At 69.5% G+C, this 55,130-nt stretch carries 60 protein-coding genes, 2 tRNA genes and 1 riboswitch (1 of these 63 running past the window's edge); of the genes, 30 read left to right on the forward strand and 32 right to left on the reverse strand.

What is annotated here, in order from left to right:
* Positions 1-498 precede the first annotated feature (498 nt).
* On the forward strand, positions 499-903 hold the full coding sequence (locus J4709_RS47160; RefSeq protein ID WP_208252027.1) for an STAS domain-containing protein: 405 nt from the start codon (positions 499-501) through the stop codon (positions 901-903).
* Positions 904-948: 45 nt separating this feature from the next.
* On the opposite strand, the gene J4709_RS47165 is transcribed toward J4709_RS47160, so the two are convergent.
* From J4709_RS47165 to J4709_RS47190, 6 genes are all read right to left on the reverse strand, one after another.
* Positions 949-1,329 carry an STAS domain-containing protein gene (locus J4709_RS47165; RefSeq protein WP_208252028.1) on the reverse strand — a complete coding sequence of 127 codons (381 nt, stop codon included), beginning with the start codon at positions 1,327-1,329 and terminating at the stop codon, positions 949-951.
* Between the two features lie 40 nt (positions 1,330-1,369).
* Positions 1,370-2,413: an anti-sigma factor RsbA family regulatory protein gene (locus tag J4709_RS47170; protein WP_232385131.1), complete on the reverse strand. Its 1,044-nt coding sequence runs from the start codon at positions 2,411-2,413 to the stop codon at positions 1,370-1,372.
* Positions 2,410-2,748 (reverse strand): STAS domain-containing protein, encoded by a 339-nt coding sequence (locus J4709_RS47175; protein ID WP_208252029.1) that lies wholly within the window; start codon positions 2,746-2,748, stop codon positions 2,410-2,412. The genes J4709_RS47170 and J4709_RS47175 overlap by 4 nt, the downstream gene beginning before the upstream one ends.
* 212 nt (positions 2,749-2,960) lie before the next feature.
* Positions 2,961-3,896, reverse strand: coding sequence for an RNA polymerase sigma-70 factor (locus tag J4709_RS47180; protein WP_232385132.1), 936 nt, complete (start codon positions 3,894-3,896; stop codon positions 2,961-2,963).
* Positions 3,897-3,945: 49 nt separating this feature from the next.
* Entirely contained in the window at positions 3,946-5,145 is a 1,200-nt protein-coding gene (locus tag J4709_RS47185) for an MFS transporter (protein ID WP_208252030.1), read from the reverse strand.
* Positions 5,142-6,092 (reverse strand): NAD(P)/FAD-dependent oxidoreductase, encoded by a 951-nt coding sequence (locus J4709_RS47190; protein WP_208252031.1) that lies wholly within the window; start codon positions 6,090-6,092, stop codon positions 5,142-5,144. The genes J4709_RS47185 and J4709_RS47190 overlap by 4 nt, the downstream gene beginning before the upstream one ends.
* Before the next feature lie 92 nt (positions 6,093-6,184).
* Between J4709_RS47190 and J4709_RS47195 the strand changes: the two genes are divergently transcribed.
* On the forward strand, positions 6,185-6,907 hold the full coding sequence (locus tag J4709_RS47195) for a helix-turn-helix domain-containing protein (RefSeq protein ID WP_307802109.1): 723 nt from the start codon (positions 6,185-6,187) through the stop codon (positions 6,905-6,907).
* On the opposite strand, the gene pabB is transcribed toward J4709_RS47195, so the two are convergent.
* A complete protein-coding gene (pabB, locus tag J4709_RS47200) occupies positions 6,818-8,911 on the reverse strand; it encodes an aminodeoxychorismate synthase component I (RefSeq protein ID WP_208252032.1) in 2,094 nt (697 codons plus the stop codon). The two genes, J4709_RS47195 and pabB, sit on opposite strands and share 90 nt — an antisense overlap.
* A gap of 24 nt (positions 8,912-8,935) precedes the next feature.
* Positions 8,936-9,017, reverse strand: a riboswitch (ZMP/ZTP riboswitch).
* Entirely contained in the window at positions 9,017-10,276 is a 1,260-nt protein-coding gene (locus J4709_RS47205; RefSeq protein ID WP_307802110.1) for an ion channel protein, read from the reverse strand. (Overlaps the previous riboswitch by 1 nt.)
* Positions 10,277-10,469: 193 nt before the next feature.
* Here J4709_RS47205 and J4709_RS47210 point away from each other — a divergent pair, with 193 nt between their 5' ends.
* Complete coding sequence (locus J4709_RS47210; protein ID WP_208252033.1) at positions 10,470-12,482, forward strand: WD40 repeat domain-containing serine/threonine protein kinase; 2,013 nt, start codon at positions 10,470-10,472, stop codon at positions 12,480-12,482.
* A 39-nt stretch (positions 12,483-12,521) separates the two neighbouring features.
* On the opposite strand, the gene J4709_RS47215 is transcribed toward J4709_RS47210, so the two are convergent.
* On the reverse strand, positions 12,522-13,067 hold the full coding sequence (locus J4709_RS47215) for a nuclear transport factor 2 family protein (protein ID WP_208252034.1): 546 nt from the start codon (positions 13,065-13,067) through the stop codon (positions 12,522-12,524).
* 41 nt (positions 13,068-13,108) lie between these two features.
* Here J4709_RS47215 and J4709_RS47220 point away from each other — a divergent pair, with 41 nt between their 5' ends.
* Positions 13,109-14,029, forward strand: coding sequence for a transposase (locus J4709_RS47220; protein ID WP_208252035.1), 921 nt, complete (start codon positions 13,109-13,111; stop codon positions 14,027-14,029).
* 3 nt (positions 14,030-14,032) lie between these two features.
* Here J4709_RS47220 and lepB read toward each other — a convergent pair whose 3' ends face one another.
* Positions 14,033-14,944: a signal peptidase I gene (gene lepB, locus J4709_RS47225; RefSeq protein ID WP_208252036.1), complete on the reverse strand. Its 912-nt coding sequence runs from the start codon at positions 14,942-14,944 to the stop codon at positions 14,033-14,035.
* 163 nt (positions 14,945-15,107) lie between these two features.
* Between lepB and J4709_RS47230 the strand changes: the two genes are divergently transcribed.
* From J4709_RS47230 to J4709_RS47240, 3 genes are read left to right on the forward strand one after another with little or no spacing between them, the layout of a single operon-like run.
* The gene (locus tag J4709_RS47230) at positions 15,108-15,662 is read left to right on the forward strand and encodes a TetR family transcriptional regulator (protein WP_208252037.1); all 555 of its coding nucleotides are present in this window, start codon (positions 15,108-15,110) and stop codon (positions 15,660-15,662) included.
* A 2-nt stretch (positions 15,663-15,664) separates the two neighbouring features.
* Positions 15,665-16,183: a class I SAM-dependent methyltransferase gene (locus J4709_RS47235; protein ID WP_208252038.1), complete on the forward strand. Its 519-nt coding sequence runs from the start codon at positions 15,665-15,667 to the stop codon at positions 16,181-16,183.
* A 4-nt stretch (positions 16,184-16,187) separates the two neighbouring features.
* On the forward strand, positions 16,188-16,595 hold the full coding sequence (locus J4709_RS47240) for a DUF4259 domain-containing protein (protein WP_208252039.1): 408 nt from the start codon (positions 16,188-16,190) through the stop codon (positions 16,593-16,595).
* 16 nt (positions 16,596-16,611) lie between these two features.
* Here J4709_RS47240 and J4709_RS47245 read toward each other — a convergent pair whose 3' ends face one another.
* Entirely contained in the window at positions 16,612-17,274 is a 663-nt protein-coding gene (locus J4709_RS47245) for a DUF8175 domain-containg protein (RefSeq protein ID WP_504740155.1), read from the reverse strand.
* Positions 17,275-17,653: 379 nt separating this feature from the next.
* On the opposite strand from J4709_RS47245, the gene J4709_RS47250 reads away from it, so the two are divergent.
* Positions 17,654-18,064 carry a hypothetical protein gene (locus J4709_RS47250; protein WP_208252041.1) on the forward strand — a complete coding sequence of 137 codons (411 nt, stop codon included), beginning with the start codon at positions 17,654-17,656 and terminating at the stop codon, positions 18,062-18,064.
* Between the two features lie 277 nt (positions 18,065-18,341).
* Here J4709_RS47250 and J4709_RS47255 read toward each other — a convergent pair whose 3' ends face one another.
* Positions 18,342-18,632: a hypothetical protein gene (locus J4709_RS47255; RefSeq protein ID WP_208252042.1), complete on the reverse strand. Its 291-nt coding sequence runs from the start codon at positions 18,630-18,632 to the stop codon at positions 18,342-18,344.
* A 259-nt stretch (positions 18,633-18,891) separates the two neighbouring features.
* Here J4709_RS47255 and J4709_RS47260 point away from each other — a divergent pair, with 259 nt between their 5' ends.
* A complete protein-coding gene (locus J4709_RS47260; RefSeq protein WP_208252043.1) occupies positions 18,892-19,236 on the forward strand; it encodes a hypothetical protein in 345 nt (114 codons plus the stop codon).
* Positions 19,237-19,505: 269 nt separating this feature from the next.
* Here J4709_RS47260 and J4709_RS47265 read toward each other — a convergent pair.
* A tRNA-Arg gene (locus J4709_RS47265) sits at positions 19,506-19,578 on the reverse strand.
* A 192-nt stretch (positions 19,579-19,770) separates the two neighbouring features.
* Between J4709_RS47265 and J4709_RS47270 the strand changes: the two genes are divergently transcribed.
* Both J4709_RS47270 and J4709_RS47275 read left to right on the forward strand, forming a co-directional pair.
* Positions 19,771-20,202 carry a hypothetical protein gene (locus J4709_RS47270; RefSeq protein ID WP_208252044.1) on the forward strand — a complete coding sequence of 144 codons (432 nt, stop codon included), beginning with the start codon at positions 19,771-19,773 and terminating at the stop codon, positions 20,200-20,202.
* 152 nt (positions 20,203-20,354) lie between these two features.
* A tRNA-Ser gene (locus J4709_RS47275) sits at positions 20,355-20,447 on the forward strand.
* Here J4709_RS47275 and J4709_RS47280 read toward each other — a convergent pair.
* From J4709_RS47280 to J4709_RS47300, 5 genes are all read right to left on the reverse strand, one after another.
* Positions 20,426-22,003, reverse strand: coding sequence for a site-specific integrase (locus J4709_RS47280; protein WP_208252045.1), 1,578 nt, complete (start codon positions 22,001-22,003; stop codon positions 20,426-20,428). The two genes, J4709_RS47275 and J4709_RS47280, sit on opposite strands and share 22 nt — an antisense overlap.
* The gene (locus J4709_RS47285; protein WP_208252046.1) at positions 22,000-22,338 is read right to left on the reverse strand and encodes a sigma factor-like helix-turn-helix DNA-binding protein; all 339 of its coding nucleotides are present in this window, start codon (positions 22,336-22,338) and stop codon (positions 22,000-22,002) included. The genes J4709_RS47280 and J4709_RS47285 overlap by 4 nt, the downstream gene beginning before the upstream one ends.
* A gap of 122 nt (positions 22,339-22,460) precedes the next feature.
* Entirely contained in the window at positions 22,461-22,661 is a 201-nt protein-coding gene (locus J4709_RS47290; RefSeq protein ID WP_232385133.1) for a helix-turn-helix domain-containing protein, read from the reverse strand.
* Between the two features lie 167 nt (positions 22,662-22,828).
* Entirely contained in the window at positions 22,829-24,637 is a 1,809-nt protein-coding gene (locus tag J4709_RS47295) for a relaxase/mobilization nuclease domain-containing protein (protein ID WP_208252047.1), read from the reverse strand.
* A gap of 61 nt (positions 24,638-24,698) precedes the next feature.
* A complete protein-coding gene (locus tag J4709_RS47300; protein WP_208252048.1) occupies positions 24,699-25,034 on the reverse strand; it encodes a hypothetical protein in 336 nt (111 codons plus the stop codon).
* 323 nt (positions 25,035-25,357) lie between these two features.
* On the opposite strand from J4709_RS47300, the gene J4709_RS47305 reads away from it, so the two are divergent.
* A complete protein-coding gene (locus J4709_RS47305; protein ID WP_208252049.1) occupies positions 25,358-25,525 on the forward strand; it encodes a hypothetical protein in 168 nt (55 codons plus the stop codon).
* A 656-nt stretch (positions 25,526-26,181) separates the two neighbouring features.
* Here the strand turns inward: J4709_RS47305 and J4709_RS47310 are convergent.
* From J4709_RS47310 to J4709_RS47330, 5 genes are all read right to left on the reverse strand, one after another.
* Positions 26,182-26,388, reverse strand: a complete 207-nt coding sequence (locus J4709_RS47310) for a hypothetical protein (RefSeq protein WP_208252050.1) — start codon at positions 26,386-26,388, stop codon at positions 26,182-26,184.
* 80 nt (positions 26,389-26,468) lie between these two features.
* Entirely contained in the window at positions 26,469-26,984 is a 516-nt protein-coding gene (locus tag J4709_RS47315; RefSeq protein ID WP_232385134.1) for an ATP-binding protein, read from the reverse strand.
* A 250-nt stretch (positions 26,985-27,234) separates the two neighbouring features.
* Positions 27,235-27,444, reverse strand: a complete 210-nt coding sequence (locus J4709_RS47320; RefSeq protein WP_208252052.1) for a DUF397 domain-containing protein — start codon at positions 27,442-27,444, stop codon at positions 27,235-27,237.
* 10 nt (positions 27,445-27,454) lie between these two features.
* The gene (locus J4709_RS47325; RefSeq protein WP_208252053.1) at positions 27,455-28,315 is read right to left on the reverse strand and encodes a helix-turn-helix domain-containing protein; all 861 of its coding nucleotides are present in this window, start codon (positions 28,313-28,315) and stop codon (positions 27,455-27,457) included.
* Between the two features lie 213 nt (positions 28,316-28,528).
* A complete protein-coding gene (locus J4709_RS47330) occupies positions 28,529-28,906 on the reverse strand; it encodes an ArsR/SmtB family transcription factor (RefSeq protein WP_307802111.1) in 378 nt (125 codons plus the stop codon).
* Between the two features lie 63 nt (positions 28,907-28,969).
* Here J4709_RS47330 and J4709_RS47335 point away from each other — a divergent pair, with 63 nt between their 5' ends.
* Positions 28,970-30,031, forward strand: a complete 1,062-nt coding sequence (locus J4709_RS47335; RefSeq protein WP_208252055.1) for a flavin-containing monooxygenase — start codon at positions 28,970-28,972, stop codon at positions 30,029-30,031.
* A gap of 60 nt (positions 30,032-30,091) precedes the next feature.
* On the opposite strand, the gene J4709_RS47340 is transcribed toward J4709_RS47335, so the two are convergent.
* A complete protein-coding gene (locus J4709_RS47340; protein ID WP_208252056.1) occupies positions 30,092-30,457 on the reverse strand; it encodes an ArsR/SmtB family transcription factor in 366 nt (121 codons plus the stop codon).
* Positions 30,458-30,534: 77 nt separating this feature from the next.
* On the opposite strand from J4709_RS47340, the gene J4709_RS47345 reads away from it, so the two are divergent.
* The 4 genes from J4709_RS47345 (at position 30,535) to J4709_RS47360 (ending at position 34,709) form a co-directional block, all read left to right on the forward strand.
* Positions 30,535-30,696: a hypothetical protein gene (locus J4709_RS47345; protein ID WP_208252057.1), complete on the forward strand. Its 162-nt coding sequence runs from the start codon at positions 30,535-30,537 to the stop codon at positions 30,694-30,696.
* 52 nt (positions 30,697-30,748) lie between these two features.
* Complete coding sequence (locus J4709_RS47350; protein WP_208252058.1) at positions 30,749-32,422, forward strand: FAD-dependent oxidoreductase; 1,674 nt, start codon at positions 30,749-30,751, stop codon at positions 32,420-32,422.
* A gap of 34 nt (positions 32,423-32,456) precedes the next feature.
* Complete coding sequence (locus J4709_RS47355; protein WP_208252059.1) at positions 32,457-33,812, forward strand: MFS transporter; 1,356 nt, start codon at positions 32,457-32,459, stop codon at positions 33,810-33,812.
* A gap of 75 nt (positions 33,813-33,887) precedes the next feature.
* A complete protein-coding gene (locus J4709_RS47360) occupies positions 33,888-34,709 on the forward strand; it encodes a hypothetical protein (protein ID WP_208252060.1) in 822 nt (273 codons plus the stop codon).
* Positions 34,710-34,950: 241 nt separating this feature from the next.
* Here J4709_RS47360 and J4709_RS47365 read toward each other — a convergent pair whose 3' ends face one another.
* Positions 34,951-35,388, reverse strand: coding sequence for a MerR family transcriptional regulator (locus J4709_RS47365; protein WP_208252061.1), 438 nt, complete (start codon positions 35,386-35,388; stop codon positions 34,951-34,953).
* 122 nt (positions 35,389-35,510) lie between these two features.
* Between J4709_RS47365 and J4709_RS47370 the strand changes: the two genes are divergently transcribed.
* Genes J4709_RS47370 through J4709_RS47385 form a run of 4 tightly spaced genes read left to right on the forward strand, consistent with a single transcriptional unit; the run spans position 35,511 to position 38,414 of the window.
* Entirely contained in the window at positions 35,511-35,822 is a 312-nt protein-coding gene (locus J4709_RS47370; RefSeq protein ID WP_232385135.1) for an ArsR/SmtB family transcription factor, read from the forward strand.
* On the forward strand, positions 35,819-36,937 hold the full coding sequence (arsB, locus tag J4709_RS47375) for an ACR3 family arsenite efflux transporter (protein WP_208252062.1): 1,119 nt from the start codon (positions 35,819-35,821) through the stop codon (positions 36,935-36,937). Before J4709_RS47370 ends, arsB begins: the two co-directional genes overlap by 4 nt.
* Positions 36,937-37,350: an arsenate reductase ArsC gene (locus J4709_RS47380; RefSeq protein ID WP_208252063.1), complete on the forward strand. Its 414-nt coding sequence runs from the start codon at positions 36,937-36,939 to the stop codon at positions 37,348-37,350. Before arsB ends, J4709_RS47380 begins: the two co-directional genes overlap by 1 nt.
* Positions 37,347-38,414 (forward strand): ArsO family NAD(P)H-dependent flavin-containing monooxygenase, encoded by a 1,068-nt coding sequence (locus tag J4709_RS47385; protein WP_208252064.1) that lies wholly within the window; start codon positions 37,347-37,349, stop codon positions 38,412-38,414. Before J4709_RS47380 ends, J4709_RS47385 begins: the two co-directional genes overlap by 4 nt.
* A 92-nt stretch (positions 38,415-38,506) precedes the next feature.
* Here the strand turns inward: J4709_RS47385 and J4709_RS47390 are convergent, their stop codons facing one another.
* Positions 38,507-38,710 carry a DUF397 domain-containing protein gene (locus J4709_RS47390; RefSeq protein ID WP_208252065.1) on the reverse strand — a complete coding sequence of 68 codons (204 nt, stop codon included), beginning with the start codon at positions 38,708-38,710 and terminating at the stop codon, positions 38,507-38,509.
* A gap of 108 nt (positions 38,711-38,818) precedes the next feature.
* On the opposite strand from J4709_RS47390, the gene J4709_RS47395 reads away from it, so the two are divergent.
* From J4709_RS47395 to J4709_RS47425, 7 genes are all read left to right on the forward strand, one after another.
* Positions 38,819-39,106, forward strand: a complete 288-nt coding sequence (locus tag J4709_RS47395) for a hypothetical protein (protein ID WP_208252066.1) — start codon at positions 38,819-38,821, stop codon at positions 39,104-39,106.
* Complete coding sequence (locus J4709_RS47400) at positions 39,078-39,599, forward strand: DUF6879 family protein (protein ID WP_208252067.1); 522 nt, start codon at positions 39,078-39,080, stop codon at positions 39,597-39,599. The genes J4709_RS47395 and J4709_RS47400 overlap by 29 nt, the downstream gene beginning before the upstream one ends.
* Before the next feature lie 30 nt (positions 39,600-39,629).
* Positions 39,630-40,490, forward strand: a complete 861-nt coding sequence (locus J4709_RS47405; protein WP_208252068.1) for a helix-turn-helix domain-containing protein — start codon at positions 39,630-39,632, stop codon at positions 40,488-40,490.
* Between the two features lie 141 nt (positions 40,491-40,631).
* On the forward strand, positions 40,632-40,934 hold the full coding sequence (locus J4709_RS47410) for a hypothetical protein (RefSeq protein WP_208252069.1): 303 nt from the start codon (positions 40,632-40,634) through the stop codon (positions 40,932-40,934).
* 567 nt (positions 40,935-41,501) lie between these two features.
* A complete protein-coding gene (locus J4709_RS47415) occupies positions 41,502-42,257 on the forward strand; it encodes a hypothetical protein (RefSeq protein WP_307802112.1) in 756 nt (251 codons plus the stop codon).
* A 34-nt stretch (positions 42,258-42,291) separates the two neighbouring features.
* On the forward strand, positions 42,292-43,209 hold the full coding sequence (locus J4709_RS47420; RefSeq protein ID WP_208252070.1) for a phosphotransferase: 918 nt from the start codon (positions 42,292-42,294) through the stop codon (positions 43,207-43,209).
* Positions 43,191-43,685 carry a hypothetical protein gene (locus J4709_RS47425; protein WP_208252071.1) on the forward strand — a complete coding sequence of 165 codons (495 nt, stop codon included), beginning with the start codon at positions 43,191-43,193 and terminating at the stop codon, positions 43,683-43,685. The genes J4709_RS47420 and J4709_RS47425 overlap by 19 nt, the downstream gene beginning before the upstream one ends.
* Before the next feature lie 42 nt (positions 43,686-43,727).
* On the opposite strand, the gene J4709_RS47430 is transcribed toward J4709_RS47425, so the two are convergent.
* The 5 genes from J4709_RS47430 to cas7g form a co-directional block, all read right to left on the reverse strand.
* Positions 43,728-44,519 (reverse strand): hypothetical protein, encoded by a 792-nt coding sequence (locus tag J4709_RS47430; protein WP_208252072.1) that lies wholly within the window; start codon positions 44,517-44,519, stop codon positions 43,728-43,730.
* A 1,374-nt stretch (positions 44,520-45,893) separates the two neighbouring features.
* Complete coding sequence (locus tag J4709_RS47435; protein WP_208252073.1) at positions 45,894-46,844, reverse strand: type I-G CRISPR-associated protein, Cas3-extension family; 951 nt, start codon at positions 46,842-46,844, stop codon at positions 45,894-45,896.
* Positions 46,841-49,672: a type I-G CRISPR-associated helicase/endonuclease Cas3g gene (gene cas3g / locus J4709_RS56020; RefSeq protein WP_208252074.1), complete on the reverse strand. Its 2,832-nt coding sequence runs from the start codon at positions 49,670-49,672 to the stop codon at positions 46,841-46,843. Before cas3g ends, J4709_RS47435 begins: the two co-directional genes overlap by 4 nt.
* The gene (gene csb2, locus J4709_RS47445) at positions 49,669-51,066 is read right to left on the reverse strand and encodes a type I-G CRISPR-associated protein Csb2 (RefSeq protein ID WP_208252075.1); all 1,398 of its coding nucleotides are present in this window, start codon (positions 51,064-51,066) and stop codon (positions 49,669-49,671) included. Before csb2 ends, cas3g begins: the two co-directional genes overlap by 4 nt.
* A gap of 3 nt (positions 51,067-51,069) precedes the next feature.
* Positions 51,070-52,191, reverse strand: a complete 1,122-nt coding sequence (gene cas7g / locus J4709_RS47450) for a type I-G CRISPR-associated RAMP protein Csb1/Cas7g (protein ID WP_307802113.1) — start codon at positions 52,189-52,191, stop codon at positions 51,070-51,072.
* A gap of 1,356 nt (positions 52,192-53,547) precedes the next feature.
* Here cas7g and J4709_RS47455 point away from each other — a divergent pair.
* Entirely contained in the window at positions 53,548-53,709 is a 162-nt protein-coding gene (locus J4709_RS47455) for a type I restriction enzyme endonuclease domain-containing protein (RefSeq protein ID WP_208252077.1), read from the forward strand.
* A gap of 162 nt (positions 53,710-53,871) precedes the next feature.
* Here the strand turns inward: J4709_RS47455 and J4709_RS47460 are convergent, their stop codons facing one another.
* A complete protein-coding gene (locus tag J4709_RS47460; RefSeq protein WP_208252078.1) occupies positions 53,872-54,537 on the reverse strand; it encodes a pentapeptide repeat-containing protein in 666 nt (221 codons plus the stop codon).
* A gap of 319 nt (positions 54,538-54,856) precedes the next feature.
* On the opposite strand from J4709_RS47460, the gene J4709_RS54290 reads away from it, so the two are divergent.
* Positions 54,857-55,130, forward strand: partial view of a sensor histidine kinase gene (locus J4709_RS54290; protein WP_208252079.1) — the beginning only. The gene runs 776 nt beyond the window's last position; only the first 274 of its 1,050 coding nucleotides appear in the window; it begins with the start codon at positions 54,857-54,859; the stop codon falls past the right edge of the window.

The following is a 55,130-nucleotide window of genomic DNA, read 5'->3' on the forward strand; positions in this document are numbered from 1 at the left end:
GCGCGTCCGGCGGCCCGGGCGGCCGCGCGCCGGGCGGGCGCGCGGGCGCGAGCCCGGCGACGGCCGCGGTGGCCGCCCCGCCGCCTCCCGGCGCGCGCGGCTCGCGGCGCTCCCATCGGTATCGGGCCTTCGGTGCCGTGCTGCGCTGCGGCTCGCTGCTCATCGTCTTTCTTCGCCGCCGTCTTTTCCGTGTCGCCGTCTTTTCGCGTCGCCTCGATGTCGACCGTCGATTCTCTCGGCGCTCGCGGGCCGCGCGGGGGACCGTGCGGGAGTGCGGCGATTCCCGGCGGCCGTCGCGACCGCCGCAAAAAGGACCGTTTCCGAGGCAGTAGAATTCCGGTCTTCCCGGCGGTGATGACCGAAACGGGAAAAACGAATGATCGGCGCCATTGCGGGTATGCCGATGATCCCTTGGACGCGGAGGTGACGCGATGACGACGGCCGCGGCCCGTCCCGGCTCCCGGCTGCGCACCGGGTGACCCCCGCGGGCGATCCATCATGGGCCTGACCGTGGAGAGCCGGTTCGACCCGGTGCACACCGACATGGCCGTCGTGACGCTGGCCGGGGAGGTCGACGTCGCGACCGCCGGGCGGCTGCGCGACCACCTCGCCGCGCTGCTCGCCCGCGGCGCCCGCCACCTCGTGCTCGACTTCTCCGGCGTCGCGTTCATCGACTCCAGCGGGCTCAGCGTGCTGGCCGGGATCCACCGGCTGCTGTGCACGCCCGACCACGACGGTGACGGCGCCGGCCGTCCGCCCGGCACGCTCGCACTCGCCGCGGTGAACCTGCGGATCCGTGAGGTCCTGCGGACCACCGGGTTCACCCGGTTCCTGCCGATCTACTCGACGGTGGAGCCCGCCGTCGCCGTCCACGACACGACGTCGCGCGAGGCACGCTCCTGACCCGCCGGCAGTCTCGGGGTGCGCGGGGTCACCGGGGTGCGCGGGTCACCGGGGAGCGCGGGCGACGCCGCCGTCGGCCGGCGGCGGGACGGCGAGGGCATCGCCGACCGTCGGATGCACCGGCAGCCGCCGGTCGACGTGCGTGACCTGGAGGACGTACAGCACCCGCTCGTGGAGCGGCCCGGCCAGCACGGCGCTGCCGCCGCGGCCCTCGGCGGCCAGGTAGAAGCGCAGCAGCAGCCCGAGGCCCGTCGAGTCCAGGAAGCGCAGGCCGCTCAGGTCCAGCACCACGTGCTCGCCGTGCTCGCGGCGCAGCGCCCGCATCCGCCGCTCGGCCGGCTGGATGGTGTCCAGGGTGAGGTCCCCGGCCAGCTCGATCACGGTGCGCCCGTCCCGGACGCGGCCCGTCACCACGCACTCGGCCATCGGGCACCTCCAGCTCGTCGGGCGGGCCGCCGCGGCCCGGTCAACCGCGCTCCCCGCCGGTCGCGAAGTACGCGCGGACGGCGGTGCCGTCCGCGCCGGTGTGCACGCGGACGAGGTCGGAGAGCTGGTTGACCAGCAGCAGGCCCCGGCCGCCCGGCGTGTCCGGCGCGACGGGCCGGCGCCCGGCGAGCGGGTCGGTGAGCCGGCCGCGGTCGCGGACCTCGACGACCAGGTGCGCGCCGTCGTGCCAGAGGGCCAGGTCGCCGGCGCCGCCGCCGTGCCGGATCGAGTTCGCGGTCAGCTCGCTGACGACCAGCTCGATGTCCAGGACGCGCCGCTCCGGCACGCCGGCCGCCGTGGCGTACCGGACGGCCAGCTCCCTCGGCGCGTCGAGGGTGGCGAGGTCGAAGTGCAGCCGCTCGGCCGGCCCCGCCGGGTCCGGCAGCGGCTCGTTGTGATCGTCCACCACGATGTCCGGAGCATAGTGGCCGCTGGCGCGCGTCCCGGCGGCGTCCATCAGGACGGGGTGGGTGCGGGCCGCCTCGTCCAGCACGCGCGGGTCGAGGCCGCCGGCGTCGTAGGGGCACAGGATCGACACGGCGCGGCCGGTGAACGCCGGGTTGATCAGCGCCTCGTGCTGGGCGCACGCCGGGTACTCGGCGGCGCTGCGGGACGGCCAGATCGGCTCGCCGATGATCCGGACGCGCCGGCCGGGATGCCGGTCGGCGAACTCGCGCAGGACGGCGGGGATGATGCGTCCGGGGTTGCGCCCGGCCTCGGTCATGTCGAGCCAGTGCACGCCGTCGGCGCCCCGGCCGATGCGGCCGGCGACGGCGTCGCGCAGCGTCCCGAGCCGCCAGGTGGGGACCGCGACCGCGACCGGTTCGCCCGCCGCGACACCGTCCGCCACGAACGGGACCGTCCCCGCCAGGTACTCGGCCTCGCCGTCGTAGAACAGCGCCGGGTGCCAGAACGGGTCTTCGCCCGCGCCGAAGTCCGTAGCGAAGTCCGCGGCGAAGTCCGCCGCGTCCGCCATCAGGCCGTCGGACGCCGAGCCCGTCGCCCCGGGGTGCGTCCCGCTCATGCCTGTACCTCGAGTCCGCCGGTCCGCTGGACCTCGATGCCCGAAATCCCCGGCCACAGCACCTGCAGGATACGCCCGAGCGAAGGCGGCGGATCGTGCAGGAACAGCCGCCCGCCGGGCGTGAGCCGCTGCGCGACGGCCGCGACCGCGCCCGCACCCGCGGCGTCCACGGCGGTCAGCCCGGCGAGGTGCAGGTGCACCTGCGGCGCCCCGCCCGGCAGGCCGGCGAGGGCGTTCTCCCAGGCCCCGCGGGTGAGCAGGTTCACCGCGCCGGACGCCCGCACCCCGGCCGGCGCACTCGGCCCGGCCAGGGACTCCACCTGCAATCCGCCCATCGCCTGCGGGCTCCTCCGTCGCGCTCGGCCGAGCCGGCCCGCGCGGATGCGCGGTCCGGGCATCGTTATTTGTCCCATGACAAGTACCTAGCTTACCGCGCGGTCCGGCAGGCCGGACTGAACGGCCGCGGGGACGCCGATGGACGGGATCCGCCGGATCCTGAAGCTCCAGCACGGGCTCGTGGAGACGACCCGCGCGCGGTGGCGACGTATCAGCGCAGGCTGAGCCGCGTCTCGCCGGCGACGTGGGTCAGCTTCGCCGGGTTGCGGACGTAGTAGAGGCCGGTGACGCGGCCGTCCTCGACCCGGGCCGCCATGACGCCGTCGAGCTCGCCGTCCAGCCGCAGGACGAGCCCCGGGCTCCCGTTGACCACCGTGTGGCCGACGGCGAGGGCGCTCTCGGTCCGGGCGGTGCCGCCGACGATGAAGCGGGCCACCTTCTGCGCCCCGACGACCGGCCGCAGCGCGGCCTGCTTGACGCCGCCGCCGTCGCTGACCAGCACGACGTCGGGCGCGAGCACGTCGAGGAATCCCTGCAGGTCGCCGGTTTCGAGCGCGCGCCGGAACGACTCCAGGACCGCCCGGCCCTCGCTCGCCGGCACCGCCGCCGCGCGGGGCCGCCGCGCGTCGACGTGCCGGCGGGCGCGGTGGGCGATCTGCCGGACGGCGGCCTGGCTCTTCCCGACCGCCGCCGCGATCTCCTCGTAGCTCACGTCGAACGCCTCGCGCAGCACGAAGACGGCGCGCTCGGTCGGCGACAGCGTCTCCAGCACGAGCATCAGCGCCATCGACATGCTCTCGGCGAGTTCGGCGTCCTCGGCGACGTCCGGTGCGGTGAGCAGCGGCTCGGGCAGCCACGGCCCGACGTACGCCTCCTTGCGGCGCGTCATCGTGCGCAGCCGGTTGAGCGACTGCCGGGTCGCGATGCGCACCAGGTAGGCGCGCCGGTCGCGGATCTGGTCGAGGTCGACCTTCACCCACCGCAGCCACGTCTCCTGGAGGACGTCCTCGGCGTCGGCCGCGGATCCGAGCATCTCGTAGGCGACGGTGAAGAGAAGGTTGCGGTGGGCGACGAAGGCTTCGGTCGCCGGGTCGGCGGCGTGGTCGCTCTTCATGTCGTCCTCCTGCGTCACGATGGGTTCGCCCATGAGACACCGCGCGCGCTCCGTTCATAACAGCCGGTCCGGGTAACCCGCGTCACAGCGTCGCCGCTTCCGTCCGGGGCTCGGACGCCGGTGAGGACAGCCTCCGGTCGAGCAGGGCGGCCGGGACGACGGCGGCGGCCAGCACGGCGCCGATCCACGCGACCGCGGTGATGCCCGCGCCGGCGTTCAGCGCGACCCCGGCGAGCGCCGGGACGAGGCTGATGCCGAGCTGGAACGCCGAGACGGTGGTGGCGCCCGCGAGCGTCGGCGCGTCCCCGGCGATCGTGAACACCCGCCCGTAGATCGCCGGGTTCAGGACGAATCCGGCGACGCCGAGCAGCAGGACGAGCGGGACGACCGCCACCGCGTGCCGGGCGAGGAGCGCGAGCAGGACGGAGGCCACCAGGATCCCGGCTGCTCCGGCGACGAGCGCGTGCGTGGGGCGCCGGTCGGCGATCCGTCCGCCGACCGACAGCCCGGCGAAGGCGCCCGCGCCGAACAGCGCGAGGATCGCCGGGACCCACACCTCGCGGACGCCGGTGACGCCGGTCAGCAGCGGCGCGAGGTAGTTGAAGGAGATCATGTAGGCGGCGGTGCTCAGCAGGGTGGCGGCGTACACGATCCACAGCTGCGGCCGCCGCATCGCGCCGAGTTCGCGCCGGACGCCGGCCTCGGCATCCGCGCCGGTCGCGGGCACCGCGGTCAGGCTCAGCACCGCGCCGGCGGCGGTGAGGGCGGCGACGCCCCAGAACCCGCCGCGCCATCCGGTGAAGTGGCTGAGCAGCGCCCCCGCCGGGCCCCCGGCGATCATCGCGAGGCTGAGCCCGCTGACGACGACCCCGGAGGCGCGCGCGGTGCGGTCGGGCGCGACGAGGCCGACGGCGGTGACGGCGGCGACCGCCCAGTACCCCGCGTAGGCGAGCCCGCACACGAACCGGCAGGCCAGCAGGAACGGGTAGCTGACGGTCAGCAGGCTCGCCGCGACCGCGACGGCGAAGACCGCCTGCGTCGCCACGAGCGTGGTGCGGCGCGGCCAGCGCAGCGTCAGGACGGCGAACGGCGGCCCGCCGATCACGACGCCGATCGCGAACGCCGAGATCAGCGCGCCGGCGGACGACAGGCTGACGTGCAGGTCGCCGGCGATGTCGGGCAGGACGCCGGCGAGCAGGAACTCCGCGCTGCCCATCGCGAACAGGCTGAACGCGAGCAGGTACACGCCGGGCGGCAGCCGCCGCGAGGACGCGGCGCTCATCGCGCACCGCCCGCGGCGCGGTGCCGCGCGACCGCGCCGGCGACGTCCTCGTCCAGCAGGTCGTTGTTGAGGGCGAACGCGGCGGCCGAGCCCATCCCGGCGGCGGTGACGACCTGGGCGCGCGGGTCGACGACGTTCCCGGCGGCCCACACGCCGGCGACGCTCGTGCGTCCGGTTCGGTCGGAGGCGACCCAGCCGTTGGCGTCCTTCTCGCAGCCCAGTCCGGTCAGCAGGCCGTCGTGCGGGACCATGCGGGGGAACAGGAACGCGGCGGCGCGGAGGACGACCCGGCCGTCGGCGAGCGCGACGCCCCGCAGCCGGTCCCCGTCGACGGCCAGGTGCTCGATCCGGCCCTCGACGATCCGGAGCCCGCGCGCCTCCAGCCGTTCCCGATCCTCCGCCGCCGGTTCGAGGGTGTGCTGGAAGAAGACGACGTCGTCGCTCCAATCGCGCAGCAGCAGCGCCTGGTGCACCGCGCCGGGGCCGGTCCCGAGGACGGCGAGTGGCTGGTCGCGGACCTCGAAGCCGTGGCAGTAGGGGCAGTGCAGGACGTCCTTGCCCCACCGTTCGCGGACGCCGGGGATGCCGGGCAGTTCGTCGCGCAGCCCGGTCGCGACGAGGATCCGGCGGGCGGCGAGCACCGGCCCGCCGACCATGCGCACCTCGAAGCCGGGGTCGATCCGCTCGACCCGCCCGCGGATCAGCCCGACGCCGTACCGCTGGACCTCGGCGCGGCCGAGCTCCAGCAGCGTCGCCGGGGGCAGCCCGTCGCGGGACAGGAACCCCTGCATGTGCGCGGCGGGCGCGTTGCGCGGCTCGCCCGCGTCGATCACCGCCACCCTGCGGCGGGCCCGCCCGAGCAGCAGGGCCGCGTTCAGCCCGGCCGCTCCGGCGCCGACCACCACCACGTCGTAGGTCCCGTTCCGGTCGTTCGTCGCCTCGTTCACGGCGATCACCTCCGCCGCCGATGCTGCGGCCGGCGCCGGCGACGCGACAACTAATGTTGCCGTTTCCGGGACGCGCGGGGTGGAATGGGGAGATGACCGAGCACTCCCCGAAGGCCGCGCCGGACGCGCCGGCCGCGCCGGACGCGCCGGACGCGCCGGACGCGCCGGACGCGCCGGACGCGCCGGACGCGCCGGACGCGCCGGACGCGCCGGACGCGCCGGCACCGGCGGACCCGATCGGCGACACGCTGGCGCAGGTCGGCCCGCGCCTCAAGCGCGTCCGGACCCGGCGCGGCGTGAGCCTGGCGGCGCTGTCGGAGGCCACCGGCATCTCCAAGAGCACGCTGTCCCGGCTGGAGACGGGCCAGCGCCGTCCCAGCCTGGAACTGCTGCTGCCGATCGCGCAGGCCCACCAGGTGCCGCTGGACGAGCTGGTCGGCGCGCCGCAGGTCGGCGACCCACGCGTGCGCGCCAGGCCCGTCGTCCGCAACGGCCGCACGGTGATCCCGCTGACGCCGCATCCGGGCCCGATCCAGGCGTGGAAGTCGATCATCCCGGCGGACCAGAACGAGCCCGACCCGTGCACGCACGAGGGCTACGAGTGGCTGTACGTCCTGTCCGGGCGGCTGCGGCTCATCCTGGCCGACCACGACCTGGTCATGGGGCCGGGCGAGGCCGCCGAGTTCGACACCCGCCTGCCGCACTGGTTCGGCCCCGCCGGCGACTCACCCGTCGAGGTCCTCAACCTGTTCGGGCGGCAGGGGGAGCGCGTCCACATCCGCGCCCGCCCGGCCGGCCGCCCCGCCGGCCGGTGACGCCGCGGCGATCGCGGCGATCATGGCGCGGGCCTTCACCATCGTCTCGGCGAACTCCTCCTCCGGGTCGGACAGCGCGACGATCGCGCCGCCCGCGTTGAACGACGCGCCGCCGGGCGCGGCGACGATCGTCCGGTTGACGACGCTGAGCTCGCACGCGCCGGTGAGCGAGAACCAGCCGAGCGCGCCGGCGTAGACGCCGCGCGCCCGCCCCTCCAGCCGGTCGATGATCTCCATCGTGCGGACCTTCGGCGCGCCGGTCATCGACCCCGGCGGGAACGCGGCGCGCACGCACCCGACCGCCGTCACGCCGTCGCGGAGCCGGCCCTCGACCGTCGACACCAGGTGGTGGACGGGCGCGAACGACTCGACGTCGAACAGCCGCGGGACGCGCACCGAGCCGACGGCGCACACGGTGTTCAGGTCGTTGCGGACGAGGTCCACGATCATGAGGTTCTCGGCGCGGTCCTTCTCGCTGGCCGCCAGCTCGGCGCGCAGCGCCGCGTCCCGCTCGGGCGTCGCGCCGCGCGGCCGGGTGCCCTTGATCGGCTTCGACCGTACGAGCCCTTCGGCGGAGACCGTCAGGAACCGTTCCGGCGAGGCGCTGAGCACCGCGACGCCGGGGAAGGTCAGCAGCGCGCCGTACGGGACGGGGCTGACCCTGCGCAGGTGCGCGAACGTCGCGAGCGGGTCGACGGCGGTGCGGGCGGTCGCCGTGTTCGACAGGCAGATCTCGTAGGATTCCCCGTCGCGGATCTCCTGCAAGCACTCGTGGATCAGGTCGAGGTAAGCGGCCCGGTCATGGTGCAGCTCGATAGCCAGATCCGCCATATCGTCGCTGGTCAGCGGCCTGATGCGGGTGCGGGACTCCGGCGGGAGGGCGCGCACCAGCCCGGCCGTCTCCGCGAACCACCCGTCCACCTCCGGGTCGTCGTCCCGGCGGCTGAGGCGCAGCAGGTAGGACGCGCCTTCCGCGTGGTCGATGACGAGGCCGCGGTCGGCGAACACCATCGCGGCGTCCGGGGTGGGGGAGGCGTGCGCGGCGGCGCCGCCCGTCTCCGCCTTCAGCTCGTACCCGAGGTAGCCGACGTACCCGAGGCGGAACCCGAACGGGAGATCGTCGCCGGCGGGCATTGCCCGGCGCGTCACCTCGCGGTCCAGGTAGTCGAAGAACGAGCCTGCGGCCCGCTCCGACGCCGTCCCCTGCTTCTCCAGCCGGACGCGGCCATCGCCGACCCGGTAGGTCACCAGCTCGCCGAGCGGCCCGGCGCCGTCGCCCATCAGCGTGAACCGGGACGTCCCCTCGGCGTGCGTGCCGCTGTCCAGCCAGAACGCGCCCGGCCGCCCGTCGAAGACCGTCCGGTACGCGGCCTCGGGGTCGGGTGCCGCCGCCAGCCGGCGGACGTGCAGCCGGTACGGCCCGGCGCCGTGGTGGGCGCGCGTGAGGTCGCGGAAGTTGGCCAGCAGCTCGCGGCCCTGGCCCGTGCAGATCGACTCGGGATGGAACTGGATGCCCCAGATCGGCGCCGACCGGTGCCGCACCCCCATCAGCACGCCGTCGTCCGTCCACGCGACGGCCTCCAGCTCGTCGGGCAGCGCCGTGACGGCCAGCGAGTGGTACCGGACGACGGGCAGCGGCGACGGCAGCCCCGCGAACAGGCCGTCCCCGCTGTGCGCGACCTGCGAGACGCGCCCGTGCACCGGTTCCGGCGCGTGCTCGACCTTGCCGCCGAGCCGGTGGCAGATGCCCTGATGCCCCAGGCACACGCCGAGCAGCGGCAGCGGCCACTCGTCGATGACGCGCGCGCCGATGCCGAGGTCGCGGTCCCGGTCGGGACGTCCCGGACCGGGCGAGATCACCACGTTGTCGAAGTCCGCGGCGGACAGCCGCGACCAGTCGGCGTCGTTGCGGACGACCTCCGGCGGCCGCCCGTTCACCTCGCCGAGCAGCTGGTACAGGTTGAACGTGAACGAGTCGTAGTTGTCGATCAGCAGTGTCCGCATCGGCGTCCGCTCCGGGGCGTCGTCATGGATCGCCCAGGCGCACGGCTGCCGTGTCGGGCCGCTCCCCGGTGGTGCTCCACCCTAGGCGCCAGTCACGGCCCGCCCTCACTGTAACCGGGCGGCCGGCGGTGCCTTGACCAGCATCTCGGGGCGTCCCATGGCCAGCAGCCACGGGGGCAGGGTGAGGACGCACAGCAGCGGCAGCAGCTTGATGTCGCCCACGACGGTCACCGCCAGGAACAGGCTCAGCCAGCCCTGCCGGGTGAGGGCGACGAGCAGGCCGAGGACCCCGGCGCCGATCGCCAGGGCCTCCGGGACCGAGTGCACCAGCCGGTTCGCGAGCAGCCCGATCGCGACCCCCGTGAACACCGCCGGGAAGATCCGTCCGCCGCGGAACCCGCACGCCGCGGCGACCAGCAGCGCGGCCGGCTTGACCAGCACGATCAGCAGCAGCCCGCCCGTCGAGTGGGACGAGACCTGCGCGGTGAGGGTCTTCATCTCGTCCAGGCCCTTGAAGAGGGTGATCCGGCCCCCGATCACGCCGAGCACCCCGAGCGCGATCCCGCCCGCCGTGATCGCGGCGACCGGGCCGGGCAGCCCGTGGAACGCGGCGTGGACGTGCGGGAGCGCGTACACCAGGACGAGGCCGAGCGCGCACGCGGCGAGCGCGATGACCGAGCCGCTGACCAGGTCGATGAGCGTGAACCGGGGGGCGGCGGGGACGTCCAGCGCCAGCACCGGCGCGGCGAGCGCGACGGTGGTGAGCGCTCCGGCGCCGGCGGCGACGAGCGGCGCGAGCAGCCGGTCCCACAGCGGTGTGTCCGCCTTCCCCATCGCCATCTCCGACAGGATGAGCGCGGCGGCGACGGGCGTGCCGAACAGGGCGCCGATCGTCCCGGCCGCCGCGAGGCCGACCCACGCCTCGCCCGGGACCCTGGGCAGCAGGCGGGTGCCGAGCGCGAACGCCAGCGCGATGTTGACCGCGGTGATCGGGTTCTCCGGGCCGAGGCTGACGCCGCCCGCGAGCGTGAGCACCGCCGCGAGCAGCAGGCCGGGGACGGCGAGGGCGGGGATCGGCGGCGCGACGAGGCCCTCGGTGGCCGGGTCGGGCCCGGCGCGGCCCGGGACCTTCGCCACGGTGAGCCCGACGGCGACGCCCGTGAGGACGAGGATCAGGAACGTCCACCAGGCGGGCTCGCCGCCGATGCCGAGGGCGTGCGGCAGCCGGTCCCAGGCGGCCTTCTGCAGCGCCTCGGCGAGGGTGCTCACGCCGAGCAGCAGCAGGCTCGACACGACGCCGACGAGCAGCGCGGGCACCGCCAGGGCCAGCAGCGCGGCGGGCCTGGTCGCGGCGGAACCGGCCACCCGCCCTCCCCCCGAGCCGACGTATCGATCTTCCTTTCCGTACCCGCGGAGACCCGCCCGCGCGGAAACCCATGGTCAATTTCACTCGGCGTCCGCTTCGCACGGGGAGCGGCGTTCTGACACCATCTGCCGGATGGAACACGCTTGTCTGTATGGGGCGCCCGGCGGCCGCTCCGCGGGCGCCTGCTGACCGATGCGCACCGGTATGGAGCTGGCCGGCCGCTACCGGCTGGACGCCCCCCTCGGACGGGGCGGCATGGGCGAGGTGTGGCGCGGCACCGACCTTCGGCTGCGCCGGCCGGTCGCGGTGAAGCTGCTGCCGCTGACCGCCGCCGCGAACGCGACCGCGGTGGCGCGGTTCCGCCGCGAGGCGGAGATCGCCGCCGCCCTGAACCATCCCGGCATCACCACGGTCTTCGACATCGACGAGCACCGGGACGCAGGCGAACGCCTCCTCTTCCTGGTCATGGAGCTGATGGTCGGCCGCGACCTCGCGTCCGTCCTCGCCGGCCGCCCGGAGGGGCTGCCGGTCGCGCAGGCCGCCGGGTGGGCGGCGCAGATCCTCGACGCCCTCGCGGTCGCGCACGGGCAGGGCGTCGTGCACCGCGACATCAAGCCCGCCAACCTGTTCCTGCTGGACGGCGGCGGGCGCGTGAAGATCTGCGACTTCGGGATCGCCCGCCTCGCCGACGCCACCAAGCTCACCGCGACCGGCGGCGCCGCCGGCACCCCGCTCTACATGGCGCCCGAGCAGATCGAGGGCGGCACCGTCGACCACCGCACCGACCTGTACGCCTTCGGCTGCGTGCTGTACGAGATGCTGACCGGCGGCACCTGGATCGACACCGGCTCCGGCATGGGCGCGATCCTCTACCAGCACCTCGGCCGGATCCCCGCGCCGCCGGGATCGGTGCGGCCCGGCATCGCCCCCGGCCTCGACGCCCTCGTCCTGGACCTGCTGGCCAAGCGTCCCGGCGACCGCCCGGAGAACGCCGCCGCCGTCGCGCTGCGCCTGCAAACCGCCTGCGCCACTGCCCCTGCTCCGGCGCTCCCGCCTCCGGCGGCGGCTCCCGCTGCGCAAGCGGGCCTGCTCGTCCGGGAGCATGGCGTCCGCACCGTCCCGCCGCAGACCACGGCGGACGCCGCCGCCAAACGGAACCCGTCACCGGAGCCGTCGCCGCTCAGCCGCCGCAACCTGCTCATCGGCGGGTTGATCGCGACGGTCGCCATGGCCGGTGTCCCCCTCGCCCAGGCGCTCACCGACGACGGTCCCGACGGCGCGGAACCCGCGGCCCGCCGCTCCGCCGCCCCGAGGCGGATCAACGCGGCACCCGTCGCCACGCTCCAGTGCTCGGGGAACGTCTACGTCACGGCGTTCACGCAGGACGGCAGGGCTCTGGCCACCTGCACCGGCCGGACCATCCAGCTGTGGAACCTCGACACCAGGACGGTCGCGTCCACCTATCGCGGCCCGAAGCCCGGCTCGGTCGAGACGATGGCGTTCCGCCCGCACAGCAACGTCATCGTTCACCAGAACGCGGACACCGTGCAGCTGTGGGACACCGCCACCAACACGACCACGGCCACGATCCGCACCGGGAACTTCTGGAAGGTCGCCGCGAGCCCGGACGGCAAGACCATCGCGACCGCCGACAACGCCCCCGGCGACAGCCGCAAGGGGGACGGGCAGGCGCGGCTCTGGGACGTCGCGACCGGGCGGCTGATCGCCGTCCTCGGCGGCCACACCGGCGTCAACGGCGTCACCGACCTGGCGTTCAGCCCGGATGGGAAGTCGCTCGCCACCAGCAGCGACGAGGTCCGGATCTGGGACGTCGCCACGGCGGGCACCGCGTCCGCCTTCGGGGGCGGGAGGGGCAGCCTGGCGTTCAGCCCTGACGGCAAGGTCCTCGCCGTGGAGGGCGAGGCGAACACCGTCCTCCTGCGGACGCTGGAGTCCGGGCGGGTCACCCGGCTCACCGGCCACACCGGGCCCGTGACCGCGGTGGCCTACGCCCCGGACGGCTCGCTCGTCGCCACCGCGAGCGAGGACGAGACGGCGCGGATCTGGGACACCGCCACCGGCACGAGTGTCGCGACGCTCACCGGCCACCACGACTTCGTGTGGTCGGTGGCGTTCGGCCCGGACGGGAAGACGCTCGCCACCGGCGGCTGGGACCGCACGGCCCGGCTGTGGGCGATCGGCTGAGCCGGGGCGTGCGGTCCGCGCGCTTCCGCCGCGGCGGTCTCAGGCGTCGAGCGGGAGGATGTCGCCGTCCTTGAGCTTGCGGCCGGCGATGCCGTCGAAGCCGTCCCGGTCGGTGTAGCTCTCCTCGCCGATGATGCGGCCGTCCTCGCTGATGGGCCAGACGATCGCCATCCGCGTCTCGTACAGGTAGAAGGCATCGGGGTCGTCGACCTCGATGCCGAACGCGCTGAGGGTCCGGCCCGGGTACGCCATCCGCATCAGCCCGTCGGTGACCACGTGGCCGCGGTCGACGACGAGCCGGTCGATGTCGTGCTCGAGCTGCGTGGCGCCGGAGGCGACGAAGTCGCTGTAGAACCGGCGGACCTCGTCGCGGCCGCGCGGCTGCATCCCGGGCATGCCCGGCGTCCCCATGCGGTAGGCGGGGTCGTCGGTGAGGGTGTCCATCAGGCCGTCGAGATCGCCGCGGGACTCGGCCTTGGTGTGGGTGATGACGATCTCGAGGTTCCTGCGCAGGATCGGGTCGGTCTCCCGGGCCAGCCGCTCCTCGAGCGCGGCCCACGACTTCTTCGGGTCGATGACAGCCATCCCGATCTCCTTCCGGTTGTGTATGCCGTAGACTTAGCAGGGTGGCCACGGAACCGTCAACGAACTCCTCTCCGGTCGTCCGGCGCGGCCGCACCGTGCGGGACGTCCTGTCGGCGGCGCTGAGCATCCTCGACGAGGGCGGGCTGGAGGCGCTGACCATGGCCGCCACCGCCGGCCGGCTCGGCGTCACGCCGATGGCGATCTACCGGCACGTCAAGGACCGGGACGCGCTGCTCGCCGGGGTGTCCGACCTGGTCCTGGAGGCCGTGGCGGGCACCGGCCCGGCCGCCGTGCCGTGGGACGACGCCGTCGTCCTCTGGATGCGGGACGTGCGGCGCTGCATCGTCGACCACCCCTGGATCGCGCCGCTGTTCGGCACGCACGCGCGCCTCTCACCGGCCTGGGCGGCCGCCCTCGACCGGCTGCTGACCGCGCTGGAACGCGGCCCGCTGGACGACACCGCGCGCGCCGACGCGTTCGTCTGGATCGCCCGCACCACCGTCGGCGTGGCCCTCATGGAGGCCAAGGCCCCGCTCTCCGACGTGACCCACGACGTGGGGGAGTCGCTCGGCGGCTCGGTGCCGGGCGCGTCCGAACGCTGGTCCCGCATCGCCGGCCGCATGGCGGCCTACGGCGATGACGACCTGTTCGACGACCTGGTCGGCCGCACCCGGGCCCGCCTCACCGACCCGCAGCAGGCTTGTTTCATAAAACAACCCGATGAGCATGACCTGTCGGACGGCGAGTGGGTGCGCATCGCGGACCTCCTCCCGCCCGACGGCCGCGGCCCGCACTGGATCGACCACCGGGCCGTCATCGACGGCATCCGCCATCGCGAACGCACCGGAATCCCCTGGCGGCAACTGCCCGCCCGGTACGGCCATTGGCGCACCGTCTACGGCCGCTACCGGCTATGGACGAACGACGGCACCTGGAACCGCATCACCGAAGCACTCGGATGACCCTCATCTGCGGAAACGCCGCCGCAGCCAGAAGGCCGGCGTAGCGATCAGAAACCCCAGCGCGAACGGCGTCGCGGGCGCGAGCCCACCCGCCGCCTGCGTGAATGTATGCGGGATCGGCAGCGTCTTCACGCGATTGAACGGCCACACCACCACGAAAGCCCGGCCGATGACCCGGTCCTCCGGAATGGCGCCCCCGCCCGGGTCCTCCTGGTGCGCGCGCGAATCCGCGGACAGCGCCCGGTGGTCGCCCATCACCCACAGCGTCCCCGGCTTCACCGTCACGTCGAATTTCTGGTCGGACGGCTTGTTCTGCTCGTGGGTGCCCGGATCGGTGTAGAGGTACGACCGCTCGTCCAGCGCGACCCCGTTGACCGTCACGCGGCCCTGCGCGTCGCAGCATTTCACCCGGTCGCCGGGAACGGCGATGACCCGCTTGATGTAGTCCTTCTCGCCCGGCGCCACGCCGAACGCGCCGCCCACCCACCGGAAGAACCGCGTCACCGGGTTCTTGGGCTTGGTGTACGTGACCTCGGGGTCCCAGGAGTCCATTCCGTTGAACACCACGATGTCGCCGCGCTTGATGTCCCGCGTATGGTAGACGATCTTGTTGACGAGGACCCGGTCGCCGATCTCCAGGGTGTTCTGCATGGACCCCGACGGAATGTAGAAGGCCTGCACCACGAAGCTCTTCACCACCAGGGCGAGGACCACCGCGACCACGATCAGGACCGGCAGCTCCTTCCAGAAGGAGCCCTTCTTCTTTTTCTTCTTCCCGGCCGGTTCTTCGCCTTCGGCCCGTTCCTCGTCCGCTCCGCCGGACGGCCGCTCCGAGGTCTCCTCCTCCGGCTCCGCCGGCCCGGACGCGTCCAGGTCCTCCTCGCGTGGTGCCGCGCCGTCAGAGCTGGAATGCATGTCTCTCCGATCCCCTCGGGCTGCCGTCCCCAGGCGGGATCCTACTGTCGCGCCGGCCCCCGCGACCGTCCCGGCGCCCAACGGTGCGGCGCCGTCCACCACTGGCCGCCAGTGACTGGCGCTACTTGACGCCAGTCACTGACGCATGCGATACCCTCGGCGGGTGCCACGGAGCGGAGCAGAAGCACGCCGCCGCCTTCGCCAGGCGGCCCTGGAGCTGTACCGGGAACGCGGGTTCGACCGGACGACCACCGCCGAGATCGCCGCCCGGGCCGGCGTCAACGAGCGCACCTTCTTCCGGCACTTCCCCGACAAGCGCGAAGTGCTCTTCGACGGCGAAGCCGACCTGCGCGCCGCCCTCACCTCCGCGGTCGCCGAGGCCACCGACGGCCTGCCACCGCTGGAGATCCTCCTGCACGCCTGCCAGAAGGCCGGCCGCATCCTCGAAGAGAACCGCCCCTTCTCCGAACCGCGCCTAGAGATCATCGCCGCCACTCCGACGCTCCGCGAACGCGAACTGGCCAAGGCCGCGGCCCTGACCGACGCCATAGCCGAAGCCCTCCGGCAGCGCGGCGTCCCCGACCCCCAGGCCGCCCTCGCCGCCCAGATCGGCTGGGCCGCGTTCCACCAAGCAGCCCAAGCCTGGCTCGACGACCCGTCACACCCCCTTAACACCCACCTCCAGCGAACCTTCGCCGCCCTCCACACCCTCACCTGACCGTGGACGACTGGCTGGCCGACACCCGGACCTCCTACGACCGCGTCGCCGCCGCCTACGCCGACCAGGTGCGCGGAGCGGCCGCCGGCCACCCCTACCTCCGCGCGGCACTTTCCCTGTTCGCCGCCAGCGCGCGCGCCGCCGGCGATGGCCCAGTGGCAGACGTCGGCTGCGGCCCCGGCCACATCACCGCCCACCTGCACGACCTCGGCGTCGACGCCTTCGGCATCGACCTCTCCACCACGATGATCGACCTGGCCCGCCGCGAACACCCACGACTGCGGTTCGAGGTCGGCTCCATGACCTCCCTGGACGTCCCGGACGGCTCCCTGACCGGCCTGCTCGCGTGGCAGTCCCTGATCCACGTCCCCGACGACGAGGTCCCGGCCGTCCTCGCGCACTGCGCCCCGGCGCACCACTGCAGCTCCTCTTCCACGTCGGCGACGAGATCCAGCTCGGCGACCACGCACGCCTCCCCCCACCGCCCGGAACTTCGCGCCTACGCACTGCCCTGGAGTTGAAGCCTTGGGAACCTGGGACACAAGCCCGTTCGGCAATGACACCGCAGCGGACTTCGCCGGCGACCTCGACGACCTGCCGGCGGAGGACCGACCGGAGGCCATCCGCAAGGCACTGTCGGCAGCCGTCCGCGAAGCGGACCACCTGGACAGCCCCGAAGGCGTCCTGGCGGTGGCGGCCGCCGCCATCATGGCCGCCCAGTGCCCGAACGGCCGTCCTGTCGACCCGATCTATGGCCCGGACGAGCCGATCCCGCCCCTCCCCGCCGACCTGCGGCCTCTGGCGCTGACGGCACTCGACCAGGTCGTCGCCGAAACCTCCGAACTGCGCGAACTCTGGGACGACACCGAGTCCGCCCAAGAATGGCGAACGGAAATCAACCACCTGCGCAAGGCACTCTCCCCAGAGCCCTAACCGTGCGACGGCTGGGTCAGAAGCCGCCCCAGAAGACATACCCAGAGAGCGAGTCGACTTTCTGGGGCGCCGACCCCGTGGATCCCTCTGGAGTCGGGGCGAGCTTCCAGTCGCCTTCCCACTTCACGGTCACGGTCCTGGCGGTCCGGCCACCGCGCGCCGGATCGCGCGACACCGTTCCGACCACCGCGCTCTGCGGCGTGTAGGAGACGATCCGGAAACCCGTGATCTGCGCCGCCTTGCCAGCCGGCACAACCCGGTCGGCAGCCCTCGCCCGCGAGTAGGCAATCTTGCCCTCACTCGTCACGACCTGCTGCTCCAGGATCTCCCGCCATCGCGTCGACCGCTCGAGCCGCACGCTGATCTGCACCGCCGCTATCAAAGCCCCGCGCGGCGTGTGCGAGTAACAGCGCGCGATGTCGCCCTGGACTTCCAATGGCCCAACGATCGGCGAGAACGGCACCGCAACGCCTTTGAAGCGCTTCCACCACACCTGCCTCGGCGCCGTCGTGGGAACGTCCGGCTGACTGTTATCGGGCACACACGCCTTCGCCCCCGCCGAACTCACGGCCAGTGGCGTCGGACCCGCTGCGGTCTTCCCGTGGCCCTCCCCTGCGCAACCGGCGACGCCCAGGACGACAAGGACAACTGGAAGGCAGGCTGTTTTGAACACCAGCACTCAATTCTCACAACGGACCTGACACGGACAGGCCCTCTTCGACGCGCGACCTTACCCCGTATGGCTCGCGATCAGGAAGGATCCCTAACCTCCTGACTCGCAGATTCTTAACGATCCCTGAGCCCAACACTCGCACGTGTCCGGATGCTGCGTCCCGTGACCTCATCTGAGTGTTGATCACCCGCAGTGGCGATAGTGGTCCCATCAAGGACAGTTGGGAGCCGATTCATCGGGACAAGACGGGCATCACGGTCAATCTGATGGGCATCCGACTGCTGCCCCAACTTGATCGTTGCCGCGAACGCCATCGGCCGGACAGTCTCCTTCATCGGCCGTACACGCACCAGCTCGTACGGAAGAGCCACCAGGAGGAAACGCAATGAAGGTCGGCAAGATGGCAAAGCGTCTGATGTCGCTCGCGGCCGCTGGGGTGGCGGTCACCAGCACCCTGCTATTCGCTTCGGCGCCCGAAGCATCGGCCGTAACGTGGAAGTACACGATGCACACCGACGACGGCGACCCCGGCGGCAAGATCCAATTCCAGCCCAACGGGGACTGGGTGCGGGTGTGCGACATCGAATCGGACGGCTGGAAGGTCTGGGGTTCGGTCGGCGTCAGCAAGGGAACCGGAGACCTCGATGTACTGTGGCGAGGCGGCAACGGAAACTGCATGACGCATCACTACAACCTCCCCGAAAAGAAGCTCTACTTCGAAGTCTGCTTGCAGCACTACGAGAGCGGGCCGCTGCAGTACTGCGACACCAGCGTGTGGCTGAACCACAACTCCTAAGGCTTGGTACCAGGCCCAGCAGGACTCGACCGCGACCCAGGCGGCCCACCGGGGCAACCACGTGTACAGGCCAGGTGCAAAGCCGGCATGGCCGCTCTGCTCCCCCTCAACCTTCCTCCCCGGCCCCGATGAGGCGTTGTACCCAGCGATGGCCAGACCCGGATGGGCCCGCCGCTTCAAACCTCCGCCCACGCCACCATGGCGGGCGGACGCGTCGCGATGCGCGGCCCATCACCCCGCCGTTGCCCAGTGTTCAAACGCCGCCAAGGCGTTCGGCTCATTCGTCGGGGCGGGCTGGCGGCGAGGGATGACCTGCCCAAGGGTCTGCGAGTTCACCACGCTGGATGGCGGCACGTGACTCTTCGTCGTTGCGATAGGGCAGCGGGATCACCGTCAGCGGCAACTCCTCGCCGGTCAAGCGGGAGCGTGCCGCCACCGGCCGAAGTCCCTTCCGGGGGCCAGGGCCGTACTCCATCCACTCCGTCAGCGTGGGCCATGTGTCCCCGAACGGATGCTGGATCAGCACCAGCACATCCTCGGGCCGGACCTGCGCCTCTTCACCGCCCATCGACCCACGGTAAGCCGCGAATCAATCGCAGCGAGGTCGCGTCCAGCGAACTGGCCGGGGATCGACCGGCGCGGTCACCCAACCCGCTGAACGTTCGTGGTCATCGCACAAGGCACAGGCCGCGATAGACGAGCGGACCGCTCTGGACGGTGCTCCAGCGCGGACGGTGTTCAACCCTGACGGGCGCAATTCTCACGGGAACACCCTCACGCCGTGCAGCCTCAAGACTTCTGTCCGCATCGCCTGCGACGATGTGCCCGTGTCCCACGATCTGTACTTCTGGAAGTCGGCGGTCGTTGAACCGGGCGAGATCTGCGATCGGCTGGCTGACGAAGATGTTGAGGGTGTGGCCCCAAGCCCGGAGGTCGAGCGCTTCCGCTCGGAGCTGCTGGGGCGCTGGCCGGACCTCGCGGATCGGATCTCCCCGTGGGCGCCCGACTTGGACTGGCGACAGCCATGGGGTCGCGAAGATCTCGCCGCCCACTTCGTGTCGCTGTCTCTCTCCCCGCGTACCGAAGCGAGTGCCCTGAACGACATGGTGACGTTGGCTCGGGAGCACAGCTTGGTGACCCATGATCCGCAAACCGGCGAGACGACCCGGTGATCGAGGACACTCCAAGCGCGCTGGCCTAGGTGGAGGCACCTGTACGATCCACGGTACTTGGGCGCCTCGCTGATGCCGGCGCAGGGGACGCCGTTACGCGTCGTCTCTGAGCCCCCTCGACCCACGTCCATCGCGATCACGAAGGACGTCTGCGGGCGGACGGCAAGCGGGCAGCGGCCGAGGCGCTCTTGGGAGCGTGATCGGTGTCGTGGCTCCCGTGCTAACGCAAGAGGCCCCTCGCGGTGATCGCGAGAGGCCTCTGAGCTGGGTGCACCCGAAGGGATTCGAACCCCTAACCTTCTGATCCGTAGTCAGATGCTCTATCCGTTGAGCTACGGGTGCCTGTCCGGAGCCAACTGTACCGGCTCTCGGGACCGGACGGCGAATCGGCGGCCGATGAGGCGGATTCGGCAGTGTGAGCCGGGTCACGGAACCGTCTGTGGCGGATCAACGCCAAAGGGGTAATCGAGACGGATGTGACCTTCGAGGTTTACCCTCGTCCGAAGTCCCAAACCCCCCTGAAGGAGAAGGTTCATGCGCATGTCTGCCGCCAAGCTCGTCGGCGCCCTGGCCGTCGGTGGCCTCCTGCTCGGCTCCACGGCCTGTGGCCCGGTGGACTCCATCACCGGCGGCGGCAAGAAGAAGACCGCCTGCAAGAACATCGAGACGGAGCTGAAGAGCGTCGCCTCGAGCGGCGGCTCGGTCACCGGCTCCGGCGGCGCCGAGTCGACGGCTCAGAAGTTCTCCGAGGCGGCCACCAAGATCCGCAGCGAGGGCCAGAACGCCGGCGGCGACGTCGAGACCGCCGCGACCGCGTTCGCCGGCGACCTCGACGACACCGCGGCCACCCTCCGCAAGCTCAGCTCCGGCAACCTGTCCGGCGGGACGCCCAACTTCACGCAGATGCAGCAGCACGGCGAGGACCTGGGCAAGGCCTGCGGCTACAGCGGCTTCCGCATCGGCTGACCATCGGCGCTTCGCTCCCGCGGCCCCGGGAGCGAATCGTCCGGGCACCTCGTCGCATGACCGGCGTGTTCGGACTATGCTTCGGTGCCACAGGCCAGACTTTGCCGGTTGGCGCGCCGAACCGGTAGCCTGTCCTGAGCCTGATGGCTCCTGGAGGATTCGCCTAGTCCGGTCTATGGCGCCGCACTGCTAATGCGGTTTGGGTTTACCGCCCATCCGGGGTTCAAATCCCCGATCCTCCGCCACTACCAGCGCCTCCGCCGAGTGAGATGATCTCGGCGGGGGCGTTTTCGGTGTCTGGTGTGGCCAGGGTGTGGCCATCACGTCGCAGCGGCACCACCGCGGCCACCGCCTCGGCTGCCGATTTGGCCACCTCGGGCAGGACCGAGGCGTAGGTGTCCGCCGTGAACGATGACCGAGAGTGACCGAGCGTCGCGCTGATCACCTTCATGTCGACCTTGCCGAGCAGGCTCAGCGTCGCCGCACCGTGGCGCAGGTCGTGGAACCTGATCGGCGGCAGCGGCCCACGGTCGATGGCGACCTGGACCGTTCGGCGGCTGACGCGATGGCGTCGCGCTATGCGCTCGACGGGCCAGCCCTCGTCGAGATGACGCCGCCGGATCGTGTTGTAGCGATCGATCAGGACGTCGAAGCGCTGTGAGATCCATTCGGGCCGCAGAGCGGAACCGTCCTCCTGAGTGAACACCCTTCCTGAATCCGCCCAGACATTCGGGTCTGCCGAGAGCCTTTCTTCCTTCTGGTGAGTACGCCACGTGCGGAGGACGGCGAGGGTGGTCCGATCGAGGCTGACGGTTCTCTCGCCCGCTTCTGACTTGGTGTCGTCGTACTCGTCGTCCGGTCTGGTCTCGCGGATGGTGAGCGTCTCGCTGACGTCCAGATCGGTGTCCGTCCACGGCAGGCCCGCGACCTCGGCGCGGCGGAGCCCTCGGAAGGCGACCAGGTGGAAGAGCGCGTAGAGCCGCTCTTCGGCTGCGAAGTCGAGGAACGCTCCCGTCTGCTCTGCCGTCCACACCATGACCGGACCGGGTACCTTCCCCGTCTCCAGCCAGTGTCGGACCCGCTCGGCCGTCCAGACGAGCGGCTTGGATCGTCGGCCTCTGATGCGTGGCAGTTCGACGTGTTCCACGGGGTTGTGGCTGAGCCGCTTGGTCTTCACCGCCGTTCCCATCGCCGAAGACAGGACGGCGTGGATCTTCTTGATCCGGGTCGCTGAGATCGGTTGCGTCTGCTTCCTTCCACGCGCTTCGCCTTCGGCGAGGCGCTTCTTGGTCGATTCCGCTCTGACCTCCATGAGGCGCCGCAGCAGTTCGCTCGGCTTCTCGTCGTCCTGCAGCGGACGGTTGATCTGCGCGATGGCCGCGTACATCTCGTGGGCGTCGCGGTCGCACAGGTCGACCAGGCGGAGATGGCCGAGGGCCGGCTTCAGGTAGAGGCGGACGATCTCCTCGTAGTCGGCGTACGTGGACCGGGCAAGGCTCTTCTTGCCGGGCAGCCACTGCTTCTCGAGGTAGGCCCCGACTGTCAGCGAACGATCGACGGCCTGGCCGACGTGGCTGACCTTCGCGAGTTCCTCCGCCAGTGCCTTGTCCGCGTCGCGTTCGCTGGTGAAGGGGCCGACTAAGGGTCTGCGTCTCTTCCCGTCCGCTCCTCGTGGGGCGTCGTAGCGGAACCACCAGGCGCCATGTCGCTTCTTCTTGAGGTGCGGGCACTTGCCCTCGGGGTACTTCCTCTTGGTCTCCGGGTTGCGGCACCCGCATCGCTTGAAGGTTCGGCCCTTCATCTCTTCTCCTCCTTTGGTTGTGATCGTCCGGTACCCGGGAGGTTCTTGATCGCTTTGGAGACCGCCTGGACGCTGACGCCGAGCTCGGCGGCGATCTGGGTCAACGTCATTCCTGAGTCCCTGGCCTCGATCAGGGCCGCTCGCCGCGCGGCGGCAAGCTCTCCGAGCAGCGATCTGACGATGGTCGACAGCGCCTCGCACTCCATCGCGCGCTCGACGGCGCCGAGTGCGCTGAGCTGAGCAAGGCCGACGCCCAACTCGCTGACCATGTGTGCTGCCAACTCGTGCGGCGGCAGGCGATCGAGCCGGGGGTCTTCGGCTGGCGTGCTCTTCATGGCGAGAGTCAACCCCACCATTGATGGCTACGTACAGTCAAACGATAGGTCGGTCTGAGTAACGGGTCGGACCGCCGTCGCTGGCGGCCCGACCGCGAATCGACGAGGTGGCGCTCGTCGGGCTACGTCACGCCGAGGAGCCTGCGGAGTTCTGCGGTCGGCACTCGGTAGGCGGCGCCGACCCGGATGATGCGGCACGGGAAGTCTCCGCGTTTCGCCAGTTCATAGGCGTATGTGCGGGAGAGTCCCAGAGCGCGGGCTGCGGTCATGATGCTGACGACCGTGGGAAGCGTGTCGAGGTCTTCGTGTCGCATGGTCTGCATTCGGATGCCTCCATGTCGTGGTGCGTGGCGAGGGTTCTGGTGAAGCTTGCACGGATCTTCGAGCGCCTCTCGTTCGGATGAGTTGATCTCGGGGGCTAGGGTCTGGCTGACGCCGCCTCCGTTGTCTTCCTAGGAGGTTCACGTTCCGGGGAACGCTGATGGCTCCGTTACCGGCGCCGTCGGCTTGGGTGGGGTGGCAGCGAGGGGTTCGGCGGTGCGGGTCTAGCAGGGACCGTCGGTTGCATTGGCGCCCACGGGTTGGGGAAGGCGGCCATGGCCAGGCGTGCTTGCGAGGACATGGCTGCCTGCGCGGTTGGTTGTGGCGGGTAAGCGGGGTCGGTGGGCTGCGCTTCGCGGACTTGGGCGGCGGCTTTTCGGGCGGCGTCGGCTTGGGCGTGGCGGTGCTGGAGTCGGCGCAGCTCGGCGATGGTGTCGAGCAGCGTGATGAGGTTGGCGACGAGCATCATGGCCGACGCCGTCGTCCGGCTCTTGGCGGAGCCGGTGACTGCGAGGAGGCGGGCTGCGGTGCGCAGGGCATTGCCGGCAGGGGTGGGGCGTGGAATGCGACCGTAGGGTGCGCGGGCGGCACGGTCGTAGGTGTCGGCGGCGCGGCGGAGGTGATGGTTGCCGGTGGCTTGCGCGGCGGTGCGAAGGGCATCGGAGGCGGCCCAGCAGGCGTCTTGGACCGCGTATGGATTGGTGGCGAGGTAGCGACGAATGTGGGCGGTGGCGTAGGACGCGGCGCGGGCCGCGTCGTCGTAGAACGCCTGCCGCTCCTCAAAGGTGAGGTCGTCATCGACGGCGGTGGGCATGTGACGCGCCCCGGGTGATACCCAACGTTGCCGGAGGCGCGTGAGAGAGAGGTCGTCTGCGAGACGGCTTCCCGGATGCCAGGTCGGTTCCTCGTCACCGGGCTCGGTGGGAAGGGCGACGGCGTAGCCGGTGATCTGACCTGGGACGTATTGGCTGTAGCGGACTTTCACCAGGAGTCCGTTGTCTTGGAGCCGGTCAAGGAACTCGGCGGTCGTCCGGGCTTTGTCCGCGGCGCGGCAGACGGTGGTCCGCAGCAGGGCCTGCCTTGTCCGCGCGGACAGGTGCCGTCCGGACAGCGGACGGACGGCGGACGGGCCGCGGACCGAGCCGTCCGCGCTTGTCCAGCGGAGGCGGAGTTTGGGCAGCGTGAGGTCGGCGGCGAGCTTGCCGCCCCCGTACCAGACCGGCTGTCCGTCCGCGTTGACATCGCCGGGTACAGCCACCGCGTACCCGGTCAGCTCGCCCGCCGTCCGCTGGCTGAACCGCCGCCGCACCAGGACACCACCGTCCTGGAGGCGTTCGAAGAACTCCCTCTCGCTGCCCGCGCCGGCGGCCGCGGTCTGGACCTTGTGAAGCAGGAAGGTACGTGAAGGTACTGGCCGGCCGCGGCGGACGGCCTTCTCGGTCTCGCCGCGTTTGGGACGGCGGGCGGCGGTCCGGTCCGCCGACGCCGTAGACCGCAGACCGAACCGCGCCTCCACCACCCGGCAGGCGTCCCGCACCCGGTACCCGTCGTTCCATACCTCGGGACGGACGCCGTCCGGCCGCGCCAGCGTGGCCACGATATGAACGTGGTCGTCGGCGTGCCGGACGGCGATCCAACGGACGGCGTCAACGTCCCCTTCCGGGACCAAGCCGGTCCGCTGCATGATCTCGCCGGAGATCTGTGCCCACTGCTCATCGGTCAGGACCGGGTCCTCAGGAGCGGCCCGCACGGCGCAATGCCAAACGGGCTTCCGGTAGTTCCGTTCACCGAGCAGCGCCAGCGGCTGCGTCAGTAGACCTTCCAGATGGCGAAAGTCGCGGCGGCCATCGGGGCGTATTGCCGGTTCCAGGTCGGCCAGATCTCCAAAGCCGGCGACGATGTGCGGGTCGCGGTGCTCACCATTGGTGCCCGGCCCGTAGAGGTACCGCAGCAGCCCCTGGACCCGGACACCGCGCAAGACCTTCCCAATCACTGCGTATTGCCCACTGAACAGGTTGTCGAGATCACCGAGGCCGCCGTCACGGCAGATGCCTTCTCAGCTCGTCGGCCAGGTCATCCAGCTTGCGGATCGTCTGTGCGGCAGCGCGGGCGTACCACTGGATCGTCCAGGACACCTCTCCTGAGTTCAGTGCGGCGACCGCCTGGTTGAGATTGACGCCGATCCGGTGCGCCTGACCGCGCACCTGCATGACGGCCTGCAGCACCTCGCGCAGTTCGCTGTTCTCCGCTCGCGGCTTGCCGGTCGCTGCGGCGAGCAATGTCAGCGCCGCCCATGCCGCAGTCGCCAGGCGCTCTCGCTCGGCCGCCCTCGACACCGCCGCGTGCTCATCGTCGGACAACAGGATGTACAGCACGCGCCTCCGCTTCCCCCCGCTGCGGGTTCGCCGGTTTCGACGCTTCACCATGCTCGACGCGGACTCGTCACTGCCGTCTTCGACCAATTGGCCTCCTCACCTGGGATCGCGCTCGATCCCGTCCCTCGCTGTGGACCGCGCCCGGTCCGCAGCCGATAACACTTGCGATCTCCATTTCTTGCCCTGCAGCAGCAGAGCCTGCTGAAGATCCCTCTGGGCTTGGCTGAGACCGCGCTCGACGGCGCGGCTAGGTTGCAGGCAAGCAAGAGGAAGAGGTCGTCATCCGGCTCACGCGGGACCAAGCGCTCGTCTTGTCAGAGTGGTTGGAACGGCTGCAGATGACGGACCTCGGCCGTGTCGTTGACGACTCAGCCGTCTGGGCACCGCTTCATCGAATCGCGGGCACCCTCGACAAGGCACTGCCGGATATCTTCGCCGCCGACTACGCCGAGCGTCTCGATGCCGCCCGCCGCCGCCTGCGTCCGGAGTGAGTCAGCGTTCGTCCATCGGAGACCTGCACAGGCCAGAGGCTCCGAGTTCGCTTGTGCGGTCACGTGCCGCGGGCGGGTACGTGGTTCCCGATGCAGTTCGATCGGCCTCTTCGAGCACTGTCGCTCCACGCCTTCCGAAACTCGCCCGGTTATCCACAGCGCTGTGGATAACCGGGCTTGTTCGAGAGACCTGTGCTCGCTTGCCCGTATCGGGGTACTGAGAGCCTTGGCCGGGGGTGCGGCCTAGTGTCTGAGCTTTCTGCCGCGGATTCAGACAGAGTTGGTCATGCAGTTTGACGGTGAGCCGCTCAGTGGCCCCGTTGGTGTGAGTGTCGAGTGCGTCCATGTGAGGTGCTCTCCAGCGTTGACTGAATTCGGACCATTGCGGACTCCTCTCTCCTCGGTTCGGCTGAGTGCTCCGACGGCCACTTCGGCCGCCTGTGTCCCAGCTTCTCTCATCTCACGCTAGGTGGCTACTTTAAGCACCGGCGTGGCGTGCTGTTGCTCGAAAGCATCATGGTGGCATTCCAGGGGTTGCCCGGCGGCAGGGCGCGGGAGGTCCCGCCCCTCGCCGAGCGTTAAGTCGAGTGCCCGGCTCGGATGACAGAGGTGATGGGCGACTCCCTGGTCTGGGGGAGTCGCCCGCCCTCAGCGTTCTACTCGGTGAACAGGTCGGCCATCGCGGTGTCCGTACGTGCAACGGCCTCACTCAGGGCATCTGCTCGCCCGGCCAGGTAGGCGCGATGCCGTCGATTCTTCTCCTTGGAGGCTCGGTATCGAGCCTGCTTCGCTTCCTCTGCCATGGCATCGCGGGAGCGGGCGAAGGCCAAGCCGACGCCGGTCGTGAGTTCGAGCCCAGTCATCTCGTCAGGGACGATGAACGCGAGGGGTGGCGGAACCGTGGAACGGCGTCGGACGAGCAGGCGGAGCGCTGGGCGCAGCCTCACGAGGCGGCTTTCCGGTCGAGCGCCCATGACGCCCAAACGACCTTGCCCGGCTTGGGTGTTGTGACGGGGTACCAGCCCCAGGCGCCGGCGAGCATCGTCGCCAGCCGCAGGCCGCGCCCGCCTTCGTCGTTGAGCTCCGTGTCCGGGATCTGCGGACGGCCGACCCCGGAGTCACGAACCTCGACGATGAGGTGCTTGGCCGATATCCGGAGCTGGATGAGGATCATCGCGAGTTCGTCCAGGGCGAGATGATCTTCGGGGAGCAGCTCACCCGTGACGTCGAAGGCATTGGTGACCAGCTCGGAGAGCACCTGCTGGCACTCCCAGCCGTGATCGGTGTCCAGTCCCCATGCCGACAGCTTGGCTCGTGCGAACGCGCGCACTAGGGGGATCGAGGTTGGCAGAGCGGCCAAACCCACGACATCCCTGTAGTTGCCGCCGTCGTGCAGCGGGGGCCTTGTGCCAGGCGTCGCAGTGTCGCGGTGTGGGGGTGCGGTCGATGGCACAGACATCTTGTCGCTCCTGACTGTGAACCTGCAGACGGACGACAGCCGGTTCTCGGAAGTCCATTGACCTGTGCTCTCGGGTCGCTAGACAGATGCCAGCGTTCCGACTGTCCTTGCTTTGTGACAGTCACGAGTATGTGATTGTCGTTGATCGCCTGCAAGGGTTTTCGTGACAGTGCGCATCTCTCTCGTTACCCAGATATAAAGAAAAGGGTCGAAGTGTGACACTTCGACCCTTGCTTCACTGGCTGAATGGCTACGGCAGACAGTGCCTTCCCTTGCGGACCTCCGCCAAGAAGATCGCCCAAGCGCTCACCTCGAACTCAAGCACTGGGCCGGCGTCGCCAGACGCGGTGTCCCGGACGCCGACCCGGTGTCCGTCCGCTCGCCCGGCCTCGACACAGTTGTTGCCCGTTCCGCTGTACGACGACTTGCGCCATCCGACAAAGCGTTCACGACTGGTCATGGTGATCTTCCTAGTGCGACGGAAGGGAGCCTGCGACGTCCGTCAGCATCTCGCGTGACCGCTCGGCCGACAGGGCTGCGCGGATGAGACCTCCGTACACCATCTCGAACTGTGCGGTGTGCTCCGGATCGGTGAGGACGAGGTCGGTGGTCACCGTCTCCAACGCCACCACATCCGGGTCACCGTCGTCTGGATAGGTGTACATCGAAAACGAACATTCAGGGATGTTGTACCCAGGGATCTCGGCGTCCACAGGCAGAACCCGCACCGTCACCCGCTCCTCCTGCCGGGACAGGTCGACGATGTGGCCGAGCTGCCGACGGAACACTTCTGCCGGGACCGAACGCCGGCGCAGTACCACCTCGTCCAGGATCACCTCGTAGGACGGGCCAGCCGGACGATGCAGCATCCGCTGCCGTCCGACCCGCCCCTTCAGCACGCCGGCGACTTCGGCATCGGGCGGCAAGGGCAGCTCGGTGTTGGCCAGGCGTGTGGCGATGAACTCCTCTGTTTGCAGCAGCCCAGGGATCAGGTTCTGCTGGTACTCGCGGATGACGCTCGCACCGGCCTCGAGGTTGGCGAACCTGGCCTGGCGTTCACCGATCCCCGACGACTCCCACCAGCCATGCGACGCCGCCTCGGCGGTGATCTGCACGAGCTGTGTCCACTTGTCGCCCTCGACGCCGAGGACGTCCAGCAGTCGCTGAACATCCTCCTGATTGGGCGCGACGTGTGCGTTCTCCAGCTTGCTGATCATCTGTCGGTACACGCCCGACCGCTTGGCCAGGTCCTGTGCAGAGACCCCGGCCTGTTCTCGCAGCTCGCGCAGCTCCGCAGCAAGCCTCAGTCGGCGCACGTACGGACTGATCACCACTCCACCCCGTGTCCTCGACACCGACTGTCACGTCTCTAGGACATGGAGCGTATCCACGTCCCGTCCCGCGTGGGGCTGCCTTCCTTACTCCTACAAGCGCTCCGAACGGGCAGCGCGCATGTCGCGTGACCTGAAGATGCACCGCCCGACCCGAGGAGCGCGAAGTGCTCCAGCGCTCTCCCGATGCGGATGACGACGGCCGTCGTGAACTCAGGCGTCGGCTGCGTCGCTTTCCGGGGGTGGGCAGCAGGTGCGCAGGTAGTTCTGGAGTTCGGTGAGGGATCGCTCTACCGAGGTGGTGTCGACGCGATAGCGGACTTGCTTGCCGTCCTTGCGGGAGGTGAGGAGGCCGCCGCGGCGCAGCAGGGCGAGTTGCTGGGAGGCGTTGGACTGGCCGATGGCGAGGCGCTCGGCGACGGTGCCGACGGTCAGTTCGACGCCGCCGGCGAACAGTTCGAGCATCTGCTGGCGCTGCTCGCTGGCCAGGCCCTTGAGGAACTCGCGCAGCTTCTCGCTCGGCGGCTCGACAGCGGCCCCGCAGCCGAGGTCCGGCTCGGGCTGCGAGCTGCTTGCTGCCTGGTCAGGCACCGATTCCTCCTCTACGTCGCCCCAACATATTAACATTTCATGAAATGATGTTATGTTGAGGGCATGCCTCAGCGTTCCGACACCATCATCATCGGGGGCGGCCAGGCCGGTCTCGCCACAGCCCACGTCGCCCGCGAGCTCGGCCTGAGTCCGGTAATCCTGGAGGCCGCCCAGTCCACCGCAGGGTCATGGCCGCACTACTACGACAGCCTCACGCTGTTCTCTCCGGCTCGCCGCAGCGCCCTGCCTGGCGTTCCGTTCCCTGGTGACCCGAACGGTTACCCGAGGCGTGATGAGGTCGTCGCCTACCTGGCCGGCTACGCCGAACGGCTCGACGCCGACGTTCGGACAGCCCACCGTGTGGCAAAGGTTGCCGTCGAGGCGGACGCGGCGTCCAAGCGCATGTTCGAAGTCGTGGTCGACAACGGCGAGATCTTCACTGCGCCGATCGTCATCGCGGCGACCGGGGCCTTTAGCCGACCGCACCGCCCCGACGTACCGGGGCTGGGCTCGTTCACCGGCACGGTGCTTCATTCCTCGCAGTACCGGCGGCCCGAGGAGTTCGCCGGGCAGCGGGTCGTGATCGTGGGTGGCGGGAACTCGGCGGTCCAGATCGCCATCGAGTTGGCCGGGCAGTCGCGCGTCACGCTGGCCACCCGGCATCCGTTGCGTTTCATGGCACAGCGCGTTCTCGGCGTCGACATGCACTTGTGGCTGCAGCGCACCGGCTTGGACGCGGCCGGGTGGGCGCGTCCACTGCTGACCGGCGGCAAGGGAACACCGGTCTTCGATACCGGCACCTACCGGGCGCAGATCGCCACCGGCAATCCGGACCGGCGCCCCATGTTCACGAGACTGGACGGCGAATCCGTGGTGTGGCAGGACGGGATCCGCGAGCGCGTCGACGTGGTTCTGCTCGCCACCGGCTTCCGGCCCGGGGTCGGCTATCTCGAGGAGTTGGGCGCGCTCGGCTCGGACGGCGAGCCACTGCACCGCGGAGGGATCTCCATGACCCATCCGGGACTGGGCTACGTGGGCCTGGAGTGGCAGCGGTCGTTCGCGTCGGCCACCCTGCGGGGCGTCGGCGCCGACGCCCGCCACGTCCTCACCCGTCTTCGCAAGTAGGTCTGCACAAGGAGCACGCTCGCGCGAGGAAGTTGGGGATGGGCGGCCGGTGTGGAGGGTTCAGGACGTGGTGAGCGCGGGCAGCGCGAACAGGCCGGACAGCCGGGTGAGCCGTTCAGGCACCACCCGGTAGTACACCCAGGTCCCGCGCCGCTCACCGTCGATCAGCCCGGCTTGGCGGAGCACCTTCAGGTGATGGGAGATGGTGGGGGCGGTCAACTCGAAGGCGCCGGTCAGGTCGCACACGCACGCCTCGCCCTCCTCGGCCGAGGCGATCATGTTCAGCAACCGCAACCGGACCGGGTCCGACAGCGCCTTGAACACCCCGGCCAGTTCGGCGGCCTCCTGCTCGCTCAGGGCGGGCCCGCTCAGCGGCGCGCAGCACACCGGGTCGGTGACGTCTTCCAACTCCAACAACTTAGACATGGCTCTAATTTGACATCTATCTATGCAGCGATGCAAACTGGCGCCTGCTTCGAAGAACGTCTAAACAAGGGGTTGTGATGAAGACGCTGCTCACCCGGATCACCGCTCAGCACAGCACCGCACGCTCCGGCGGGCACGTCACCTTCCGCGACGACCTCGGGGAGGTCTGCACCAGCGCCTGCCGTGCGGCCGCCCACCGCGACCGAGTGGCCACCGCCGCCCACCACGCCCGTCTCTGACCTGGACCGCCCACTCTGCAAGGCCACCTACGCAACGCAGCTAGGAGAGATCATGAGCGAGAACGACCAGCACCAGGAGTCCGCCGAGCAAGCGCCCGAGCATGCGGCGGGCGGCTGTTGCGGGGTCAGCAGTTGCTGTACCGACGCCGAGCAGTCCCTGGACCCGGCGGTCACCGTGATCGAGGCCAAGACCAGCGCCGGGTGCGGGTGTGTCGAGGACGCCGACTCCGGCGACCTGCCGGTGGTGGTCATCGGGGCGGGGCCGGTCGGGTTGGCCGCTGCCGCTCATCTGGCGGAACGCGGTCTGGACTTCGTGGTCCTGGAGGCCGGAGAGGCCGCCGGGGCGGCGATCTCCGCATGGGGACACGTCCGGCTGTTCTCGCCGTGGCGGTATGACACCGACGCCGCCGCCCGCCGTCTGCTGGAGCCCACCGGGTGGACGCTGCCCGATCCGGAGGCGCTGCCGACCGGCGCCGAGCTGGTCCGCGACTACCTGGCCCCGCTGACGCGGGTGCCTGAGCTGGCCGGACGGATCCGTACCGGCACTCGCGTGATCGCCGTCGCCCGGCGCGGCGTGGACGTGACCCGCACCGTCGGCCGCGACGAGCAGCCGCTGCTGGTCCGCACCGTCGGCCCGGACGGCGCCGTCACCGACCTCACCGCCCGTGCCGTCATCGACGCCTCGGGGACCTGGGGCCGCAGCAACCCGCTCGGCCACTCCGGCCTGCTCGCCCCAGGCGAGGAGCAGGCCGCCCCTTACCTGACCGGTCCGCTGCCGGACGTGCTGGACCGCGACCGCGACCGCTTCGCCGGCAAGCACACACTCGTGGTCGGCATGGGCCACTCGGCCGCCAACACCCTCCTCGCCCTCGCCGAACTCGCCAAGACCGCGCCCGGCACCCGCATCACCTGGGCCGTCCGCGGCGCCTCGGTAGCCCGCTTGTACGGCGGCGGCGACGCCGATGGCCTCCCCGCCCGCGGCGCGCTCGGCACCCGCCTCAAGGCCGCGGTGGAAGGCGGCGAGATCGACCTGGTACGCAGTTTCACGATCACCGGATTCGCCAGCCCTGACGCGGGCCCGGCCGCCGGCCCGGTGAGCGTCATAGGCGTGACCCCGGACGGTGAGTGCGTCATCGAGGCCGACGCCGTGGTGGCGGCTACCGGGTTCCGTCCCGACCTGGACATGCTCCGCGAAGTCCGGGTCGAGCTCGACCCGGCCACCGAGGCACCGGTTCGCCTGGCGCCGATGATCGACCCCAATTTCCACTCCTGCGGCACCGTTCCGCCGCACGGCGAGCGCGACCTCGCCCATCCCGAGACGGGCTTCTATCTGGTCGGGATGAAGAGCTACGGCCGCGCCCCGACGTTCCTGATGGCCACCGGCTACGAGCAGGTCCGCTCCGTGGTCGCCGCGCTCGCCGGAGACCGAGCCGCCGCCGACGCCGTCGAACTCGACCTCCCCGAAACCGGCGTCTGCTCCACCAACCTGATCACCGAAGACCAGCTGCCCGGCGCGGCTGCGGGCGATGGCTGCGGCACCTCTTGCAGCACCGAGCCCGCCGAGGCGCCCGTCACGGTCATCGCAGGCGACGCTGGAGGCGGCTCGTGCTGCGGTGGATCGGCGCCCGAGCCGGTGACCATCGGCATCGGCGTTCCGGCCGGGTTGGGCTTTGCGACCGGTCGCGTCCACGGCTACTCCGGCGACACCGAACGCGGCGACAACTGACCCGGTGCCTCACGAACCATCGACGCCAGGGCCGGTGCCGGCGACGGACGAACCCGCCGCCAGCACCGGCTCCGCCGCTCCCCCCAGCCCGGGCAGCGCCACCACTCACAATGCGGTCAGCCGCGTTCCTCTGATCGCGCTGTGCGTCACCGAGATCACCAGCTGGGGCGTGCTCTACTACGCCTTCCCGGTCCTGGCCCCGGGCATCGCGCGCGACACGGGCTGGTCCACCAGCGCCATCACCACGGCGTTCTCCGCCGCGCTGATCCTGGCCGCGCTCGGCGGGATCCCGCTGGGGCGCGCGCTGGACCGGCGCGGCCCCCGGCTGCTGATGACCGGCGGCTCAGTGCTGGGCGTCCTTGCCGTCCTCGGCCTGGCGGCCGCGCCGAACCAGTTCTGGTTCCTGGCCGCGTGGCTGCTGGCCGGGACTGCGATGACCGCCGTGCTCTACCAGCCCGCCTTCGCCGCACTCACCCGCTACTACGCCCCCCGCCACCTGGGCGCCTTGACCACCCTTACGCTCGTCGCGGGCCTGGCCAGCACGGTCTTCGCACCCCTCACCAGCGCCCTGGCCACCCATATGTCCTGGCGGTCGGTCTATCTGGTCCTGGCCGCGGTCCTGGCCGCGGTGACCATCCCGCTGCACTACTTCGCGCTGCGCCGCCCGTGGCCGCCGGCCATCGAGCACGGCACCGTCCCCGCGAGCGAGTCCGTGGGCGGCGCCGCTGGCGGTAGCGATGCCGACCGCGGCCATGGCAGCGACCAGGTGGGCAGGGTGGTGCGCAGTTCGCCGTTCCTACTGCTGACCACCGCGCTCACGTTGTCGGCGTTTTCGATGTACGCCGTGCTGACCAACCTCATTCCGCTACTCACCTCGCGCGGCGCCTCCAGCGGCATCGCCGCCTGGGCACTCGGCCTGGGCGGCGTCGGGCAGGTCGCCGGGCGGCTGGGCTACCGCACCCTGGCCCGCCGCAGCAGCGTCCGGACCCGCACTGTGTGCATCCTGGCAGGCTCCGCCGTCACCACCATCGCACTGGCCGCGGTGCCCGGCCCCGTCCCGCTGCTCATCGCCATCACCGTGCTGGCCGGCACCACCCGCGGCATCGCCACCCTGCTGCAGGCCACCGCCGTCTCCGACCGGTGGGGCACCGCCGCCTACGGCTCCCTGTCGGGCGTCATGGCCGCGCCCGTCACCATTGCCGGCGCCATCGCCCCCGCTGCAGGCGCCGCGCTGGCCGCCGGTCTCGGCGGCTACCCCGCCCTGTTCGCAGCCCTGGCCGCCACCGCGGCGCTGGCCGCTGTGGCCGCCACCGGCAGCATCCCGCACCGCCCTGCCACCACCCCCGGTCTCGGCACCGGCCCGGCGCCCGCCGAACAGCCGCCCGGGTAGAACGCAACGGCCGGCACGACGGCCAAGGGAATTTCCTTGGCCCTTTTATCAGAGCCGGGCGTACCGTCGATGGGCATGAGTGAGGAGCAGGAGTTCCTGCACAAGCTGGCGCGCCTGGTCGACCGCGAGCACCAGCGCCACCAGGCGCTGCACACCCCGCCGCAGGCATGGGACATCCAGCCCTGCAGCCCCCTGGCCGGTGACGAGGCCAAGTCCCACCCGCACGACGTCGGCCACGGCGCCTGGCACGCCCTGACCGTCGCGCAAGACCACCTGCTGGGCCTGCACTCGACGCTGCACTCCTCGCCACAAGGCCGCGACCAGCTGATGATCCACACCCACTCCCAGTTCACCCTGCTTCGCGCCGCGATGGAGAACGCCGCGCGAGCGGTGTGGCTGCTGCAACCGGCAGACCGGGCCGGCCGCATCACCCGGCGACTGGCGATGCAGCGCGCCGAGATCCGCGCCGCCCACCGGATCCGCGGTCTACTGAGCAACCCCGGCGCCAAGACCCTGCAGCAGGAACTCACCGACCTGTACGCCCTGCTGGCCACCGCGCTCGGCGTCACCGCCGCCGAAGCCGAAAAGACCATGAACAAGACCCCGGCCTCCTACAAGGACATGGTCCGCGACGCCGCACCGGCCGCCGGATACTCCGCCGACACCGCCGAGCTGATCTGGAGCGCCTGCAGCGCTCTGGCGCACGGCGATACCCACGGCACCCTCAGCGTGCTCGACAAGCAGGTCACCGCCGCCCAGTCGGCCAAGGGCAACCGCATCGCGCTGGCCCGCGTCACCGGATCGGTGAGCGGCCTGTACTGGTGCACCCTGGCCGCGACCTCGATGCTCAGCGCGGGCTACGAGCTGTACGCCCAGCGCGCCAGGGCTCCGTTCTAGAAGGCACGTCCGCACCGCCACGTACTCGCAACGAGCGTTCCCGACCGCCGGTGCTGTGCTTCGACATGCTGAGAAACCAGGTCTGCATCAACCATCTTCCGGCTCTGCCATGGGCAGTCTGCCTCCACCCACAGTCCCGCCCTGGCGCCTCGGGGCGGGACGTGCACTGCACCTCAGCAGCAGTCGCCGCAGCAGGTGCCGTCACACATCGGGTCGTCACAGCATGGGCACATCTTGGATCTCACCTCCCTTCGGGCTTAGAAAGCTCAGGCGGGCACCAGGTCCCCGGCTCAGGGTCCGGGCAGTCCGGGCCAGGCATCTGCGTCAGCATGCCGACGAGCTCGGATCGCAGCGCCGCCAGCCGGGTCATCTCGGCGTCGATCTCGTCGACGTGGCGGCGCAGCAGGCCTTCGGCCGGCTCGCAGGCGCACACCCCGGTCTCCCGCACGGTGAGCAGTTCGCGGATCTCCGCCAGCCGCAGACCCAGTCGCTGCGCACCCCGGATGAACAGCAGCCGGTCCACATCACGCCGGTCATAACGACGATGCTCGCCGGTGGTGCGCTGAGGGGCGGGCAACAGCCCCGCCCGCTCGTAATAGCGCACCGTGTCGGCCCGCACCCCGGCGCGGGCCGCCAACTGTCCAACCGACAGCGCATCGGCCACCTGGTGAACCCTCATACCGCGAGGCTAAGACTTGGACCGCGCTCCAAGTTCAAGCCCATTCCGGCGGAATCTTGAAGCTCGCACTCACGCACCGGCAGTGGCACACTCCCGCACGTTCGGTGACGTATCATTCTGTGATGATGTCAGTTGAGGCTGATGTGTTGAGGCTGCTGGCCGATCCGCTGCGGGCCCAGATCGTTTCGCTTCTTGCGAGCGAGGCACTGTGCACGTGCCACCTGGTCGAGGAGACCGGGGCCAAGCAGACCAACATCTCCAACCACCTGCGGGCGCTGCGTGAGGCGGGCCTGGTCGATACCGAGCCGTGTGGCCGTTTTACCTACTACCGGCTGCGTCCGGAGGCGCTGGACGACCTGGCCGGCCAGTTGACCGGGCTGGCTGAGGCCGCCCGGCAGGCGGCCGCCAACGAGCGAAAGAGGCCCTGTACGTGACCAGCACCGAATCGGCACCCGCCGCCGTCGGCCGCGAGGACCCCAATGTCGTCGCCGGGCTGTCGACCCTGGACCGGTTCCTTCCCGTCTGGATCATCGCCGCGATGGCGCTCGGCCTCGGACTCGGACGCGCCATCCCCGGCCTGGACGACGCGCTCAGCAAGGTCGAACTCGGCGGCATCTCCGTCCCGATCGCGCTCGGCCTGCTGATCATGATGTATCCGGTGCTGGCCAAGGTCCGCTACGACCGGCTCGACACCGTCACCGGCGATCGCCGCCTGATGGTCTCCTCGCTGGTGTTGAACTGGATCGTCGGACCCGCCGTGATGTTCGCGCTGGCCTGGATCTTCCTGCCCGACCTACCCGAGTACCGCACCGGGCTCATCATCGTCGGCCTTGCCCGCTGCATCGCGATGGTCATCATCTGGAACGACCTGGCCTGCGGCGACCGGGAGGCCGCCGCGGTGCTGGTGGCGCTGAACTCGGTTTTCCAGGTCGTCGCGTTCGGCGTCCTCGGCTGGTTCTACCTGCAAGTCCTGCCGGGCTGGCTCGGGCTGGACACCAACGACCTGCACTTCTCCACCGGCAAGATCGTGGTGAACGTGCTGGTCTTTCTCGGCGTCCCGCTGCTGGCCGGCTACCTCACCCGGCTCTTCGGTGAGAAGGCCCGCGGCCGCGAGTGGTACGAGTCGCGGTTCCTCCCTCGCATCGGGCCGGTCGCGCTGTACGGGCTGCTGTTCACCATCGTGATCCTGTTCGCCCTGCAGGGGAAGACGATCACCTCCCAGCCCGCCGACGTCGCCCGCATCGCGCTCCCGCTGCTGGCCTACTTCGCGCTGATGTGGGGCGGGGCGTTCGCCCTCGGCCGGGGCGTCCGGCTGCCCTACCCGCGCACCGCGACCCTGGCGTTCACCGCCGCCGGCAACAACTTCGAACTGGCCATCGCCGTCGCGATCGGCACCTTCGGCGTCACCTCCGGCCAGGCCCTTTCGGGCGTCGTCGGGCCGCTGATCGAGGTGCCCGTGCTGGTCGGCCTCGTCTACGTCTCGCTCTGGCTGCGCCGCCGCTTCACCACCGCGCCGGAACAGCCCTCGCCCTACACCGGAGCCCCTTGATGCCTGACAAGCCCAGCGTGCTGTTCGTCTGCGTCCACAACGCCGGACGCTCCCAGATGGCCTCCGCCTACCTCACCCACTTCGCCGGCGACCGGGTCGAAGTCCGCTCCGCCGGATCTCAGCCCGCCGACCAGATCAACCCTGCCGTCGTCGCGGCCATGGCCGAAGAGGGCATCGACATCTCCACCGAGATCCCCAAAGTCCTCACCGTCGACGCCGTCCAAGCCTCGGACGTCGTCATCACCATGGGCTGCGGCGACACCTGCCCCGTCTTCCCCGGCAAGCGCTACCTCGACTGGCAGCTCGACGACCCCGCCGGCCAAGGCGTCGACGCCATCCGCCCCATCCGCGACCAGGTCCGCAGCCGCATCGAGAAGCTCACCGCCGAACTCACCAGCGCAGAGCAGGCGTGACCGACACGACCTCGTCCCGACCCGTCCTGGACGTCGCCGTCATCGGCGGCGGCCAGGCCGGACTCGCCGCCGGCTACTACCTGCGGCGAACCGACCTCACCTTCGAAATCTTCGACGCCCAGAAACAACCCGGCGGGGCCTGGCCACACGCATGGGACTCGCTCCGGCTGTTCTCACCGGCCCGCTACAGCTCGCTGCCTGGCTGGCCAATGCCGCCTTCACCACAGCCCGGCAACCCGCCCGCCGCCCACGTCGTCAACTACCTGACGGCTTACGAGAAGCGCTACGAACTGCCCATCACCCGTCCCGTCCGGATCAAAGCCGTCCACAGGCACGGCGGCCTCCTCCGGCTGGACAGCGCCACCCGATCCTGGTGGGCCCGGCACGTCATCAGCGCCACCGGCACCTGGTGGCGCCCCTACCTGCCCTACTACCCCGGCCAACGCGACTACAAGGGCCGCCAACTCCACACCGTCCAATACCGCGCCCCCGATGAATTCCGGGGACAGCACGTGGTCATCGTGGGCGGAGGCAACTCCGCCGCCCAGATCCTCGCCGACCTCGCACCCCACGCCACCACCACCTGGACGACCCAACGCCCACCGCGTTTCCTACCCGACGACGTCGACGGCCGAGCCCTCTTCGAACTGGCCACCCGCCGCTACCTCGCCCAGCAGAACGGCCACAGCGACCCCGACGGCATCGCCGGACTCGGCGACATCGTCATGGTCCCCTCAGTCCGCCAGGCCCGCGACAACGGTGCCCTACAAGTCCGGCCCATGTTCACCCGCCTCACCGCCACCGGCATCGCCTGGGACGACGGCCACGCCCAAGACTGCGACGCGATCATCTGGTGCACCGGCTTCCGACCTGCTCTCAGCCACCTCACCCCGCTCGGCCTCCGCGACAACACAGGCCGGATCCCCACCAACGGCGGCACCCAAGCCGCCGCTGAACCGCGCCTCCACCTCCTCGGCTACGGAGACTGGACCGGCCCCGGCTCCGCCACCCTCATCGGCGCCGCCCGAACAGCCCGAGACGCCGTGCGTACCATCACGCAGTGACATGGGGCTGCCCCAAGCCCCCAACGGCGCGCTTCCTGAGAGCGGATGCGAACTGCGGAAGTGCTGGTCAAGAGGCCCCGGAAACCGAATGCTCAGCAGCGATCGAGTTGACCGGCCTTGACGCGACTGACGAGGTCGCGCAAGTCCGCTCGTGTTACAGACAGGCGAGGCCCGGCTGGGTTCTTGCTGTCTCTGATGCCGATGGAGTCGGCGTCCAGAGCGGCCAGTTCGACGCAGTCCTGTCGTTCGGTGTAGCTGGACGTTCGCCACTGCGGTTCGCCGGCCTGCTTCGTCATAGAGCGCCCTTCATGGTCCCGGTTTGGTCGCGTGCAGCGTTGAAAATAGTCGCTGCGTTCGCTTGACGCTCCTCCCGGGGCGGGGTGAGCCTCTGTTGAGGCGCAACTGTGCGCAACACCAGACGGGAGGCCGTGATGGCTGCTCTACGGTTGGTCGCAATCGACCCGGACACCGACGGTGGGCACTGCCCGGCGCTGATCGTGGACGACGCCACCGGTGATCTACTGTTCCAGGGACCTCAGGTCACCTCAGCGGGCGAGCTGGCGGAAGTCGACGGGCTGAGCCCGATCGGCCCCAACGAGATCGTGGGTCGCATCCCCGCACGGATGAGGGATGTCCTGTTGAAGGCGCTGATGGAGGAAGCCGATGCGGACGCTGGAACTCAAAGGCTTTGACGAGCTGATCGGCGGCTGCACGACCCAGGCGCTGCACCTGGAGATGCGCGACGCCTACGTTCCCTCCGATCCGTCCTTCCGAGCGTTCACCGGTGACGGCCCTGCATACGACCGGACGCAGCGCGAGAGCGACTGGCACGCCCTGATCGCTCCGGCGGTCGCCCGGGGCGTCTCGGTGCGTCGCGCGCGCATCGTCTCCGAGCCCGTGACGCCCTACATCAGGTTCGAATACGCGGTCACCGAGTCGATGAACCTGTCGGCCGGGGAGCAGGTGCGCTGGCTCCCGCGCAGGAACGCCAGCGACCTCGCACTGCCGGGCAACGACTTCTGGCTGTTCGACGATCGCCTGATCCGGTTCCACCACTTCGCGGGGGACGGAGAGCACATCGAGGATGAGCTGACCGACGATCCGGCGGCCATCAAGCTGTGCGCCCAGGCCTTCGAGGCCGTCTGGGATCGGGCCATCGACCACCGGGAGTACCGGATCAGCTAGGGTCGGTGAGATCTCCGTCAGACCGTTGCCATGCCGTCGTCACCTTCGCCTTCTTCCAGCGTCCAGGCTGCGCGCCAGTCCCTCGCCGACCGGCTGCGTGAGCTTCGCCAAGCTGCCGAGCTGTCCGGGACGGACCTCGCGGCCGCGGTCGGCTGGCACAAGAGCAAGGTCAGCCGGATCGAGAAGGCGGTCCAGCCGGTAACCCAGTCCGATATCCGCGCGTGGTGCGAGGCCTGCGGTGCTCAGGGCCAGGCTGACGACCTCATCGCGTCCCTTCGTGCAGCCGAAGGCGGGTACGTCGAATGGCGGCGGCTGGAGCCGACGGGACTGCGCAAGCTTCAGCAGTCCTACGTGCCGCTGTACGAGCAGACCCGCTGGATGCGGGTGTACCAGCCGCACGTCATCCCCGGCCTGTTCCAGACGGCCGGGTACGTGCGGGCGCTGCTGCAGGCCATCACCGACTTCCGGAACATCCCCAACGACGTTGAGGCCGCAGTCGAAGCCAGGCTGGGCCGGCGGCGCGTCCTGACGACGGGCGGCCACACCTTCGCGTTCCTTATCGAGCAGTGCGTCCTGGACTACCGGATCGGCGGACCAGCGGTCATGGCCGAGCAGCTCCGTCGCCTGCTCGAAGACATGTCGCTGCCCTCGGTCTCGGTAGGCATCATTCCCGCCAGTGCGCCACGGCCGATGTGGCCGGTCGAGGGCTTCACGGTCTACGACACCACACAGGTCCACGTCGAGCTGCTCACCGCGAACGTCACCGTCACCGCGCCGAGCGAGCTGAATACCTACTTCAAGGCGTTCGACGAACTGTCCGCCCTCGCCGTCTACGGCTCAGCCGCCCGCGAGCTGATCAGCGAGTCCCTCGCCGCGCTCGAAGCCCAGTAGCGCAACACAGGCGCAACTCCGCGCAACTTCATGGACCGGCGTCCTGACGACCGGTCAGTGTCGGTGGTGCACAGAGTTCCACCCCGAAGCACCGCCCGCGATCTGGCCTCACCACGGCTGACGGACTCGATTGGCGACCGCATGACCTCGCAGAAGCTCCACCACGCGGACGACATCCCACACGTCGACGAGAACGACCCGCTACCCGCCCTCGGCATTCCCGAGGGACGCTGGGCGGCTCCTTACCTGTCGGACACGACCGGCCTGTGGACCGTTCATCTGCGCGGGCCGCTCACACGCCTGGAGTTGGACGCCGGGCTGGTGGACAGGCTCCACGCCTCGGAGTGGTCGGAGCTCAAGAAGGCGATGGCGCGGCAGGATGAGCGGGCCCGGGAGGTCACCGACTCGCCGGACATGGCGCCCACCTGGTCGCACCGGCCTTAGCGATGTCGGTCGACTATGGGCCCATCGTGGCCTGGGTGCTGATCTACGGCTTGGTCTGCGTCGTCTTCGGGGCCGGTATCACTTGGCTGATCTGGCCCTGGATCCACCGCCGAGGCGCACACCACCGAGGCGTCGCGCCGCGAGCGTCGACTCGTCCGCGAAACCCGCCGCCCGTTACACGGGCCGCCCAGCATCCGCTTCGACGAGGCGCGGCCCCACCTCCGCAGCGCCGGCAACAACGCCCCAGATAGTGACCATGTAGGTCACGACCAGTCCGGACATCCCCAAGACACCTCCGGGCTGCGGAGAGGGGGCTCCCCCTGGCCCCCGCGCCCCCACCGCCGCTCGGAGGGCCAAACCTCCGGCAGCGCCAGCTCGCCGGAGAAGCCCAAGCAGACATCGCCAAGGAAGGACGTGGTCTATAGCGCCTTGCTCATCCAAGGGCGGACAACCCATGGGTCTCGACGGTCGTGACCCATGCGGGCCCCGGTTCCCTCGGCCGGGGCCCGTTCGCCAGACCTGTAGAACCCGGCATCTGACCGAGCCGGAAGGCTCAAAGGAGGAACCGTGACCATCCTGCCGGAGACCGCACAGAGCATCGTTGCCGACCTGCCCGAGCCGTTGCACGGCGGCTGGAACCGGATCGCCGGTGTCACCGTCCAGGGACGGCGGACCACCATCGACCCGGCGGAGTACTTCTTTCGCTACGAGAACCCGTCCTGGCTGGTGTGCGACTGGAACGCCGTGAAGTCCGCACTGCTGGACGCGCACGAGACCCAGGACACCACGGTCGAGCAACTGGCGCTGCAGTTCATCAAGGAGCACGGCCGCTCCACGCGCGACCCCGCCGAGGTCCTCACGACCGCCTACGCCGTCTACTCCTACATGTTCCGCGAGGAGTACCTGAAGGACCCGTCGCTGGCGGCCATGGGCGTCACGGCCCGGGACCTGCGCGTGCTGACCGAGATGGGCACCATGATGGCCCTGAACCGCGTCGAGCTGGACGGGTCGATCAGCAACGTCGGCCCGGCCTGGATGTTCGGCGAGGCCGCCAAGGTCGTGTACGACCTGGACACGCGCGAGGCCGAGAAGCTCGACGAGCTGTACCACGGCACCTGGTTCAATGAGCCGCGCCGGGTCGAGCAGATCAAGGCGCACGCCGCCCTGGGCGGACGCCTGGTGCACGGATGCCAGTCCGGCGTCGAGCAGCACATGGCGGGCGGCTGCGTGGCGCCCTACGGCGCGGACATCAACGAGTTCCGCCGCGAGCTTGGCGCCTTCCGCGACGAGTGGGTCGAAAGGGTCCGCGCCTGTGGCAACTGATTCTCCGAGCGGTCAGGCGGCCGCCCCTCGCGGGGTGGCCGTCCGGCCCGAAACCGTACAAGCCCTCGCCGAACAGATCGGCGCCGCGGTCAGCACACGCGAGAAGGTCCGCGTGTGGTCGATGTCGGGCGTGGAGCGCCTCCACCTGGACGACGGCAGAACCGTCATCCTGAAGTACGCGGTGGAGCGGTTCGGCGCCGAGCCGGCGATCCTTCGACACGCCGCCTCGCACAACGTCCCAGTCCCCGCAGTGCTGGCCAGTACCGTCCAACCGGACGGCAGCGCGGCGTTCCTACTGGAAGACCTCGGCGAGCAGATCCGGGACGCCACCCTCCACGACGCCGCCCAGGCAGCCGTGGCCGTCCACCGGTGCCCACCGATGGACGGCATCCCCGTCCTGGACCAGGCCGCCTTGGAAGCCCTGCCCACCAAAGCCCTCCGGACCCTAGAGCAGCTCCAGGCCGCCGGCAGATGGCAGGAAGCCGACACGAACGGCATCCGCAAAGCCCTGCAGCGTCTCGAAGGCCTGGCCAGCCACCGGGCCACCGGCGCGGAGCTTCCTCCGTTCGGCCTGTGCCACAGCGAATTCCATCCGACCTCACTCCATGTCACCGACCGAGGCCCCTATCTCCTGGACCTGGCGCGGGCCTTCACCGGCCCCGGCCTGCTCGACATGGTGTCCTGGCAAGGCACGGGTGATCCCATGAACTTGGGCAAGGTGACGCAGCTGCTCAACGCCTATATGGACGCCGGCGGCCCCGAGGAAGCCCTCGCCGACCGCGGCGGATTGCCCGCCCACCGCTGGGCCGGCGGCTGGTTCAAGCTCTGGGTCACCGAGTGGTTCCTCGAAGCCACGCTCAAGTACGCCGCAACCACCGAACACGACGACTCCAACCAACTCGGCACCCTGCGCGACCTGAAAGAAGCCCTGGAATGCCTGGCGGACACCTGAAGGAACAGCAGATCCACCCCGCCGAACGCCTCGCCCTGCCCGGCGGCGGCCTCGCCGACATCGACCTCCGCATGATCCCGCTCGTCCGAGCCCTCTGGGCGCTGAACTTCACCACCATGGGCTGCTGCCAAGACCTCGGCGAATCGATCGAACACAACGGCCACGGCTCACCCGTCCAGGCCAAGGACCGGCAACGCTGGGCAACCTTCTACAAGGGACACGCCTGGCTAAAACTGCCGGTCAACGACGCTGAGCGGCTCATTGGCATCTTGGGAGGAGATCAGATATTTGGACACCGGATGCGCCGCTGGACCCACCCCGAAGCCTGGCAGGCGGTGCTCTGGCTGATCCCCACCGACGACGGCTGCGCAAGGCCCGAACCAACAGCGCAGATCACCTTCCCCGCACCTCAGATCAAAGACCTCGTGAACCTCCTCACGACTCGTTGGAAAACGCTTAATGACGCTCGCCTCTAACGGCTTTCCCCTTGCCCGCGGCACTGCGAGGGATGTATTACGTTAAGCGGAGGTCACATAATCGACTACCTGTCGTGTATAGACGCATAGCGCCGCCAGCAGTTGAGTCACCCCTTCCTGGCGGCCACCCGGCAATGCGACCTGCACTTGGCCCACGATGTTGAAGCTTCCCTTGACGTCGGCGACTCGTCCTTTGGTGCGCCAGTGCATTAGCGTCTGACCGTCTTCGAACGGAGTGGCGAAGACCTCGACTTCTGGTGGGAGACTTGCCCGGGCCCCTGCCTCGGATTCGAAGACCAGGGCGCCTTCGTGCCGCAGTTCGCTCGGCTCAAGGGATCCCGCCACTTGGATGTAGTGCTTGTCTTGGTTGTCGAGGTCGCGGAGCAGGACCAATGGGTCATTTCTCGCGGCTTGATCGTCTCCACGCTGGAAGGGCTGGATAGCTTCGATGGCCGTCCGGTACTCGATGGGCAGGTCTTTGATCTTCAACCGGTCCTTCGACCATGCCTGCTGGGTGGCGGAGACGGGGAACGAGACGCGTTTTGCCTTGCTGGCAGGAACAGCGGCGGCTCCGGCAATACTCATGACCAGGTTGTCGAGAGTGGCCCGCAAGTGATGCACCGACTCACCGAAGCTCCAACACCATTCCTCCAGTGGAGGGGTCTGTTGGAGCCGTAGGATGACCGACAAGCTGAGCCGGTCATCGGCGATTTGGACCTCACCACGCGCAGGCTCGGACGTCACCCAGGTCTGGATCGAGGAGGCCAACTGCCGGCCAACCTGCTCAGCGCGGGTGATGCGCTTGAGGTGCGGGGTGGGGTCGAGAGCGGTCATATGATGAGTGTTTAGGGCATAGCTCTACGTGGCAACTCGTTTAGTCGCTGCTGCCAGGGCGGTGTCGCTGGTGGGTGGTGCCGATGCGGAACGTGCGGCTGAGCGTCAGTAGATCGGTTGCCCCAGGGATGATGGGCTTGCAGCGACGCCTGCGCGGCAACCGGCCAGCTGGTGATCAACCGCACGTTCATCATCAGCGGGGCCCGCCACCGCTAATTGACACCTTCGACGCCTCTCGCTTCGGAAACACCGGTCCAGCGAGGGCCGGTGTCGGGACGCCAACCAAGACGACATCGATATACCCGTTGACGAACCCGCGATGAGGACCGGCCAGCGAGAGCTGGTGTCGGTACGTGGCAGATCGCTAACCTGCGGACCACGAACCCGAACCCGCAATGAGGACCGGCCGTCGAGGGCCGGTGTCGGCAGCGTGGCGACGACGTGCCGCTCCGGGTCCCACATGTCCCCGCAATGAGGACCGGCCTACGGGGGCCGGTGTCGGACCGGGCACCAGGTGTTCACGGTCCGGCGGCCCTCGACAGTCCCGCAATGAGAACCAGCCAGCGAGGGCTGGTGTCGGCGGGAGTCGGCGAGCAGCCGCCCGACTTGTTCAGGAGCCCGCAATGAGGACCGGCCACCGAGGGCCGATGTCGGGCAGATCGTGACCGGCCAGGCCTACAAACTCGTGCATCCCACAATGAGGAGCGCCCAACGAGGGCCGGTGTCGGCGGCCGTTGCCGGCGGGCACCGCCGCCACAAGGTTCAGCCCGCAATGAGGATCGGCCAGCGGGAGCCGGGTCGGTAGGCGTCGGCGTACGGCAGGTCGTCGCTGTGGTGGCTCCCGCAATGAGGACCGGCCGTCGAGGGCCGGTGTCGGAGCGGTACATCAGCATCTCGGCCGGCGGGAACCCGAACCCGCAATGAGGACCGGCCGTCCGAGGGCCGGTGTCGGCTTGATTCCGTGTGCGCGGGCCCGCTGCGCAACGATGTACCCGCAATGAGGACCGGCCATCGAGGGCCGGTGTCGGGATACCGGGCTGGACGCCCAGTTCCGTCTTCTTCACAGCCCCGCAATGAGGACCGGCCGTCGAGGGCCGGTGCCAGCGCCGGCAAGAAGATCGGCTGTACCACCTATGACCAGGTCCCGCAATGAGGACCGGCCGTCGAGGGCCGGTGCCGGGCCAGGTGACCTGCTGGAATGACGGTGAGTGATGAAATTGAGAAGAATCGATGTCCGCTTTGTGCTCACAAAGGACGCTTTGGGCTTCGGGACCTTTCAGGGCTCTTGTGGGCGCTGGTGGTTCCGAAGTCAGGTTTGCATGGTCGGTGCCTGTGGATCCCGACCGGATGGACTTGCGGCAACGACGCGATGGTTCACCAGTTCGTGGTGGCTGGTGTGAGCACACGAGCGCTCTTTGGCCCTCGGAGCTGTGTTCGCTCGGCTGCGGCCAGAGCGAAGATCGTCATGGTGCGCAGTAGTTTTCGGTTGGGTGTGGAATTGATGTCGGGGTGTTCGAGGAGTCCCTGTACTGCGTGCAGGTCGAGCGGTTCGGTCCAGAGGGGCCAGATCATCAGGTTATGGCGTGGTCGTCGATGCCAGAGGGTTGAGGTGACCGTGTCTCCATTGCCGGAGAGCTTGAAGAGGCGTAGCGCCTGGGTTGCGAGCCAGGTGGCGCCGGGAACGCCGGCTTCCGTCGACTTGCCGTGGGGGTGGTCGGCTGCGCTGCGGACGACACGGTGGTCAAGGTATTCACCGGTGAACTTGTCGACGCGTCTCCATGCGGTGAGGGCTTCCTTCAGATAGGAGGGATCTTTGCGGACCTCTTGGAGAGGATTCATAAAGAAGGAGCGGAGGCTTTGCTGTCCAACGGGTGCGCAGAAGGGAGTGAGGGCTGCGCGTTGCTGCTCGTCGATGGCCAGGTCGGTGACGAGGCAGTGGAACCAGTGTTCGGCCTCGCTTCCGAGGTCGGCGATGCGAGCCGCCAGGGCGGGGTATTGCTCGCGTGGCACGCGCATGGGGTCTTTCTGTCCCAACGTTTCCCTGGCGGCGGCACCTGATTTGCTTGGTTTGGCCAAGGGGAAGCGGTCGTCGACATCGACGATTGCGGTAGTGTCCTTCGCTCTAGCGACGATACCGGCCAGAACCTCGGTTATTGCGTCGATGGATTCGAGGTCGCTGTGGAGTAGGGCGTTGCCAGTGCTGTCGGAGAAACTCAGCTTGATCGGTGCGTCGGTTTCGTCGGTCAGTAGGCGGTGCATGCCGAGGACGGCAAGGAAGCCCAGCGGGTCACGGCCGTCGAGCGCCGACAGTTCGATCGTGGTCATGGGGCTTCCTCGTCGCGTTCTGAGCACCAGATGTCGGCCAGCCTGACGATGGCCTCCAGCAGGGCGAGGCCCCAGCGGCCGTGAGCCTGGTTGAGGTCATGGAAACGGCGTGGGCTGTCCCAGTCGATGCCGTGGTCTGCGGTCATCTCGAATTGGCTGCCGTTGAGGTCTACGCGGATGGTGTCGGGTGCCGGATCGTTCACGGGAGGAAGCAGTGGTCGACTGCGTCCGTGGTGTGCCGCGACGAGGTGGATCAGCAGGTCGTCAGCCGGGGCGGTGGCTTGGATGATCCGTGCCGAGAGCGCTTCGTGACGGAGCCCAGGCGGGTATTCGGCCAGGGTGCGGGCTCGGCGGAACGCGTCTCGGTCGGCCGGGTCCATTCCGGACTTGGCGAGCAGTGAGCTGCTTTCCGTGTAGGCGCGCAGGGGCCGCTGGTGCAGCATGGCTTGGAACCGCTTATCGCGTTTTCCCTCATCGTGGTGCCGTGCGGCGGTAATGACGGCAGTGGAGAGGGGCTCGGGAAGCCCGAGGTTGTGAGCGAGCTCCTTGGCGCGGGCGGCTACCGCTGCTTGATGTTCGACCAGGCCGATCTGTTTTGTCGCGCCTGTGGAGGATTCCAGCGCTCCTTCGTCGCCGCGTAGTCCTCCGCCGCGTGCCGCCAGCAGCACCGATAGGCGGCCGTCTGCCGTAGGGAGTAGCACGGTCGTGCAACTGGAGGCGAGTGTGCGCAGGTTCCGCAAGAACGGCAGAGCAGCGGTGTCGTCAACGCGCGGAAGAGCACGGCGGAACGAGGACGCAGGCGGAGGGTCCTCCGGGGCGCTGGTCAGGTCGACCAGGTCCTTGAACTCCTCGACCAGGTCGGGGTGGTAGACGCTGAGGGTGTGCAGGAGTTGGGGGCGGACACGCAGGAGGGGGCGTCCGCGTCGTTCGGCGAGGTCGGCGATGTCGGTGACGGGTGCGGTCGATGCCGGGTGCCAGCCGTAGCGGTCGCAGCCGCCCCGTTCAGCGGCGACAACGATGGTGTCGCCGGGGTTGATGTCGCGGACGGTCACCGGGGTGACGGCGCGTTCGGACCCGTCGTAGCGGACGCCGATCCAGCCGCCGGGATCGGGGAGGGAAAGATCGTCGGGTTGGCCTTCGAGAGCCGAGACCGGGGTGTCGGTCTGGCCGGTCAGCCATCGGCGGACGGCGCCGACCGGCACGCCGACGGCTTCCTCGACGCTCGGCGGGACGGCCTGCAGCGGTTCTGTCCACTCCGCCGGGTCGGCGGGCAGACCGGAGCGCCACACGAGCGACACATCGGGGCGTCCACGACCGAGACCGTGCAGATACGGTGCGACCGGTGGATCCGGGTGCGGGGCCGGGGAGGTCTTGACCCAAGCGTCCAGGACGTTCTCGGTCAGCGCCGGAATGTAGACGGTTTCGGCGTGCATGGTCGCCCTGCGCTGTGCGGGGAGGGCGTTGGTGAGGGCGCGGAGCGCGAGCGGGTGAACGGGCAGGCCGCTCCCGAGCCGTCCGGGTTTGTTGGGCGCGATGGGGTCGGCCTGTTCGCGCAGCCAGGACCAGGTTGCCTGCCGCGCCGCCCCGTACACCGGGTCGTCGGTTCCGGTGCTGGAGTCGTGGACGACCAAGGCGTCGCCGCGGTCGCGGTCGCCGAGCCGGTTGAGGCGCCCCAGACGCTGGATCAGCGCGGCCAGGTCCGCCGATTCGGTCACCAGCGCGTCGACGTCGATGTTCGCGCCGACCTCGATCGTCTGTGTGGCCACCACGATGAGGGGGCGCCCTGTGCGCCTGGCGCGGCCCGCCTTCATCCGGTCGTAGTACTCGCTCAGGAGGTAGGCGGCCTCCAGCGGACGGTTGCGGCCAGTAAGCAGGACCCGGTCGAAAGCGGGTTCGGGGATCTGTTCGAAGACCGCTCGGGCTCTTGCGACGGTGTTGCAGATGACTCCGACGACCGCCGCCGAATCATCAGGGCCTGCCAGCGCGGTGGCCCAAGCGGCCATGAGCCCGGAGATGACCGAATCCGCGTTGTTCTTGGTGACGCGCGGGTGCAGCAGATGCAGGCGGCGATCGGCTCGCAGCCGCCGACCCGCTACTGCGTGAGCTTCGTCCTCCCTCCCGATCCGGTGAACATGGACCTCTTCACCGCCGGCGCCGCCCTCACCGTCAGCGGTGGTGGTGGCCGACATCGTGATCAGGGTGGGGACGTTCCCGGCCGGTTCGTGGGCTCGTAGAGCCTGGACCGTGGCTTGGAACGGTGCGGCCAGGTGCGCCTCGTCGAGCACGATCAGGCTCTCAGCGCCGACCAGAGCCGCGTCAATAGAACGCAGATGCTCACCGACGCCGTAACCGCGGAACAGCAGCCGACTTCCGACCTGGTCGATGGTGCCCACCACAACGGCGAATCGATCGGGCCGCTCCAACCACAGCCACGACCACGTCACCCCGCCACGCATCCGCGTCGCCTGCAGCGGCACCGTGTCACCGGGCTGGCGCAGGGCCTCAGCGACCCTTCTCGTCCACGGGCCCTGCCCTTCACGCAACGCATGGGCGAGGTGAGCGGCGTGGTCGTGAGCCTCGTCCACGATGAGGCGCCGGTCCACGACGAAGAACAACCGGCGTCGTGCTACCTGCGGTCGAGTTGCGGCCACGAACGCGAACACGTCGATGACGGAGGTCTTGCCCAGCCCGGTGGGCACGTCCAGGACATCGGGCCAACGGCCCTCGGCCAGCACACGCTCGACCAGGGCCCGTTGCCACGGGAACGGTCGGTGCCCGTGCACCTCCTGCACGAACTCCGCGAACCCGTCAGCGGTGAAGGCGATCACGAGACCTCCGCGGCCGGCACGAACAGCCCCAGACCCGTATAGCGCATCGACCCGGCCAAGACGGGGCCGATGACCGGGCGGTCGAAGGTGACGCGGACGTGGACGATCGGCTTGGAGGGCCGGTGCCCGGGCATCGTGTCGCGACGCGGCCGATGCAACGCCCCCTTGAGCATCGCAGCCGGTGAGAACTCGCACTCGACCGGCTCGGGCAGCCCCGCCCGCACCAACGACCGCTCGACCTCTTTCATCACCCCGGCGTCGCCCTTGGACTTTTTGAGATACCGGTCCAGCATGATCGGTGTCGCGGTCACCCAAGTCCGGCTCCCGCCTCGGCCAGCCGCCGTCCACCGTTCGGCCTGCAGCCCTCGCGTCAATGCCGTCGACGGTAGATACTCCACTTTCAGGACCTGGTCTCGGCGCAAGGTCAGCCGCTGCAGAGGGCGTTCGACCAGCGCCCCCCACAGCCGTGCATATGCCTGACGCCGCAGCTCTCGCGGCACCGCCACGGCAACGCCCAACAGCCTGCCGTCAGCGTGCCGGTTCCCTACATTCGGCAAGGCCAGGTAACCGACATGGGTGCTGGTGTCAGCGCCATGCCCCGATACCTCCGGCGGCACGTCGGTTCCGATCCGGTCCAGCACAGCGGCACGCAGACGGTCCGTGACCGTCAGCAGCATCTCACCGGTCGGCTTCACGCTGCCCGCCTCGAACCCGAAGATCAGCATCTCGTCGAACGGCGACACCGCCGGCGGCTCGACCGGAGCCGGTTTCGGATAGCTATACGGCGTGGTCCGGTTGGCCTCCCAGGACCGCCGCCCTTCAGCGAAGATCTGACGGAGACGCTCGGTATAGCCCGGGTAGGGAACTCGTAGGGCAAGAGTGTCCGGCTCGCCGAGCTGCGCTGGTTTCAGCGTCGCCCATTCAGCGCGCATTAGCGGCGTCTCGTCTTGGACGCGCAAGGTCACCGGCGAAGTTGAACGCCCCAGATAGGGAACTCGCCGGGCGAGGTTCGTCAGAGTCTGGAGCGTGGCGGGTTGCGGGGAGGCGTCCGGCCAGACGAACGCGAACTCACCGTCACCGGGCTCTGCGCTCAACCGGATCTTGGTCTGCGCCGTCCGGCCGAGCTGATGCTGGCTCGTCGGTTTGGTAGCCGTGATGTTGGTGACGACGAACCCCTCACGCCGCCTCGAGGTGAAGACCGGTGACGCCCAGACTTGCGGATCACCTGCGGCCTCCAGCCACCGCAGCGCCTCCCAATCCTGTTCGCCCGTGACGGAGGCGACAAGGGCGCAGAAGACCCGAGCCGGGTGAGGTGGCCATTCGGGCTGGTCCTGCCGGGTGCCGCCGGCGTCGTAGCGGCCATCGCGCAGCCGGGCCAGGATCGACAGCGGCACTGGTCAGTCCTCGCCGGTGGTCTTGGTCACCGCGTGCTCGATCGCGTCCGCCAGTCCCTTGAACGGCGTCAGCTCGATCGTCTCGGTTCCCATGACCAGTCCGCTGGCAGCGGTCCGCTCCCGCAACTCGTGGAATGCCTCGATGGCCTGCTCTGCGGACAGCGTGAACTCCTCGACCTCACCACCATCCTTCTCGAACGCCAGCGTCTCGCTGACCCGCACCAGATCGCAGCCGGAACGCAGCCACACCGACGGACGGTCGAACGCCAACCGGTCCCCCGCAAGCGCGAGCGCGAGCAGCGTCGCCCTGGCCAGCCGCACGCACTCATCCAAGGCGTCACCGAATCGGACGCGCTCAAGCCCACCCAACGAGATCCACGCGTCCCGGCGGCCCTCACTGACAACCACACCGCCCGGCACATCGCTCGCCAGTGCACTACCGTGCCCGATCTCGCTCAGCCGAGACCCCTTCGCCTTCACCCCGACAGCGCGGAACTCCCAGTCCGTCTCGGCATTGTCCGCGTCGTCGATCGCGCCGCTCAGGTTCATCGGGTCACGGCGCATACTGCGCCGGTTCCCGACCTTCGGATCCAGGCCGAACATCGAGGAGGTATAGAACCGGGCGAACTTCGGCCACCGCCCCTTCCGATGAGAATCCCACGCCCCGTAGATCAAAGAGCCGGGGTCGAGTTCGAGCAGCGGGCGAGCGTCCTCCTGGCTCACCTGACGCAGCCGCTTACCGACCTCGCTCTTGTCGAACCGGATCCCGTCCACCAAGCTGTCGCGTAGGTAGGCGTCGGCGTACCGGTGCGGGAACTCCAGCGACGTCAGCCGAACCGGCCCCCGAGTCGTCTGCGCCTTCAACTCGAACAGCGGCAACTGGATCCGGCCCTTGTCCCGAGCGGCCAGCAGCGCCTCCTCGATCCGGTTCGCCTGCGACGGAACCTGATCCAGCACCACCGTGTCGCGCATCTCGCCGCCCACCCGGCGGCCCTCCACCAGGTAGGGCCCCTCCGGGAACGTCGGGGGCATCACCTTGTCCTCCGCCGCTGGACGGTAGACACCGTGGATCGACACCCCCGCGTCCACCCGCTCCTCTGCGACAGCCGCCAGCAGCCGTTCCACGAACGCTGACCCCATCAGAACCTCCCCGTGACCGCCGATGCCTCGCGTAACGCAGACAGTACGAGGAGCCACTGACAGTCGCGGCGAAACGAACGACCCATGACACCGCTAGCCGAAACCGGCCACACCAAGATGCCGCTAGACCGCAGAGGCCAGCCCATCAGAGCGGGGTGGCGCCCTCCTCAAAATACAAGATCCCAACAATGATGACCGGCCCGCCAAGGCCGGTGGCACCCACTCGAGCGGGTGCATGACGATGCCGGTGGGGACCCCGCAATGATGACCGGCCCGCCAAGGCCGGTGCCACCCAGTCGAGGGGGTGCATGACGATGCCGGTGGGCTGTCCGCAATGATGACCGGCCCGCCAAAGCTGGCGGCACGATATCTGAATAGGGACTATAGCCTTCGTGTTCGTCAAACCGCACAGGGCGATGTCCTCTTTGTGGTCGACGGCGCCACCCGTCCTTCAGAACCACCACAGCGTTGGCTGTGTACCGGTGGTTCCGAAGCGATAGGTGTCGAGGGCGTCAATTAGCGCTGGCGGGCCCCGACGATGATGAATGTGCGGGTGATCACTAGCTGGCCGGTCGCCGCGTAGGCGTCGCTACTGCGCCCATGCTGTGTGTACCCCCTATGGGATCCGAACCGGCGCTTCGTTGGTTGCCGAGCCGTGGTGCGGTCTTCTGGGCCCCGTGGAGGCTCCTGTGCAAACGGGATTCGTGCGGCATTCCTGAGACGCCTCTTACATGTAACTGTGAGTGACTGATCGCTTCGTGGTCATGTGATCGGGTGGTGGTTCCGGGATTGAGGCCTGCTGGTGTGGCCATGGTGTGGCCAAACGGCCTGGAAGTGCATTGGATCTTGATGGATGGGGTGGCCGCATGTCCGCTTTTGAGTGGACTTTGCGGCACGCGGCCACCCCCTGCGGACGGGTTACGGCGCTCTGCTAATGCGGTTTGGGTTTACCGCCCATCCGGGGTTCAAATCCCCGATCCTCCGCCACCTGACCAGGGACTTCGCCCGAGATTGAGATCTTGGACGAAGTCCCTGTCGCGTTCCAGATGCCCGTTTTTCCGCGCCTGGTGTGCACATGGTGTGCACGGGACGTCGGCGGAGTGCGCTCGTTCCCAGCTGAGGCCGGGTGCTGACCCTCTCAGGCTTGGTTACCCTGCGTGTTGGCCGCGCCTGTTCCGGCGGTCCGCGAATGAGATCACGTTGGTGGCTGCGAGGGTCCTCGTCAGCGGCTGGCGAGGGACGACCGCCGCCACTGCCCTGGAGACCTCTGGAAGCACCGAGGAGTAAGTGTCGGCGGTGAGCGAATGAAGCGAGTGCCCGAGCGTCTCGCCGATCACCTTCATGGCGATCTTGCCGAGTAGCGCCAAGGTGGTCGCTCCATGCCGCTGCGCGATCCGCCGGACTGGACCGCTCGACGACGTCCAGGCCAAGCTTCGCTCCATCATCAAGCGCCTTCTGGCCGAGCACGGCTACCCATCCGAAGAGCAGCCCGACGCCATCTAGGAGGTCATCGAACGAGTCCCCCAATGCCGAACACTGACCACCGCCGGCTCAACGCCCCCACTCCTCACCGAGGTCCATGAGGTGGGACGCGCTTACGTGCGGGTGATCACGTCTCCGCAAGTCGAGTGGACCAGCGTGATGGTGCCGACGTCCGGTGGATCGTCAGTTATGGACTTCGACCTCGGGTGCGCCGTGGTCGGCGAACCAGCGTTGGAGGTCGTCTCCGTCGAGCAGATGAGGTGACTCGGCGCCGACGTCGACAGGGCCACTGACATGGCCGGTGGCGCCGTCGAGACGCGAATCCGCCATGCGGGCCTCCAAAAGGGCGGTCGAGCTCGTGGGTCCGCCGAAGTCGCACGCTCGCAGGTCGGCGCCGCGCAGGTCCGTTCCGGCAAGCCATGCTCTCGCGAGATCGGCCCCGCGGAGATCGGAATTTCGCAGGTCGGCTTCCTCGAACTCGCATGTCCGGAGATCCGCGTCGACGAGCAGTGCGTTCCGCGCATCGCAGGCTCGCCCCTGCGCCTTCCGTAGAAGTGCGCCGCTCAGGTCGGCGCCGCGCATGCTTGCTGCGATCAGAGACGCTCTTCCCAGTTCCGCGTTGCGGAGCCTGACGCCGTCCAGGATCGCCTCGTCCAAGCAGGCGCCGAGTAGTTCGAGGCCGGACAGGTCGGCGCCGGAAAAGTCGAGGCCGTCGCCCTCGAAGCACGGAATGAAGCCCTCGGGGTCCTCGGGAAGAGCGTCGAGGTAGGCCTCCAGGGCCTGCCTCGCGGCCGCATCACGCGGAAACGCGCCGACGTCTCCGCGGGTACGTCCAAAGTTTTCACTCATGGTTTCCAGATTACCTTCCCCTGCCACTCCGGATAGGCGGGGACTAATTGTTCAACCGCGATGACCCGCTCCGCCGTCATCCCGATGAGTCGATGGTTGCACTAATCCTTTTGTTCAATTCTTTGCTTGCCGTTGCAGTGAAGAGTTCGGCCGACTTTGGTTTTGGAATTGGTTGACCTGGGTTCTTGGTAGGGCGTGGCTCCAGCCGGGTTTTTCGACTCGGCTACGGACCCCGGTGGGCGCGGTGATTGCCTGGGCGCTGGAGGTGCGGCCGGTAGTGGCCCGGCGAAGGGTGGGCGGGGGTCGTTACGGTACGGGCGTGGATCGACGCGTGTTCGGCATCTGGGCCGCGGTCGTGTCGCTGCTCGCGCTGGTGGACGCGCTCGGGTGGTGGAAGGACTACGCGGACGGGGCGCACAGCGTCGGGCTTGGCCTCGCGCAGACGATGGCGTCCTCGCTGACGTGGCTCCCGGTGAACATCAGCGTGTATCTGCTCACCATGTGGTTCCCGGTCAGGCGTCCCCACGTGGTGCGCGCGGTCATGGTGCACCTGGTGGGCTACCTGGTCGCGCTCTGCTGGCTCAGCGGGCGGA

Source organism: Actinomadura violacea, assembly GCF_017573465.1.
Taxonomy (GTDB): Bacteria; Actinomycetota; Actinomycetes; order Streptosporangiales; family Streptosporangiaceae; genus Spirillospora; species Spirillospora violacea.

Bases quoted from the DNA above. Each gene is read 5' to 3' on its own strand.
- J4709_RS47160 (WP_208252027.1), top strand. From the start codon at position 499: ATGGGCCTGACCGTGGAGAGCCGGTTCGACCCGGTGCACACCGACATG.
- J4709_RS47165 (WP_208252028.1), bottom strand. From the start codon at position 1,329: ATGGCCGAGTGCGTGGTGACGGGCCGCGTCCGGGACGGGCGCACCGTG.
- J4709_RS47170 (WP_232385131.1), bottom strand. From the start codon at position 2,413: ATGAGCGGGACGCACCCCGGGGCGACGGGCTCGGCGTCCGACGGCCTG.
- J4709_RS47175 (WP_208252029.1), bottom strand. From the start codon at position 2,748: ATGGGCGGATTGCAGGTGGAGTCCCTGGCCGGGCCGAGTGCGCCGGCC.
- J4709_RS47180 (WP_232385132.1), bottom strand. From the start codon at position 3,896: ATGGGCGAACCCATCGTGACGCAGGAGGACGACATGAAGAGCGACCAC.
- J4709_RS47185 (WP_208252030.1), bottom strand. From the start codon at position 5,145: ATGAGCGCCGCGTCCTCGCGGCGGCTGCCGCCCGGCGTGTACCTGCTC.
- J4709_RS47195 (WP_307802109.1), top strand. From the start codon at position 6,185: ATGACCGAGCACTCCCCGAAGGCCGCGCCGGACGCGCCGGCCGCGCCG.
- pabB (WP_208252032.1), bottom strand. From the start codon at position 8,911: ATGCGGACACTGCTGATCGACAACTACGACTCGTTCACGTTCAACCTG.
- J4709_RS47210 (WP_208252033.1), top strand. From the start codon at position 10,470: ATGCGCACCGGTATGGAGCTGGCCGGCCGCTACCGGCTGGACGCCCCC.
- J4709_RS47215 (WP_208252034.1), bottom strand. From the start codon at position 13,067: ATGGCTGTCATCGACCCGAAGAAGTCGTGGGCCGCGCTCGAGGAGCGG.
- lepB (WP_208252036.1), bottom strand. From the start codon at position 14,944: ATGCATTCCAGCTCTGACGGCGCGGCACCACGCGAGGAGGACCTGGAC.
- J4709_RS47250 (WP_208252041.1), top strand. From the start codon at position 17,654: ATGAAGGTCGGCAAGATGGCAAAGCGTCTGATGTCGCTCGCGGCCGCT.
- J4709_RS47255 (WP_208252042.1), bottom strand. From the start codon at position 18,632: ATGGGCGGTGAAGAGGCGCAGGTCCGGCCCGAGGATGTGCTGGTGCTG.
- J4709_RS47270 (WP_208252044.1), top strand. From the start codon at position 19,771: ATGCGCATGTCTGCCGCCAAGCTCGTCGGCGCCCTGGCCGTCGGTGGC.
- J4709_RS47280 (WP_208252045.1), bottom strand. From the start codon at position 22,003: ATGAAGGGCCGAACCTTCAAGCGATGCGGGTGCCGCAACCCGGAGACC.
- J4709_RS47285 (WP_208252046.1), bottom strand. From the start codon at position 22,338: ATGAAGAGCACGCCAGCCGAAGACCCCCGGCTCGATCGCCTGCCGCCG.
- J4709_RS47290 (WP_232385133.1), bottom strand. From the start codon at position 22,661: ATGCAGACCATGCGACACGAAGACCTCGACACGCTTCCCACGGTCGTC.
- J4709_RS47310 (WP_208252050.1), bottom strand. From the start codon at position 26,388: ATGACTGGGCTCGAACTCACGACCGGCGTCGGCTTGGCCTTCGCCCGC.
- J4709_RS47315 (WP_232385134.1), bottom strand. From the start codon at position 26,984: ATGTCTGTGCCATCGACCGCACCCCCACACCGCGACACTGCGACGCCT.
- J4709_RS47320 (WP_208252052.1), bottom strand. From the start codon at position 27,444: ATGACCAGTCGTGAACGCTTTGTCGGATGGCGCAAGTCGTCGTACAGC.
- J4709_RS47335 (WP_208252055.1), top strand. From the start codon at position 28,970: ATGCCTCAGCGTTCCGACACCATCATCATCGGGGGCGGCCAGGCCGGT.
- J4709_RS47340 (WP_208252056.1), bottom strand. From the start codon at position 30,457: ATGTCTAAGTTGTTGGAGTTGGAAGACGTCACCGACCCGGTGTGCTGC.
- J4709_RS47345 (WP_208252057.1), top strand. From the start codon at position 30,535: ATGAAGACGCTGCTCACCCGGATCACCGCTCAGCACAGCACCGCACGC.
- J4709_RS47350 (WP_208252058.1), top strand. From the start codon at position 30,749: ATGAGCGAGAACGACCAGCACCAGGAGTCCGCCGAGCAAGCGCCCGAG.
- J4709_RS47360 (WP_208252060.1), top strand. From the start codon at position 33,888: ATGAGTGAGGAGCAGGAGTTCCTGCACAAGCTGGCGCGCCTGGTCGAC.
- J4709_RS47365 (WP_208252061.1), bottom strand. From the start codon at position 35,388: ATGAGGGTTCACCAGGTGGCCGATGCGCTGTCGGTTGGACAGTTGGCG.
- J4709_RS47370 (WP_232385135.1), top strand. From the start codon at position 35,511: ATGATGTCAGTTGAGGCTGATGTGTTGAGGCTGCTGGCCGATCCGCTG.
- J4709_RS47380 (WP_208252063.1), top strand. From the start codon at position 36,937: ATGCCTGACAAGCCCAGCGTGCTGTTCGTCTGCGTCCACAACGCCGGA.
- J4709_RS47390 (WP_208252065.1), bottom strand. From the start codon at position 38,710: ATGACGAAGCAGGCCGGCGAACCGCAGTGGCGAACGTCCAGCTACACC.
- J4709_RS47400 (WP_208252067.1), top strand. From the start codon at position 39,078: ATGCGGACGCTGGAACTCAAAGGCTTTGACGAGCTGATCGGCGGCTGC.
- J4709_RS47405 (WP_208252068.1), top strand. From the start codon at position 39,630: ATGCCGTCGTCACCTTCGCCTTCTTCCAGCGTCCAGGCTGCGCGCCAG.
- J4709_RS47410 (WP_208252069.1), top strand. From the start codon at position 40,632: ATGACCTCGCAGAAGCTCCACCACGCGGACGACATCCCACACGTCGAC.
- J4709_RS47425 (WP_208252071.1), top strand. From the start codon at position 43,191: ATGCCTGGCGGACACCTGAAGGAACAGCAGATCCACCCCGCCGAACGC.
- J4709_RS47430 (WP_208252072.1), bottom strand. From the start codon at position 44,519: ATGACCGCTCTCGACCCCACCCCGCACCTCAAGCGCATCACCCGCGCT.
- J4709_RS47435 (WP_208252073.1), bottom strand. From the start codon at position 46,844: ATGACCACGATCGAACTGTCGGCGCTCGACGGCCGTGACCCGCTGGGC.
- J4709_RS47455 (WP_208252077.1), top strand. From the start codon at position 53,548: ATGGCGATCTTGCCGAGTAGCGCCAAGGTGGTCGCTCCATGCCGCTGC.
- J4709_RS47460 (WP_208252078.1), bottom strand. From the start codon at position 54,537: ATGAGTGAAAACTTTGGACGTACCCGCGGAGACGTCGGCGCGTTTCCG.